This is a genomic window from uncultured Jatrophihabitans sp. (assembly GCF_964244045.1).
Taxonomy (GTDB): domain Bacteria; phylum Actinomycetota; class Actinomycetes; order Mycobacteriales; family Jatrophihabitantaceae; genus Jatrophihabitans.
Genome location: NZ_CAXTHK010000003.1, coordinates 1 through 54,858 on the forward strand (window position 1 = coordinate 1; position 54,858 = coordinate 54,858).

Annotated in this window: 59 protein-coding genes, 3 tRNA genes and 1 other RNA gene (1 of these 63 only partly in view); 18 read left to right on the forward strand and 45 right to left on the reverse strand. The window is 70.3% G+C overall.

Annotated features, from left to right (window positions below):
• From ACFFC4_RS03060 to ACFFC4_RS03070, 3 genes are all read right to left on the reverse strand, one after another.
• The coding region (locus tag ACFFC4_RS03060) for a hypothetical protein (protein ID WP_375497670.1) at nt 1-558 on the reverse strand (558 nt) is incomplete at its 3' end.
• A gap of 61 nt (nt 559-619) precedes the next feature.
• Nucleotides 620-1,111 carry a hypothetical protein gene (locus ACFFC4_RS03065; RefSeq protein WP_375497672.1) on the reverse strand — a complete coding sequence of 164 codons (492 nt, stop codon included), beginning with the start codon at nt 1,109-1,111 and terminating at the stop codon, nt 620-622.
• 15 nt (nt 1,112-1,126) lie between these two features.
• The gene (locus tag ACFFC4_RS03070; protein WP_375497674.1) at nt 1,127-2,665 is read right to left on the reverse strand and encodes a hypothetical protein; all 1,539 of its coding nucleotides are present in this window, start codon (nt 2,663-2,665) and stop codon (nt 1,127-1,129) included.
• Nucleotides 2,666-2,952: 287 nt separating this feature from the next.
• Between ACFFC4_RS03070 and ACFFC4_RS03075 the strand changes: the two genes are divergently transcribed.
• On the forward strand, nt 2,953-5,301 hold the full coding sequence (locus tag ACFFC4_RS03075; RefSeq protein WP_375497676.1) for a serine/threonine-protein kinase: 2,349 nt from the start codon (nt 2,953-2,955) through the stop codon (nt 5,299-5,301).
• A gap of 70 nt (nt 5,302-5,371) precedes the next feature.
• Here ACFFC4_RS03075 and ACFFC4_RS03080 read toward each other — a convergent pair whose 3' ends face one another.
• Genes ACFFC4_RS03080 through ACFFC4_RS03095 form a run of 4 tightly spaced genes read right to left on the reverse strand, consistent with a single transcriptional unit; the run spans nt 5,372 to nt 8,757 of the window.
• Nucleotides 5,372-6,088, reverse strand: a complete 717-nt coding sequence (locus ACFFC4_RS03080; protein WP_375497678.1) for a type II secretion system F family protein — start codon at nt 6,086-6,088, stop codon at nt 5,372-5,374.
• Nucleotides 6,085-6,915, reverse strand: coding sequence for a type II secretion system F family protein (locus ACFFC4_RS03085; RefSeq protein WP_375497680.1), 831 nt, complete (start codon nt 6,913-6,915; stop codon nt 6,085-6,087). The genes ACFFC4_RS03080 and ACFFC4_RS03085 overlap by 4 nt, the downstream gene beginning before the upstream one ends.
• Nucleotides 6,912-8,051, reverse strand: coding sequence for a TadA family conjugal transfer-associated ATPase (locus ACFFC4_RS03090; protein WP_375497682.1), 1,140 nt, complete (start codon nt 8,049-8,051; stop codon nt 6,912-6,914). The genes ACFFC4_RS03085 and ACFFC4_RS03090 overlap by 4 nt, the downstream gene beginning before the upstream one ends.
• A 13-nt stretch (nt 8,052-8,064) precedes the next feature.
• Complete coding sequence (locus ACFFC4_RS03095; protein WP_375497684.1) at nt 8,065-8,757, reverse strand: hypothetical protein; 693 nt, start codon at nt 8,755-8,757, stop codon at nt 8,065-8,067.
• Between the two features lie 133 nt (nt 8,758-8,890).
• On the opposite strand from ACFFC4_RS03095, the gene ACFFC4_RS03100 reads away from it, so the two are divergent.
• A complete protein-coding gene (locus tag ACFFC4_RS03100) occupies nt 8,891-9,694 on the forward strand; it encodes an HAD family hydrolase (RefSeq protein WP_375497686.1) in 804 nt (267 codons plus the stop codon).
• A 282-nt stretch (nt 9,695-9,976) separates the two neighbouring features.
• Here the strand turns inward: ACFFC4_RS03100 and ACFFC4_RS03105 are convergent, their stop codons facing one another.
• A complete protein-coding gene (locus tag ACFFC4_RS03105; protein WP_375497688.1) occupies nt 9,977-10,717 on the reverse strand; it encodes an oxidoreductase in 741 nt (246 codons plus the stop codon).
• Nucleotides 10,718-10,837: 120 nt separating this feature from the next.
• Here ACFFC4_RS03105 and ACFFC4_RS03110 point away from each other — a divergent pair, with 120 nt between their 5' ends.
• Together ACFFC4_RS03110 and ACFFC4_RS03115 are read left to right on the forward strand one after the other, a co-directional pair.
• Complete coding sequence (locus ACFFC4_RS03110) at nt 10,838-11,317, forward strand: phage holin family protein (protein ID WP_375497690.1); 480 nt, start codon at nt 10,838-10,840, stop codon at nt 11,315-11,317.
• A gap of 11 nt (nt 11,318-11,328) precedes the next feature.
• Complete coding sequence (locus ACFFC4_RS03115; RefSeq protein ID WP_375497692.1) at nt 11,329-12,276, forward strand: alpha/beta fold hydrolase; 948 nt, start codon at nt 11,329-11,331, stop codon at nt 12,274-12,276.
• Here the strand turns inward: ACFFC4_RS03115 and ACFFC4_RS03120 are convergent.
• The 6 genes from ACFFC4_RS03120 to nth are packed head-to-tail and all read right to left on the reverse strand — an operon-like array spanning nt 12,248 to nt 16,468.
• On the reverse strand, nt 12,248-12,820 hold the full coding sequence (locus ACFFC4_RS03120) for a hypothetical protein (protein ID WP_375497694.1): 573 nt from the start codon (nt 12,818-12,820) through the stop codon (nt 12,248-12,250). The genes ACFFC4_RS03115 and ACFFC4_RS03120 overlap by 29 nt on opposite strands.
• Complete coding sequence (locus tag ACFFC4_RS03125) at nt 12,813-13,379, reverse strand: hypothetical protein (protein ID WP_375497696.1); 567 nt, start codon at nt 13,377-13,379, stop codon at nt 12,813-12,815. Before ACFFC4_RS03125 ends, ACFFC4_RS03120 begins: the two co-directional genes overlap by 8 nt.
• 14 nt (nt 13,380-13,393) lie before the next feature.
• A complete protein-coding gene (locus ACFFC4_RS03130; RefSeq protein WP_375497698.1) occupies nt 13,394-14,599 on the reverse strand; it encodes a MarP family serine protease in 1,206 nt (401 codons plus the stop codon).
• The gene (locus ACFFC4_RS03135; RefSeq protein WP_375497700.1) at nt 14,596-15,081 is read right to left on the reverse strand and encodes a cupredoxin domain-containing protein; all 486 of its coding nucleotides are present in this window, start codon (nt 15,079-15,081) and stop codon (nt 14,596-14,598) included. Before ACFFC4_RS03135 ends, ACFFC4_RS03130 begins: the two co-directional genes overlap by 4 nt.
• Nucleotides 15,081-15,749 (reverse strand): NUDIX hydrolase, encoded by a 669-nt coding sequence (locus ACFFC4_RS03140; RefSeq protein ID WP_375497702.1) that lies wholly within the window; start codon nt 15,747-15,749, stop codon nt 15,081-15,083. Before ACFFC4_RS03140 ends, ACFFC4_RS03135 begins: the two co-directional genes overlap by 1 nt.
• On the reverse strand, nt 15,746-16,468 hold the full coding sequence (gene nth, locus ACFFC4_RS03145) for an endonuclease III (protein WP_375497704.1): 723 nt from the start codon (nt 16,466-16,468) through the stop codon (nt 15,746-15,748). Before nth ends, ACFFC4_RS03140 begins: the two co-directional genes overlap by 4 nt.
• Here nth and ACFFC4_RS03150 point away from each other — a divergent pair.
• The gene (locus tag ACFFC4_RS03150; protein ID WP_375497705.1) at nt 16,461-16,802 is read left to right on the forward strand and encodes a hypothetical protein; all 342 of its coding nucleotides are present in this window, start codon (nt 16,461-16,463) and stop codon (nt 16,800-16,802) included. The two genes, nth and ACFFC4_RS03150, sit on opposite strands and share 8 nt — an antisense overlap.
• An 89-nt stretch (nt 16,803-16,891) precedes the next feature.
• Entirely contained in the window at nt 16,892-17,566 is a 675-nt protein-coding gene (locus tag ACFFC4_RS03155; protein WP_375497707.1) for a Crp/Fnr family transcriptional regulator, read from the forward strand.
• 87 nt (nt 17,567-17,653) lie between these two features.
• On the opposite strand, the gene ACFFC4_RS03160 is transcribed toward ACFFC4_RS03155, so the two are convergent.
• From ACFFC4_RS03160 to ACFFC4_RS03175, 4 genes are all read right to left on the reverse strand, one after another.
• Complete coding sequence (locus tag ACFFC4_RS03160; RefSeq protein ID WP_375497709.1) at nt 17,654-18,499, reverse strand: hypothetical protein; 846 nt, start codon at nt 18,497-18,499, stop codon at nt 17,654-17,656.
• Nucleotides 18,500-18,718: 219 nt separating this feature from the next.
• Entirely contained in the window at nt 18,719-19,516 is a 798-nt protein-coding gene (locus tag ACFFC4_RS03165; protein WP_375497711.1) for an MBL fold metallo-hydrolase, read from the reverse strand.
• On the reverse strand, nt 19,513-20,307 hold the full coding sequence (locus ACFFC4_RS03170) for an NUDIX hydrolase (RefSeq protein ID WP_375497713.1): 795 nt from the start codon (nt 20,305-20,307) through the stop codon (nt 19,513-19,515). The genes ACFFC4_RS03165 and ACFFC4_RS03170 overlap by 4 nt, the downstream gene beginning before the upstream one ends.
• Nucleotides 20,304-20,765, reverse strand: a complete 462-nt coding sequence (locus ACFFC4_RS03175) for a RidA family protein (RefSeq protein WP_375497715.1) — start codon at nt 20,763-20,765, stop codon at nt 20,304-20,306. The genes ACFFC4_RS03170 and ACFFC4_RS03175 overlap by 4 nt, the downstream gene beginning before the upstream one ends.
• Nucleotides 20,766-20,875: 110 nt before the next feature.
• On the opposite strand from ACFFC4_RS03175, the gene ACFFC4_RS03180 reads away from it, so the two are divergent.
• Genes ACFFC4_RS03180 through ACFFC4_RS03190 form a run of 3 tightly spaced genes read left to right on the forward strand, consistent with a single transcriptional unit; the run spans nt 20,876 to nt 25,596 of the window.
• Nucleotides 20,876-21,865: an ArsA-related P-loop ATPase gene (locus ACFFC4_RS03180; protein ID WP_375497717.1), complete on the forward strand. Its 990-nt coding sequence runs from the start codon at nt 20,876-20,878 to the stop codon at nt 21,863-21,865.
• Nucleotides 21,862-23,001 (forward strand): ArsA family ATPase, encoded by a 1,140-nt coding sequence (locus tag ACFFC4_RS03185; protein ID WP_375497719.1) that lies wholly within the window; start codon nt 21,862-21,864, stop codon nt 22,999-23,001. Before ACFFC4_RS03180 ends, ACFFC4_RS03185 begins: the two co-directional genes overlap by 4 nt.
• Before the next feature lie 54 nt (nt 23,002-23,055).
• Nucleotides 23,056-25,596 (forward strand): transglycosylase domain-containing protein, encoded by a 2,541-nt coding sequence (locus ACFFC4_RS03190; RefSeq protein ID WP_375497721.1) that lies wholly within the window; start codon nt 23,056-23,058, stop codon nt 25,594-25,596.
• 38 nt (nt 25,597-25,634) lie between these two features.
• Here the strand turns inward: ACFFC4_RS03190 and ACFFC4_RS03195 are convergent, their stop codons facing one another.
• Nucleotides 25,635-26,105, reverse strand: a complete 471-nt coding sequence (locus tag ACFFC4_RS03195; RefSeq protein ID WP_375497723.1) for a GatB/YqeY domain-containing protein — start codon at nt 26,103-26,105, stop codon at nt 25,635-25,637.
• Nucleotides 26,106-26,148: 43 nt separating this feature from the next.
• Between ACFFC4_RS03195 and ACFFC4_RS03200 the strand changes: the two genes are divergently transcribed.
• Together ACFFC4_RS03200 and ACFFC4_RS03205 are read left to right on the forward strand one after the other, a co-directional pair.
• Complete coding sequence (locus tag ACFFC4_RS03200; RefSeq protein ID WP_375497725.1) at nt 26,149-27,111, forward strand: metallophosphoesterase; 963 nt, start codon at nt 26,149-26,151, stop codon at nt 27,109-27,111.
• 68 nt (nt 27,112-27,179) lie between these two features.
• Nucleotides 27,180-27,256: transfer RNA gene (locus tag ACFFC4_RS03205), tRNA-Pro, on the forward strand.
• A gap of 10 nt (nt 27,257-27,266) precedes the next feature.
• Here ACFFC4_RS03205 and ACFFC4_RS03210 read toward each other — a convergent pair.
• Nucleotides 27,267-29,513 (reverse strand): putative bifunctional diguanylate cyclase/phosphodiesterase, encoded by a 2,247-nt coding sequence (locus ACFFC4_RS03210; RefSeq protein ID WP_375497727.1) that lies wholly within the window; start codon nt 29,511-29,513, stop codon nt 27,267-27,269.
• Between the two features lie 195 nt (nt 29,514-29,708).
• Here ACFFC4_RS03210 and def point away from each other — a divergent pair, with 195 nt between their 5' ends.
• Nucleotides 29,709-30,233 (forward strand): peptide deformylase, encoded by a 525-nt coding sequence (gene def / locus ACFFC4_RS03215; RefSeq protein ID WP_375497729.1) that lies wholly within the window; start codon nt 29,709-29,711, stop codon nt 30,231-30,233.
• 29 nt (nt 30,234-30,262) lie between these two features.
• Here the strand turns inward: def and ACFFC4_RS03220 are convergent, their stop codons facing one another.
• The 9 genes from ACFFC4_RS03220 to ACFFC4_RS03260 form a co-directional block, all read right to left on the reverse strand.
• A complete protein-coding gene (locus tag ACFFC4_RS03220; RefSeq protein WP_375497731.1) occupies nt 30,263-31,285 on the reverse strand; it encodes an aspartate-semialdehyde dehydrogenase in 1,023 nt (340 codons plus the stop codon).
• A gap of 148 nt (nt 31,286-31,433) precedes the next feature.
• Complete coding sequence (locus tag ACFFC4_RS03225) at nt 31,434-32,708, reverse strand: aspartate kinase (RefSeq protein WP_375497733.1); 1,275 nt, start codon at nt 32,706-32,708, stop codon at nt 31,434-31,436.
• A gap of 83 nt (nt 32,709-32,791) precedes the next feature.
• Complete coding sequence (locus tag ACFFC4_RS03230; protein ID WP_375497735.1) at nt 32,792-33,922, reverse strand: flotillin family protein; 1,131 nt, start codon at nt 33,920-33,922, stop codon at nt 32,792-32,794.
• A 15-nt stretch (nt 33,923-33,937) separates the two neighbouring features.
• Complete coding sequence (locus ACFFC4_RS03235; protein WP_375497737.1) at nt 33,938-34,153, reverse strand: hypothetical protein; 216 nt, start codon at nt 34,151-34,153, stop codon at nt 33,938-33,940.
• A gap of 2 nt (nt 34,154-34,155) precedes the next feature.
• Complete coding sequence (gabT, locus tag ACFFC4_RS03240; protein WP_375497739.1) at nt 34,156-35,484, reverse strand: 4-aminobutyrate--2-oxoglutarate transaminase; 1,329 nt, start codon at nt 35,482-35,484, stop codon at nt 34,156-34,158.
• The gene (locus ACFFC4_RS03245) at nt 35,481-35,705 is read right to left on the reverse strand and encodes a biotin/lipoyl-binding carrier protein (protein WP_375497741.1); all 225 of its coding nucleotides are present in this window, start codon (nt 35,703-35,705) and stop codon (nt 35,481-35,483) included. Before ACFFC4_RS03245 ends, gabT begins: the two co-directional genes overlap by 4 nt.
• Nucleotides 35,702-36,100, reverse strand: a complete 399-nt coding sequence (locus ACFFC4_RS03250) for a TA system VapC family ribonuclease toxin (protein ID WP_375497743.1) — start codon at nt 36,098-36,100, stop codon at nt 35,702-35,704. The genes ACFFC4_RS03245 and ACFFC4_RS03250 overlap by 4 nt, the downstream gene beginning before the upstream one ends.
• Nucleotides 36,097-36,324 carry an antitoxin gene (locus ACFFC4_RS03255; protein ID WP_375497745.1) on the reverse strand — a complete coding sequence of 76 codons (228 nt, stop codon included), beginning with the start codon at nt 36,322-36,324 and terminating at the stop codon, nt 36,097-36,099. Before ACFFC4_RS03255 ends, ACFFC4_RS03250 begins: the two co-directional genes overlap by 4 nt.
• 28 nt (nt 36,325-36,352) lie before the next feature.
• Entirely contained in the window at nt 36,353-37,789 is a 1,437-nt protein-coding gene (locus tag ACFFC4_RS03260; protein ID WP_375497747.1) for a gamma-aminobutyraldehyde dehydrogenase, read from the reverse strand.
• A gap of 354 nt (nt 37,790-38,143) precedes the next feature.
• On the opposite strand from ACFFC4_RS03260, the gene leuA reads away from it, so the two are divergent.
• Nucleotides 38,144-39,901, forward strand: coding sequence for a 2-isopropylmalate synthase (gene leuA, locus ACFFC4_RS03265; protein WP_375497749.1), 1,758 nt, complete (start codon nt 38,144-38,146; stop codon nt 39,899-39,901).
• A 75-nt stretch (nt 39,902-39,976) separates the two neighbouring features.
• Here leuA and ACFFC4_RS03270 read toward each other — a convergent pair whose 3' ends face one another.
• From ACFFC4_RS03270 to ffs, 6 genes are all read right to left on the reverse strand, one after another.
• The gene (locus ACFFC4_RS03270) at nt 39,977-41,212 is read right to left on the reverse strand and encodes a S8 family serine peptidase (RefSeq protein ID WP_375497751.1); all 1,236 of its coding nucleotides are present in this window, start codon (nt 41,210-41,212) and stop codon (nt 39,977-39,979) included.
• Entirely contained in the window at nt 41,209-42,183 is a 975-nt protein-coding gene (locus ACFFC4_RS03275; protein WP_375497753.1) for a hypothetical protein, read from the reverse strand. The genes ACFFC4_RS03270 and ACFFC4_RS03275 overlap by 4 nt, the downstream gene beginning before the upstream one ends.
• Nucleotides 42,184-42,204: 21 nt before the next feature.
• Nucleotides 42,205-42,801 (reverse strand): recombination mediator RecR, encoded by a 597-nt coding sequence (recR, locus tag ACFFC4_RS03280; RefSeq protein WP_375497755.1) that lies wholly within the window; start codon nt 42,799-42,801, stop codon nt 42,205-42,207.
• 21 nt (nt 42,802-42,822) lie between these two features.
• Nucleotides 42,823-43,143 carry a YbaB/EbfC family nucleoid-associated protein gene (locus ACFFC4_RS03285; protein ID WP_375497757.1) on the reverse strand — a complete coding sequence of 107 codons (321 nt, stop codon included), beginning with the start codon at nt 43,141-43,143 and terminating at the stop codon, nt 42,823-42,825.
• Between the two features lie 104 nt (nt 43,144-43,247).
• Complete coding sequence (locus ACFFC4_RS03290; protein WP_375497759.1) at nt 43,248-45,023, reverse strand: DNA polymerase III subunit gamma and tau; 1,776 nt, start codon at nt 45,021-45,023, stop codon at nt 43,248-43,250.
• 76 nt (nt 45,024-45,099) lie between these two features.
• Nucleotides 45,100-45,196, reverse strand: an RNA gene (gene ffs / locus ACFFC4_RS03295) — signal recognition particle sRNA small type.
• A 34-nt stretch (nt 45,197-45,230) separates the two neighbouring features.
• Between ffs and ACFFC4_RS03300 the strand changes: the two genes are divergently transcribed.
• Nucleotides 45,231-45,315: transfer RNA gene (locus ACFFC4_RS03300), tRNA-Ser, on the forward strand.
• A 48-nt stretch (nt 45,316-45,363) separates the two neighbouring features.
• Here ACFFC4_RS03300 and ACFFC4_RS03305 read toward each other — a convergent pair.
• From ACFFC4_RS03305 to ACFFC4_RS03330, 6 genes are all read right to left on the reverse strand, one after another.
• Nucleotides 45,364-46,518 carry an MFS transporter gene (locus tag ACFFC4_RS03305; RefSeq protein WP_375497761.1) on the reverse strand — a complete coding sequence of 385 codons (1,155 nt, stop codon included), beginning with the start codon at nt 46,516-46,518 and terminating at the stop codon, nt 45,364-45,366.
• A gap of 134 nt (nt 46,519-46,652) precedes the next feature.
• Entirely contained in the window at nt 46,653-46,925 is a 273-nt protein-coding gene (locus ACFFC4_RS03310) for a hypothetical protein (protein WP_375497763.1), read from the reverse strand.
• Nucleotides 46,926-47,026: 101 nt separating this feature from the next.
• The gene (locus tag ACFFC4_RS03315; RefSeq protein WP_375497765.1) at nt 47,027-47,488 is read right to left on the reverse strand and encodes a response regulator; all 462 of its coding nucleotides are present in this window, start codon (nt 47,486-47,488) and stop codon (nt 47,027-47,029) included.
• Nucleotides 47,469-49,016, reverse strand: coding sequence for an ATP-binding protein (locus tag ACFFC4_RS03320; RefSeq protein WP_375497767.1), 1,548 nt, complete (start codon nt 49,014-49,016; stop codon nt 47,469-47,471). Before ACFFC4_RS03320 ends, ACFFC4_RS03315 begins: the two co-directional genes overlap by 20 nt.
• On the reverse strand, nt 49,013-50,200 hold the full coding sequence (locus ACFFC4_RS03325) for a PP2C family protein-serine/threonine phosphatase (protein WP_375498140.1): 1,188 nt from the start codon (nt 50,198-50,200) through the stop codon (nt 49,013-49,015). The genes ACFFC4_RS03320 and ACFFC4_RS03325 overlap by 4 nt, the downstream gene beginning before the upstream one ends.
• Nucleotides 50,201-50,309: 109 nt before the next feature.
• The gene (locus tag ACFFC4_RS03330) at nt 50,310-50,840 is read right to left on the reverse strand and encodes a MarR family winged helix-turn-helix transcriptional regulator (protein WP_375497769.1); all 531 of its coding nucleotides are present in this window, start codon (nt 50,838-50,840) and stop codon (nt 50,310-50,312) included.
• Nucleotides 50,841-50,946: 106 nt separating this feature from the next.
• Between ACFFC4_RS03330 and ACFFC4_RS03335 the strand changes: the two genes are divergently transcribed.
• The 3 genes from ACFFC4_RS03335 (at nt 50,947) to ACFFC4_RS03345 (ending at nt 52,972) form a co-directional block, all read left to right on the forward strand.
• Complete coding sequence (locus tag ACFFC4_RS03335; protein ID WP_375497771.1) at nt 50,947-51,507, forward strand: YceI family protein; 561 nt, start codon at nt 50,947-50,949, stop codon at nt 51,505-51,507.
• A gap of 45 nt (nt 51,508-51,552) precedes the next feature.
• On the forward strand, nt 51,553-52,212 hold the full coding sequence (locus ACFFC4_RS03340; protein WP_375497773.1) for a 3-oxoacid CoA-transferase subunit A: 660 nt from the start codon (nt 51,553-51,555) through the stop codon (nt 52,210-52,212).
• A gap of 100 nt (nt 52,213-52,312) precedes the next feature.
• The gene (locus ACFFC4_RS03345; protein WP_375497775.1) at nt 52,313-52,972 is read left to right on the forward strand and encodes a 3-oxoacid CoA-transferase subunit B; all 660 of its coding nucleotides are present in this window, start codon (nt 52,313-52,315) and stop codon (nt 52,970-52,972) included.
• 18 nt (nt 52,973-52,990) lie between these two features.
• On the opposite strand, the gene ACFFC4_RS03350 is transcribed toward ACFFC4_RS03345, so the two are convergent.
• The 4 genes from ACFFC4_RS03350 to ACFFC4_RS03365 form a co-directional block, all read right to left on the reverse strand.
• Nucleotides 52,991-53,078, reverse strand: a tRNA-Ser gene (locus ACFFC4_RS03350).
• A gap of 17 nt (nt 53,079-53,095) precedes the next feature.
• Entirely contained in the window at nt 53,096-53,548 is a 453-nt protein-coding gene (tadA, locus tag ACFFC4_RS03355; RefSeq protein ID WP_375497777.1) for a tRNA adenosine(34) deaminase TadA, read from the reverse strand.
• Nucleotides 53,545-54,060, reverse strand: coding sequence for a tRNA adenosine deaminase-associated protein (locus ACFFC4_RS03360; RefSeq protein ID WP_375497779.1), 516 nt, complete (start codon nt 54,058-54,060; stop codon nt 53,545-53,547). The genes tadA and ACFFC4_RS03360 overlap by 4 nt, the downstream gene beginning before the upstream one ends.
• Before the next feature lie 4 nt (nt 54,061-54,064).
• Nucleotides 54,065-54,571, reverse strand: a complete 507-nt coding sequence (locus ACFFC4_RS03365; RefSeq protein WP_375497781.1) for a tRNA adenosine deaminase-associated protein — start codon at nt 54,569-54,571, stop codon at nt 54,065-54,067.
• A gap of 142 nt (nt 54,572-54,713) precedes the next feature.
• On the opposite strand from ACFFC4_RS03365, the gene ACFFC4_RS03370 reads away from it, so the two are divergent.
• Nucleotides 54,714-54,858 carry the start of a prephenate dehydrogenase gene (locus tag ACFFC4_RS03370; protein WP_375497783.1) on the forward strand. The gene runs 818 nt beyond the window's last position, so only the first 145 of its 963 coding nucleotides appear in the window; the start codon lies at nt 54,714-54,716; the stop codon falls past the right edge of the window.

The following is a 54,858-nucleotide window of genomic DNA, read 5'->3' on the forward strand; positions in this document are numbered from 1 at the left end:
CGGTGGCGGTGGCGGTGGCGGTGGCGGTGGCGGTGGCGGGGGCGGGGGCGTCGAGGCGGCGGCGGGCGCTGCGACCGCGGTCGTCGGAACCTCGACGTCGGGGGCGACGGCGAGCAGCAGGCCGCCGGCCCGGGCGGTGCCCTGCCCGAGGTCGTTCCACCGCACGACCGGGGCGTCGGCGTCGACGTTGCCCAGCCCGGCGCGGATCGAGCGCACGCCGCCCGGCAACACGCTGCGCACCCCATCGTGGCCGGCGGGCAGGGCGAGGCGTTGCTCGCCGTACTCGGTGGCCACGACCGCCCAGGCGTGCCCGACGACGCTGATCGCCAGACCGTGGGCGGTCGGTGCGAACGCGACGTAGTCGACACCGCGCGCCACCTCGGCGATGCGGTCGGCCAGGGCCGAGCCGTCGCCGCCGCCGTGCGCTGTCTGCTCGAGCGCCGCCACCACCTGGTCGACGACGTCCTCCGAGCCTGGCGCGGCCGAGCACAGCACGATCAGATCGCCATACCGGCCGAGCACCCCGTCACCGGGCGTCGAATGCAGCCTGATGCTCACACCCTCACTCCGTTCGGGTCGCCCAAAGCGCCATGCCCTCGGTTCGCTCCGCAAGCTGCGCTCACACCAATCTCCCGCCGAAGAATCGCCAGTGGATGTTGAAGACGCGCATCGGCCCGTTGACCCAGACCCAGACGGCCAGCCACACCAGGACGAAGTCGACGATGAAGAAGACCTGCGGAATCAGGTGGTCGGGCAGCGGGTCGGAGTCCCACCCCTTGATCCACGGCAGGACGCCGTTGTCGGCAAGGAAGTAGACGACCAGGCCCTCGTTGATGATCGTGATGAAGCCGAAGAACGTGGGCCAGTCCTTCTCCCAGCGCCACTGCATCAGGAAGTGGTAGATGCACTCCCAGACGATGCCGAGGACACCTGTCCACAGCAGGATGGCGAACGCGTCCTGAAAGCGATCCTTGGTGCCGATGTCGACGGAGACGCCGTTGGTGTGCAGGGTGGCGGGGATGATCAAGGCAACGATCGCGGTGACGATCCCGCCGATCACCGCGGTGAAGAAGATGCGGGACTGGATTCGTCCCCAGAGTGTGGGCAGCATTGCTGTTTTCCGTCCTCAGATCTGCTTGTTCTTGGCCCACTTGAGCCACTGGCTGACCGACCGCGCCGGCCCGATCTTCTTGCAGAAGCCGCGTTTGGCGAGATCGTCGGCGATCTCCTGGGCGGCGACCTGCAGGCCCAGGAAGGTGTCGACACCCGGGAAGTAACCACCCAGCGTCGGCGAGCCGGACGCATAGATCACCCCTGGCGCGTTGGCCGTGCCGCGTAGCTCGAAGGTGCGCTCGACGTCGAGGCGGCCCTTGGGGTTGCGGCCCGCCCCGCTGTGGTCGAGCAGGTCCTTCAGGACGCGGTGCTCGGCGATGTCGGCCTCGAGACCGGTGCAGTCGATGACGAAGTCGGCGGCGACATCGAAGGGGCCCTGCTGGGTCTTGACCGTGGTGACGATCCGGCCGTCGGGGGCCACCGACATCGACTCGGCAGTGCCCTGCATGAGGCGGTACCAGCCCTCGTCGCGACCCTTTTTCATGTCGGCCTGCCAGTTACGCCGCCAGGGCGTGTTCGTGCCACCCATCTCGTCGTAGGCGACCGCCCGCTCGTCGCCCTCGAGCCGACGCATCTTGGACTTCAGCTGGCCGCCCCACACCGACTTCGGATAGTTGAAGCCCTGGTAGGCGAAGCCGTTGCCCCCCTTGCGCCGGTTCCACGCGTTCTTGCCGTGCGAGCCGCTGATGAAGGTGCGGAACAGGTGGACGATCTGGACGTTGGTGTTGTGCTTGGCCCGGTCGTCCATGAGGCGCTGCAGCACGCGGGAGGCGACGATGCCGCCGCCGCGGATGAGCACGGTGCCCGGCCGCGTCCGCAGCTGGTTGTAGACGTGCTCGTGGTCCTCGTAGGCGCTGACGACGTGGTGGAAGTCCTGCATCTTGGTGCGGAAGTCCTGCAGGTCGGGCAGGTACTTCAGCCCCGGGTAGCCGATGGCCACGTGCACGTATTGCGAGCGGAAGGCGATGCGCTTGGTGGTTGCGGCACCCTCGGGTGGAGTCAGGATCGTGAAGTAGCCGCCGCCCTGCCGACGCCGGATCATGCGCACCTGGCCCTTGACCAGCATGTCCCAGTAGCGAATGCGCTTGGCCTCGCGCTCGAGGTGGCCGAAGACCACGCCGGCCTTGGGTGTGTAGTAGTCGCGCCAGATCGGTTCGAGGAAGACCTGGATCGCGGTCTTGAGTTTCTTCTCGCGCCACGCCTCCTCGATGGCGTAGGACGGGAAGCCCCAGATGTTGTCCGGGCGCGACGCGGAGTCCGAGCGGATGCGCTCGGGACGTGGGATCTGCGAGACGCGGGTGAGGTACTCGTACGTCTGCCACGGGTGGTCGATGTTCGACAGCACCCGGATCTGATCTGTTGGCACGCCGGCGATCCGCAGGTAGTCCACCGTGACGAACGAGCCGATACCGCCACCGATGGTGACGAACGGGACGTCGACGATCGGGATACCGGCGGCCTGCACCATCTGATCGCTCCACCAGTCCGACGCGATCAGCTGGTCGTTCAGATCACCCTGCTGCGCCGGCGTGTTCGACTGCGCGACCGACATGCCACTCCCCCTCGTCACTGGCTATTGCGTGCCGCCCCGCCGACGCCGGGTGGCGTCGGGGCGGGCGAGTGCGAGGAACATATCCAGAAGATGTGGCGGAGATAAGGGCAAAGCGCAGCGGCGTCCTCGGTTCGTCATAATCCGCGCCGGACCGATCAGAACAGACCGGGCAAACCGGCGTTCAGGTGCCGGACTGTGGCAGGCATCGACCAGGTACCGACGTGCGATCATGCCGATGCCGGACGGCAATCGGTCCCGAACGTCCGGCGCGCAAGCGAGGAGGCGACGTGCCCGACGAGTTCGGCCGCTATCGGCTCATCGAGCTGCTGGGCCGCGGCGGCATGGGCGAGGTCTACCGCGCCCACGACACGGTGCGCGACCGGGTCGTCGCGCTGAAGGTGCTGCCCGACTACCTCGCCGGTGACGAGTCGTTCGAGACCCGCTTCCGTCGCGAGTCGCGGATGGCGGCGAAGCTCAACGAGCCGCACATCATCCCGATCCACGACTTCGGCGAGATCGACGGGCGGCTGTTCCTCGACATGCGGCTCGTCGAGGGGCACGACCTCGGTTCGATACTGGCCAGCCGCGGCGTGCTTCCGGTCGGCGTGGCCGTCGAACTGGTCGCCCAGATCGCGTCCGCCCTGGACGCCGCGCACCTGAGCGGCCTCGTGCACCGCGACGTCAAGCCGTCGAACATCCTGTTGACCGGTCTCACCGACGCCTTGGACGATGTGCCCTTCGCCTACCTCGTCGACTTCGGCATCGCGCGCTCGGCGGCGCAGGAGGGCACGGCGTTGACGGCCACCACCGCGACCGTCGGCACGGTGGCCTACATGTCGCCCGAGCGGATCAGCGGGTTGCCCAGCGACCTGCGCACCGATGTTTATGCGCTGGCGTGCGTGCTGTACGAGACGCTCACCGGTCGCAAGCCCTACGACGGCGAGATGTTCGCGCAGATGTACGCGCACCTGCACACTGCCCCGCCCGCTGCGTCCGCCCGTCGCTCCGAGGTCCCGCCCCAGCTCGACGCGGTGATCGCGAAGGGCATGGCCAAGGATCCCGATCAGCGGTATCTGAGCGCGGGCGCTCTCGCCACCGCTGCCCGCGCGGCAGTGCGCGACGCCGTGCGGACCGACACCGTCCGCGACCGGCCAGCCGCATTCGGCGCCGTAGGCGCGCCCGTCGCACCGCCGCGTGGCGATACCGGGTCAGGGGTCTGGACGCCGCCCCCACCACCGCGTACGCCGAACACACCGCCGCTCGGCAGCGCCCCGCCGTTCCCACCGGCCGGGCCGGGGCGAGTCCCGGACGCCGGCCGTTCGCGGCGCACGGCAGCCATCGCGGCAGCCATCGTCGTGGTGCTCGCGATCGGCGCGGCGATCGCGTTCGTGGCATCGCGCGGCAGCAACGACTCGGCGGCGAACGGGAGCAGCTCGGCGGCGGTGTCGAGCAGCGGGTCGTCGTCGCCGCCGACGACGTCCGGGGGTACTGCTGCGGCACCGGTGCTGGCGACCGGCTCCGCGGCCACGCCCACGGTGTCGTGGGCGCACTTCGCGGCCTTCTCGAAGCTGCTCGGCACCCGCGACGGCGACACCGACGCCGCCTTCAACCATGGCTCGTGCACGCTGTCGGGCCCCGGCACGGACAGCGCGCTCGGCGTCGACGACGAGGTCACCTGCACGTACTCCGGCTCGGCGCAGAACTCGGCACAGAAGATGACCGTCGCTCGCTTTGACAGCCCCAGCGTCCTGCAGGCCTACCTCGGCAAGCGCATCGGCCTGGGCTTCGGCGAGCAGGTCTGGACGGTCTCTGGCCAACCGCGCGGCGTGACGGTCGTGTCGCCGCACGGCGGCACGGGCCCGTCGTCGCTGGCCTCGACCATCTGCGGCCTGCCGGGCTACCTGGTGCAGGTCAGCGCACCCGATCGCACACAGGTCGACACCGATGCGCTGCACGAGCAGACCTGGGACAAGGCAACCTTCCCCGATGCCGTGCCGCCGGAGTGCGACAGCACCTTCCGCACGGCCCAGCCGTCGGCGGTGGCCTCGGCGTCGGTGGGGCCGGCGAAGGGCGTGTTGAGCATGGCGTCCGAGATCATCGAGCCGTTGACGCAGCAGGGCGACAGCTCGCGGACAGGTTTCCAGGTGATCACGTCGGCAGGGGTCGAGGCCATCTCGGTCGGGCAGCAGGGCTCGGTGACGTTCTGGTCGGAGGCCGGCAACACGCTCCAGCAGGTCGGGACCAGCACGTACCCGTACTCGTCGTCGCTCGGTCCGCCCGACGCCGGCGCGACGGGGGCCGTACTCACCGGCATGACCCACGCGACGTTCGTGGTGAGCGGCACGTTCTCCGGAGACGGGTCGGGCAATGCGGTGGCCTATACCGACGGCAGCAAGGGCTGGGGCGCGATCAAGGCGCAGTCCAACGGCGACCTGACGCCGTCCGGCAAGGGCGTCGGGATCGGCGGCGTGGGGCTCAGCAACAATTTGGCCCTGACCGGTGGCCGGTTGGCGACCTATGACTGCTCGAGCCAGGTACCTATCGCCGACTGCAGCGAGAACAACCGCATCATCAAGTACTGGACGTGGAAGAAGGACCACTTCAATCAGACGGGCAGCGCCGGGCGGACCAAGTAAGGCGGGCGAGGGCGTGCGTAGCCACTTCGCCTCGAGTTCGTTGCAAGGAGTCCGCGACGCCGTCGACCAATCATGCGAGCACCCCGAGAGCGTTCGTAGCCATCCCGACCACGATCGGGACCACTCCGAGGCAGACGAACGACGGCAGGAAGCAGGCTGCCAGCGGAGCCATGGCGGTGATCCCGGCGCGTTGCGCCCGGGCGGTGGCCGCCGCAATCGCCTCCGCCCGCAGCTCGGCCGCGTGCCGCTCGAACGCGTCGGCCAGCCGGATCCCGCTGTCGGCGCTGCGCACCGCACTCATGGCCAGCGGCCGGAGCGAATGGGCCGCCGGCACCAGGCTCCACGCATCCTCGGCGCTCGCCCCGAGTCGGAGCAGGCCGGCAACCCGCAGCAGCAGGTCGGCGGACGCGGCGGCGGCTGCCGGCGCCGCGAGGGACAGTGCGTCGGCCAGCGGGCGCCCGCTGCGCAGCACCGCGGCCGCGAGGTCCAGCGGCAGTGCGACGGAGCGGTCGAGCCGCGGGGCCCCCGGCCGGCGCGCCGCAGCCCGGACCGCCAGCCCGACGATCGGGCCTACCACGACCCCCACCACAATGCCCGTCACCGACCCGACAGCGACGAGGCAGGCGACGGCCGACAGCACCGCGGCCACCGCAGCCGCGTGCGGACCGTCGAGCGACCGACGCGGTGTGCTGCCTTCGTCCCGAATCCGCGGTCGACCGCGAATCCGCCGTCGACCAGGCGGCATCGCGAGCAGCGCACCGGCCAGCCACAACCACCCGATGGTCATCCTTGTTCGGCCCGTCGCAGCACGGTGCGGATCCACAGGACCCCGGAGACGTCAAGTACGACACCCACGAGGCACAGCAGGCGGCCGGCGGAAGACCCACTGAGGATCCCGACCGGCGACGCGCCCATCGCAGTGCCGAGGCCCAGGCCGAGCACCGGCAACAGGGCGACGAGCGCCGCCGACGCCCGCGGGCCGGCGAGCGCCACGGTGACCGCGCGGCGTTGGGTGTCGGCGGCAGTCAGGTCGTCGGCGACCCGGTCCAACACCGCACCGAGCGCCGACCCGGTGTCCTGCCCGAGCCGCCACGCCACCCCCACCGCGCGCAGCCCAGGACGCGGATCGGCCTCGAGCACGCTCGACGGATCACCGCGGCCCGCCTCGTCGGCGGCCTGCTCGAAGACGGCACGTACCCGTGGCGCGGCCGTTGCGGCAGCTGCCAACGCACGGGCGGGCAGGCTGCCGGCCGCAAGCTCAGCTGTCAGGATGCGGACCGCAGCGAGCACCGCATCATGCTGACCGCGGGCTCGACGGCGCAGCACCACATCGGCCGCCAGCCGGGCGGCGAGCGCGGCGAGCGCCGCACCCGCGGCGGCCAGCACCACACCCAGCGTCGACCCGACGGCAACCGCGGTCGCGCCGACCACGGTGATGGACATGACCCGCCCGCTCATCACTCGCCGGCGCGCGCCGTGCGTCGAGGACCGGCCGGCACGCCCGACGGCCAACCGGCCGCGACTGCCCAGCGCCGTCATCCGGGCCGGCGCGGCGCGAGGCGTCAAGGTCGCCAGCAGCGCTACGGCCACCAGCGCCCACGCGTTCGCCGTCACCGCGACACCAGTCGCTCGGCGCGCAACCACGCCGCCCCGCGCCCGTCGACGTGCGACCACACCGAGGAGACGGACAGCTCGTCACCGCCGCGATCGAGCAGGCCGATCTCGGCCACCACACGGCGGCCGTCGCGTCCGCGGTGCAGGTGCACAACGACGTCGATCGCACTGGCCACCAGGCTCGTGACCGCGGCAGCAGGCAACCCCGCCAGCGCGCCCAGCGCCGAGAACCGCGCCGGGACGTCCGCGGCCGAGTTCGCGTGCAACGTGGCCGCGCTGCCCTCGTGCCCGGTGTTCAGCGCCACCAGCAGTTCAACCATCTCCGCGCCACGGAACTCGCCCACGACCAACCGATCAGGGCGCATCCGCAGCGCCTGGCGGACCAGCTCGCGCAGCCCCACCGCACCCGCCCCTTCGACGTTGGCCGCGCGCGTCACCAGCCGCACGACATGCGGATGCCGGATGACGAGCTCGGCGGCGTCCTCGATGACCAGCAACCGGTCGCGGGCCGACACCTCGCCGAGCAACGCCCCGAGCAGGGTGGTCTTGCCCGTGCCGGTGCCGCCGGTGACCACGAACGCCAGCCGCGCCGACACCAGGGCGCGCAGCAAGGTGGCGATCTCAATCGGCAGCGCACCGCCGGCGACCAGGTCGTCGACGCCCAGCGGCCGACGCGCGAGTACTCGCAACGACAGCGTCGTCGCCGGTACGAGTGGGGGCAGCACGGCGTGCAGCCGGGTGCCGTCGGCGAGCACCGCGTCGACGTAGGGGCTCGCGTCGTCCAGCCGGCGGCCCGCTCCCGCGGCCAGCCGCTGAGCCAGCGCCCGCACCGCGGCCTCGTCGACGAACCCGACGGAGCTGCGCTCCATGCCGGCGCCGCGGTCGAGCCATACCGAGTCGGGTGCGTTGACCAGTACGTCGGTGACCCCGGCCAGCTCCAGTAGCGGCTCCAGCGGCCCGGCGCCGCGCAGCTCCGCGGCGACGTCGCGGCGCAGTCGGGCGAACACCGCATCGTCGACGATGCCCGTGGACTCGGCCCGTAGCGCGTCATCCAGGGCCGTGTCCAGCCCAGCGCCCGTGTCGACCAACCGGTGTCGCACCCGATCGGTCAGCGGTACGACCTCCGCCCTGGTCATTGCGGCGCCGTGCTCATGCTGCGGCCGGCGTGCTCAGCAGCCCAGCGAACACCCCGTCGGCCACCCGGGCCGTGGCACGGGGCAGCCGAGTGATGTCGAAGCGACGACCGATGGTGCCCAGCCCCGGGAGCACCCCCAGCGACGGCGCGCCGACCGAGTGCGCGGCGCGCCTCGGTTCGATCTCGGCACGACGCACGACCACGCCGAGTGGCAGGTCCGGCAGCGCAGCGACGAGCGTGTGCGCGGCCACCAGCCCCGGCACGTCCGCCCGCGCCAGCACGACGACGAGGTCGCAGCGCACCAGGGCTGCGGCCCGTGCGACACACGCCGCCCTCGGCAGGTCCAGCACGACCGGCCCGCTGCCGGCCGCCGCGTGCAGCACCTGGCCGACGGCGTCCGCATCGAGCTCGGCCACGTCCGCGGCGAGCACCGCGCACTGTCCGATGTGCGGCAGCCCGGCGCGTAGGGCATCCGGCTCGAGCCGCCCGCCCGCGACCTGCAGACCCGACCAGCGGGCGCCCGGCTCGGTCTCGATCCCGAGCAACACGTCGACGCCGCCGCCCGCGACGTCGAGGTCGATGAGCAGCGCCCCCGCCCGGATAGCGAGCACGGCCGCGAAGGTTGACGTCCCGACGCCGCCGCTGCCCCCGATCACGCCGACGATCGGTCCCCCGCCGCTGCCGAACCCCTGCCCCCTGAACGTCATGACCGGAGCCTTCCGGAGCTCACCCCGTCCGAGCCGGCGAACCGCGACGCTGTGGACAGCCGGTCGGTGGCGGCCTGACACACCCAACCCGCAGGACTCAGCCAACGTCAGCGGTGAACCGTAGAGTCAGCCCGTGGCCGAAACCGCGCGCACAGCGGCGTTCTTCGATCTGGACAAGACGATCATCGCGAAGTCCAGCGTGCTGGCGTTCGGCCGGCCGTTCTACCAGGGTGGTCTCATCAATCGCCGCGCCGTCCTGCGCAGCGCCTACGCGCAGTTCATGTTCGCGCTCGCCGGCGCCGATCACGACCAGATCGAGCGCATGCGCGCCTACCTGACCAGCATGTGCACGGGTTGGGACGTCGCCCAGGTGCGCGAGATCGTCTCCGAGACGCTGCACGAGATCATCGACCCGATCGTCTACGACGAGGCGGTCGACCTCATCGGCCGGCACAAGGCAGCCGGGCGCGACGTCGTCATCGTCAGCACCTCCGGCGAGGAGGTCGTCGCCCCGATCGGCGCGATGCTCGGCGCCGACGATGTCGTGGCCACCCAGATGGTCGTACGCGACGGGCACTACACCGGCGAGATCAGCCGCTACACCTTCGGGCCCGAGAAGGCGGTGGCCATCCGCGAGCTCGCCGCCGCCCGTGGTTACGACCTGTCGGCCAGCTACGCCTACTCCGACTCCGCCACCGACCTGCCGATGCTGGAGAGCGTCGGCCACCCGTACGCCGTCAATGCCGATCGCGCGCTGCGCCGGGTTGCCGTCGAACGGGAGTGGCCGCTGCTCACCTTCTCCAATGTCGTTCCGTTGCGTGAGCGGATCTCCGGGCTGCGACCCGAGCACCCCGCCACCGCGGCCACTGTTGTCGGCGCAGGCGTCGCCGCGGCCGGTGTCACGTGGTTCGCCGTGCGCCGACGGCTGCGCACCTGAGCCTGTGGACCGGTGCAGATCTGCGGCGAACACGCCGACCGAGGGTTGCGTGACCGGCGTCACAGTGGGATGTTTTCGGCAGCACGGACGTACGAGCACCCACGCGGCGATCCCACCGTCAAAGGTGAGTCGACGTGGCACCGAGGCAGCGCCGCCGACGGACCGCGTTCGACACTTCCATAAAGGGCACGCTTGGTAACTCGCCGTCCGTGTCGGCGGCGTCGCCGAACCCAGGACCACGTGTCCTGTGACGAGGCGACGCCGCCGTCTGACGTCCCGGGGTCAGCCCCGAGCAATGGCCTCGCAGATCGCCACGCTCTCGGTTGCCCCGGCGACCACCGCGTCGGCGCAGTGCACCAGCCAGCGACCGATGCCGGCCGGCGTCTCGGACCGGTAGGCCTCGAGCGACTCGTCGTACTCGGCGCGCAGCTCGCGGTGCCCCACCTCGATCGCGACCAGCGACTTCGGATCCAGCCCGCGCTCGACGAGCGTCAACCGGACGGCCGCCCGCGCCACGATCCCGGACGCCGGCGCGAACGCGTCCAGGCCAAGTAGTTCGCCGTGCACGATTCCGGCCATGACGACGGCCGGTGCCCGCGTGGTCGCGAGCACGAGCGTCAGCGTGTCCATCCGTTCGGCGGCACCGGCGCGCGGGCGGCCGAGCGAATCGGTGTCCTCGACCAGGTCCGCGGCGGCCAGCGCGTGCAGCCGGGCCATCGCCTGCCGCGGCGCGCGCGTCCAGGTGTCGGCCAGGGCCGCGATCGCCGACTGGGCCCGCAGCGCGCCCTGCACGATCGGCCGCTGCGCCGCGTCCCCGGAGCGGACGTCAGCCAGGTCGACCTCGTCGCCGGCGAGCCAGGCTGACGCCCAGGCACCCCGCAACGACGACTCGGCCGAGACGTCGGCCGAGCGGCGGCGCAGCGTTCGGTTGGTCAGCAGCGCGTCGACCGCGGCGCGTGCGCGCTGCACCCCGTTCGCAACGCCGGGCAGCTCGAGCAGCGGGTCGAGCGGGTCGGCAGGCACGAGAGGCAACGGTAGTGCGCTCGAGCTCGTCGCACGTCGCAGCACCCGTGGCCGCGGGCAGGCTGCCATGATTGGGGTCAATCGGGTGCGCTCGCGCCCGTCGACGAAGGAGCCGAGACCGTGACGGTCACCCCACCGCCGAACGCCGGCCCCCGGCCGGGCCCGGCCACCGCACCACCGGCAACTTTCGGAACCTCCGCCAGCCCCGCCACCTCGGCGGCCGACGTGCAGCCGAGCATGGGCGAATTGGTGTCCAAGGCCTCGCAACACCTGTCGACGCTCGTGCGCAGCGAGATCGAGCTGGCCAAGCTGGAGCTGCGCTCGACGGTCAAGAACGCCGGCGTGGGTGCAGGGGCGTTCATCGGCGCGCTCGTGGTGCTCGTCTTCTCCCTGACGTTCGGTTTCCTCGCCCTCGCCGAGGGCATCGCCGCGCTCGGGCTCGACCGGTGGCTGGCGTTCCTGATCGTGTTCGTCTTCCAGCTGCTCGTGGTCGGTGTGCTCGTGTTCGTGGGCATCCGCAAGATCAAGCGGGTGAAGGCCCCGGAGCGCACCATCAGCACGAGCAAGGAGACGGTCGCCTACCTGCGCAACCACGCCTAGGCTGCCGCGACGTGGGATTCGGCCCTCTCCCGGGCGCGCCGGACAGTTCGTCCGTCCTCGTCGAGGGCCCGTGGACGCACCGCGTCGTGCGGGCCAACGGCATCGCCCTGCACGTCGCCGACGTCGGCTCGGGGCCGCTCGTCCTGCTCGTCCACGGCTTCCCGCAGTTCTGGTGGGCGTGGCACCAGCAGCTGATCGATCTCGCCGAGGCGGGCTACCGAGCGGTCGCCGTGGACCTGCGCGGGTACGGCGCCAGTGACAAACCGCCGCGCGGGTACGACTCGCCGACACTGGCCGCAGACATGGCCGCGCTGGTCACCTCGCTCGGCGAGGAGCAGGCCATGGTCGTCGGTCATGACGTCGGCGGCACCCTGGCCTGGACCATGGCCGCCCTGCACCCCCAGGTCGTACGCAGCGCGGTGGTGCTCGGCGCCGCGCATCCGCTCGACATGCGGGCGGCGTTGCGTCCCGGGGCGTCCGCCGCCCAACGGCGTGCGTCGGCCTACGCGCTGCGGACCTTCCAGATCCCGCGCCGTCCCGAGAACATGCTCTCGCGCGACTCCCGCTGGGTCCGCGAGCTCTACGACCGCTGGACGGGCCCGCGCTGGCGCGGTACGCCCAGCTACCGCGCCGACGTCGAGCGATACGCCGAGGCCATGCGCATCCACCCGGTGTCCTACTGCGCGGCCGAGCACTACCGCTGGCTGGTCCGCTCGGTCCCGCGTTCGGACGGCCGGGCCTGGGCGGCGTCGATGCGCACCTCAATCACCGCGCCGGTGCTGCACCTGCACGGTGACTTCGACACCTGCATCCTGCCCTTGACCGCGCACGGCGCCGAGCGGCACGTCACCGGGCCCTACGAGTGGCGGCTGCTCGACGGTGTCGGTCACTTCCCGCACAACGAGGTCCCCGGCATCGTCGGCGACGAGCTCATCCGCTGGGCCAAGTCGACGCTCTGATCCGACGGTGGGTAGCAGCCAGGACGAGTAACCCGGCGACGAGCCCGACCACCGCGCCGGTGAGTACGAGCGGCCACCACGATTGCCCACCAGCGTCCACGATGTCGAGCGTGCTGCCGTACGCGCGCGACGCGGTGATCCCCCGAAGCGGGACGTAGCGGCCGTGATAAACGACGTTCTCCGAGTCCGCAGGGCCGTCCCACCGCCAGACGTGGGTGCCGAGCGCAAGCAGCAGACCAACGGCGACGCCGGCCACCGGCCAGACCGCCGGGCGCGTCCCACGGAGGAACCGACCGCCGCAGGCCACGAGCAGGCCGGCAAGTAACCCGACGCCCAGCGCTACCGGAAGCAACGGCAGCAGGGCCGGGTGCACGCCACCCGCGTCGAGCAGGTGATACGGGTAGGGCCGCGCCCCGGAGCGCCACAACCAACCCAGCCCCAGGCTGATGCGCGGGCCGGCCAGCAACGTCACCACCACGACGAGTAGGCCGCCGGCCAGCAGACCCAGCGCGGCGCAGGTGGCCAGCGTCCGCCGGTCAGGCACGGCGAGCCCCGAACCGCGCCGCTACCAGCAGACCGCAGGCGGCGACGGAGCCGACGAGCAACCCGACGATCGCTCCGGCCAGCGCGAGCGGCCACCACGACGACGGTGGCGACCCGCCGCCGTAAAGCACCCCGTCCACCGCCGTCGTGTTCAGCGGCGAGTACGCGTACCAGCCGAAGTCGCCGCGCGGAACGGGTCGCAGCCCGTAGGCGTGCAGTTCGACCGCCACCAGAACGCCGACGACGAAGCCGGTCACGGCCAGCGTGACCACGAACATCGGGCGCCCGTGACCGCCGGCCCGGCGCGCCGCAGCGAACCGCAGCACGACGCCGACCAGCAGCCCGGCCACCAGGCCGGTGCCGACGGCGACGGGCAGCGCCGGCGCGACGCCGAGCGACTCGGCGGTAGGCAGGTAGTCGACGTAGCGCCGCGGGAGGCCGACCGACGACCGCGCGCCCAGGCCGGCGACGACCGTCGAACCGACGACGAAGCGAAGCGCCAGGAACAGCACCGCACCGACAACCGCACCCACCGCGGCGCAACCTGCTGTGATCCGCACCGCCGGAATCTAACTCAGCCCGGCGTGCAGGAACCGGTGTCGACGGCTGCCCGGGCCGTCCGTCCCACCGACGCGGCGGCCGCTATTTCGGCGTCGGTGAGGACGAAGCCGGTGTCGGGCGAGTCGAGGGCGGTGGCGAAGACCATGCCGAGCACGGTGCCGTCGTCGGCGAGCAGCGGGCCGCCGGAGTTGCCGCTGCGCACGACCGAGCGGATCGAGTAGATCGAGCGGGTGATGTTTCCGTTGCCGTAGATGTTCGACCCGCGCACGGTGGTCTGCGAGCGGATGCGGGCGGAGCGCACGGTGAACGGCCCGTTCTCCGGGTAGCCGAGGACGGTGGCCGGGTCGCCGGTCCGCCCGGGCGCCGCGGTGAAGCGCAGCGCGGGAGCGTCCAGATCTGGGGCATAGAGCACGGCGACGTCGCGGCCGGGATCGAGATAGACGACCTCAGCCGGCACCGTCCGTTGCGAATCACCCGTGCCACTGCCGACAACGATGCGAACCGTGCGGGTGCCGGCCACGACGTGGGCGTTCGTGAGTACGCGGTGCGGGGCGTAGACGAAACCCGAGCCCTCGATACCACGGTCGCACTCCGGCGCCTCGCCGAAGATCTTGACCGTCGAACGCTGCGCGGTACGCACCCGGGCCGCGACCGCAGGCGTCAGGTTGGCGGGCGGCGAGGGCACGGCCACCACGGACGTCGAGGGCAGGTCGCCGAGGACCGGCGGGAAGCCGCTCTGGTCCAGGAATCCGCGCAGCGACGAGTACAGCCCACGCACCTCTTCGGGCACCGCCCCGTTGACGGCACGCACGATGCGGGAGTGCCCGGCCTCGGCGGCGAGCGTCGGGTACGGCGAGGTGGCCAGCGGCACCGCGACCATCCAGGCCACCAGCAGCACCGACAGCACGCCGAGCACCGACCCGACACCGGCGTCGACGGGCCTGCCCCGCCTGGGCACCAGCTGCTTCACGTGCCCGGCGAGGTAGACGCCGGCCAGCTGCCCGACGGTGGCCAGCACCAGGACGCAGACGATCGCCACCGGTACCTGCGCCCGGCCGTCGGCCACCCGCGACCCGAGCGGTTGCGCGACCTGCGCGCCGATCGCTGCGCCGCCGAAGAAGCCGAGCAGCGAGAAGACGCCCACGACGGCACCGCTGCGGAAACCGCCGATGCCGTAAGCGATCGCGACCACGATGATGATCACGTCGAGGACGTTCACGCGCCCGCCGCAGATCCCGACCCAACTGCGGCGCCCGACCCACTAGCACTGCCCGGTTCGACGACAAGCGTCCCCGTCTGGCCCTGCTGGACGTGGATGGTGCAGACGAAGTCGTAGCGACCCGGTTTGCCCGCCGTGAACGTCACCGAGGCGACATCGCCGGCAGGGGTCAGCGGGACGGCTGCGCCGGGCAGGCCGGTGACCTGCAGGTTGTGCGGCGGCCCGCTCCCGGTGCTCGTGCGGTTCTGCAGGATGATCCGGACCTTGCCCGGGTGCACGATCAGCGTGGCCGGGTGGAACCGCAGGTCGGCGCCGGTGACGACGACGATCTGCTGGGCGCCGTCGACCATCGTCGCGGTGCCCGACCCGCTGTTCGGCTGCCGCTGCGCGGCCGATTTGGTGTTGCTGCACCCGCTTGCCGCGCCGACCACCAGTGCCAGCGCAACGACGCCGGCCGCGAGGCGGGTTCGGATCGCGCGCATCAGTCGACCGTACCGACGGGCGTGTCGTACTTGGGCAGCGGCGGCAGGGTGCGGCGTGCGGTCTCGTCCCAGGGCCGGGCCCATCCCGCGAGCTCGAGCAGCCGGTCGAGCAACCCGGCGGTGAACCCCCAAACGAACAGGCCCCGCACCTCGAAACCCGGCCGGATGTAACCCATCGGACCGGCAACCTGGAAGCGGTTGGCGGGATCAGCCAGCTCGGCGAGCGGCACGAGCTCGACCCGCGCCACCTCCCCGGCGTCGACGGCCCGCACCGCCCCGACGTCGCGCACGTCCGGACACCAGGCCAGCACCGGGGTGACGACGAACCCGGTGACCGGGATGAAGATGTCGGGCAGCGCGGCAAGCACGACGACGCCGGCAGCGTCGAGACCGACCTCCTCGGTCGCCTCGCGCAGGGCAGCTGCGGTGGGCGAGGCGTCGGTCACGTCGACAGAGCCGCCGGGGAAGGCGACCTGACCCGCGTGCTTGCGCAGGTCCGACGCCCGCTCGATGAGCAGCACCGCCGGCCCGTCCGGTCCCTCGGCGAAGGCGATGAGCACGGCCGACGGCCGCCCGGACCCGTCCTCGGGCGGCAGGTACTGCGAGAGGTCATGACCGGTGATCGAACCGGCCGCAGCAGCGAGTGGCGCCAGCCAATCGGGGATCATGACGCCAGCACTTGTGCCTCGCTCTTGACGAGCTTCGCCGCGACCGAGGCGTCCGTGGGTCCGTCGCCGAAGGACGGGCAGAGCCGCGCAATGGGGCAGACGCCGCAGGCGGGCTTGCGGGCGTGACACATCCGCCGGCCGTGGAAGATCGCGCGGTGGCTGAAGTCCGTCCACTCCTTCTTGGGGATCAGCTCGGCGACGACGAACTCGACCTTCACCGGGTCGGTCTCGGCCGTCAGACCCCAGCGGCGCACCAGCCGCCCGAAATGCGTGTCGACGGTGAGACCGGGTACGCCGAAGGCGTCGCCGAGGACCACGTTGGCCGTCTTGCGGCCGAACCCGGGCAGGGTGACGAGCTCGGTGAGCGTGTTCGGCACCTCACCGCCGAAGTCCTCGACCAGCTTCTGCCCGAGCTTGATCAGCGACGTGGTCTTGTTGCGGAAGAACCCGGTGGATTTGATCAACGCCTCGAGCTCGTCGCGGTCGGCACCGGCGTAGGCGGCCGCGTCCGGGTAGCGACGAAACAGCGCCGGCGTCACCTCGTTGACCCGCTTGTCCGTGCATTGCGCCGACAGGATCGTGGCGACCGACAGCTCGAGCGGCGTCGTGAAGTCCAACTCGCAATGGGCGTCGGGGTAGACGTCGGCGAGCTCGCGATTGATCCGCCGAGCGCGGCGGGTGAGCGCGAGCGGGGACTCGACGGGCGGGGCGGTGACCACAGAACGAGCCTACGATCCGGATCCGACAGCTCCGGCCTACCCGTCGTTCCGGGCGCCGTGCGGCATGATGGGTGCCATCATGATCGGCTTCGCGCTCGTCCTCTTCCCCTTCGTCGTGCTGGGCTTCGTCCTGCTCATGGAGCGCGTCGAGGAGCCGCTGAACCTGCTGCCCAACGAGCGCGAGATCGAGCAGTTCCTCGACACGGCCAACAAGTCCGAATTGGACACCTTCGTCCGCGAGGGCAGTGAGTCGGCGCTGCGCCGCTTCCGGGTGCGGTTGGGCATCGGTCGGCGCCGCGGTCGTCGTCGGGCTGATCCGGCCGCGCTGGACTGATCAGCAGCAGGGAAGGCGGGTGCCCTAGACTCGCCTCGACTGTGACCGGGCTCGCACCGGCGATGATCAGCCGCGACCGAGGAGTATGGGTGGACGAGATTCTGCGCAGGGCGGGGCTCTTCCAGGGCGTCGACCCGGAAGACGTCGAAGCACTGTCCGGTGAGTTCGAGATCTTCGACGCGCCCCGCGGCGCCGTCCTGTTCAACGAGGGCGAGCCCGGCGACAGCCTGTACATCGTGCTGGGTGGCAAGGTGAAGCTCGGCCGGCGTTCGCCCGACGGGCGCGAGAACCTGGTCGCCATCTACGGGCCGTCCGACCAGTTCGGTGAGCTCTCGCTGTTCGATCCCGGCCCCCGCACGGCCACCGCGACCGTCGTCACGGACGCCCGGCTGGCGCGGCTGCCCAAGGCAGCACTGCAGAAGTGGGCCACCGAGCGCCCGCAGATCGCACTGCAGCTGCTGCGCGTCGTCGCCCGCCGCTTGCGCCGCACCAACACCATGCTCGCCGACCTGATCTTCGTCGACGTCCCCGGCCGGGTGGCCAAGCAGCTGCTCCAGCTGGCCCAGCGCTTCGGCTCGATCGACGGTGGGCAGCTACGGGTCACCCACGACCTCACGCAGGAGGAGCTCGCCCAGCTCGTCGGCGCCTCGCGCGAGACCGTCAACAAGGCACTCGCCGACTTCGCCTCGCGCGGGTGGCTGCGTCTCGAGGGCAAGTCCGTCGTCATCCTCGACCGCGAGCGCCTGGCCCGCCGCGCCCGCTGAGGCCCGCCCTCCCCTCACCCACGTTGAGTGTCGGCTTGCGCGTCGAGTGTCGGTTTGTAAGTCGACACTCGCGCTGCAACCCGACACTCAACGCCTGGATGACGCGAGCGTCATGATCATCAGGCGTTCTCGGCGTAGTTCGCGCACCAGAGCAGCGGCCTGATCCATCCGCTGGAAGACCTGCACCGGGCCCAGCGTGACGGTCAGCCAACGGCCACGCTCCGCGACATCGACTTCGCGGGTGATGTCCCGGCGCATGCGATCCAAGTCGGCGTGGAATCGGCCGTTGTATTCGACTGCCAGCCGCGCGTCCTCGTAACTCAAGTCCGGCTCGGCCAACCACTGACCCCACTCGTCACGCACCGGCAGGTTGACGCCGGACGGTCTCAGTCCGCGTTGCACGAAACCGACCCGCATCCAGGACTCAGGCCGCGAGCGCGAGCGCGCGTCGAGCAGTGGCAGTGCCGAGCGGGCCCGACGAACACCTCGCTGGCGAACCGCGCGTTGCACGACATCGGAGAGCTCGTCCTCGCGGGCGCCCGACCGCAGCACGCTGTCCCCGGCGGCTACCAGGTCCTCCAAGCAGAGACACTCGGCGAGATGCAGCCAGGTGAGCGGCAGCGCAGTGACCGGGACTTCACCGACTTGGGTGATCTCGTCGCAGCGAAGACGACGCCGCCGGACCCGCACTTCGTGGCGACCGCTGCGGGCGTGGTTACGCGGCAGCTCGCTCGTCCCTTGGACGATGACTTCGACGCGGTCCGGCTCGTCCGGAGTCGGCAGCCAGAGCCCGTGCAGCTGGGCGGCCGTTCGTCCGGCTACGACTGCGTCAGTTGGCAGGACGCTGAGCAGTGCAGCGCACCGGGCGGTGAGGTCGGGCAACGCTTCCGGCGGCCGCCATACGCCACGAGTCACGCGGATCAGCTCTGTCACCAGCGCAGGTTCCGCGCCCGGGCGGCAGGTTCGCACCCCTTTCCGCGACGCTGTGGACGAGGCGCGGCCCTGTGGACGCCGGCGCTCCCACGTTGAGTGTCGGGTTACGTGTCGAGTGTCGGCTTTTAAGTCGACACTCGCGCTGCAACCCGACACTCAACGGGACGGGACGGGACGGGACGGGACGGGACGGGACGGGACGGGCGGGGGGGCGGCGGACTACTCGCGCAGGTAGTCCAGCTGCGCGGCGACGGACAGTTCGGCGGCCCACCACACGGCCTGGTCGACGTCGGCGTAGACGTCCTCGACAATCGCACGCGGGGTGGCCGCCGGGCCCAACCGGTCGAGCGCGGAACGGACCTGCTCGAGGCGCTGCTGACGGTGTGCGAGGTACGCAGCGGCGACGTCGGCCACCGAATCCAGCTCCGGGCCGTGTCCGGGCAGCACCCGCGCCGGGCCCAACGCCCGCAACCGTTCCAGCGAAGCGAGGTACGGCCCCAGCGCGCCGTCCGGATGCGCGACCACCGTCGTGCCCCGACCCAGGATCGTGTCGCCGGTGAAAACGGCCGCGCCGTCCGCATCGTCGCTGCCCGCGAGCACGAAGGACACCGAGTCGGCCGTATGCCCAGGTGTGGCCAGGACCTGCAGCCGCACACCGGCCGCGTCCAACGACTCACCGTCCGAGAGCGGCGCGCCGCCGTGGCAATGGGCCGGGTCGGCCGCGCGCACCGCAACACCGGTCTGCGCATGCAGCCCGGCCGCGAGCCCGCTGTGGTCGTGGTGGCCATGCGTCAGGAGCACGAGCGACGGTCGGCTGGCGAGCAATCCTGAGAGGTGCTCGGCGCCCGGGTGCTCCTCGCTGTCCTCGCCGGGGTCGATGAGGATGCGCTCGTCCGCATCCGGCGCGCCGACCAGCCAGCTATTCGTGCCGTCGAGCGACATCGGCCCAGGGTTGCGCTGCAGCAACACAGCGGCGCGAGCCGTCACCGACCGCAGCTGCTCGTAGGACAGGCTCACGGCAACATCGAGCGCGGGATCGGGTAGCGGGTGCCGTCGTCGAGCTCGATGCTGACGGACCCGTCGTCGTCGATCTTGAGCGACGGACGCACCGGCGCGATGATCCGCTCGTCGGCGGCGGCGAGCACGTCGGCCACCGAGCCGCAGGCCTGGACGCCGAGCAACGTGACCAGGGTCGGCGGCAGGATGCTGCGCTCGCCGCGCTCGCCCTGTTCCAGCGCCAGCGCGATGGGCAGCCAGGCCGCCTCGCTCGACTCGGTGGTGACGTCCTGCGCCTCGGCGCCCTCGGGTAACGCGCCGACGAAGAACCTGGTGTCGTAGCGCCGGTTCTCACCCTCCGGGGTCACCCACCGGGCCCATGGCCGCAGTGCCGCACCGTCGACGGTCAGCCCGTGTTCGGACAACAACGCGCCGAACGCCAGCACCCCGTTCTCGACGTCGGCGCGGTGCTCGGGCAGATGGGCGCGCGGTGCCGTCAACAGGACGCCGGTCTCCTCGAATGTCTCGCGGGCGGCTGCGCCGACCAGCGCCCGGGCCAGCACGGCGTCACAGTCGAAGCGCGCCGCCACCCGCTCGACGTCGGCTACGGCGACCGGCAGACGCGAATCAGAGTCGTCGACCCGGCCACCGGGGAAGACGGTCATGCCGGCCGCGAACGCCATCTGGGCAACCCTGGTCAGCAACCACGCCTCCAACCCGTCGGTTCCGTCGCGCAGCAGGACGACGGTCGCCGCGTCGCGCACCGGCACCGGCTCAGTGACGTATTCGCTCCGCAAGCGTCGCTCAGTCACCGGACCTCCACGACCAGCTCGATCTCGACGGGGACGTCGAGCGGCAGCGCCGCCACCCCGACCGCCGAGCGCGCATGCGCACCGGCGGGCCCGAACACCTCGCCGAGCAGCTCGCTGGCGCCGTTGACGACGCCCGGTTGCCCGGTGAAACCCGGCGCGCTCGCGACGTAGCCGACCACCTTCACCACCCGCACCACCGAGTCGATGCCGACCAGCGCGTGCACCGCGGCCAGCGCGTTCAGTGCCGCCGCGCGGGCGTCGAGCGCAGCGTCCTCGGATGTCACCTCAGCGCCCACCTTCCCGGTGCGGGGAAGCGAGCCGTCGACCATCGGCAGTTGGCCGGACGTGAACACCAGCGACCCCGTGCGCACGGCCGGGACGTAAGCCGCGAGTGGCGGGACGACTGGGGGCAGCGTGATCCCGAGTTCGGCGAGCCGCTCGGACGGGGAAGGGGCCATGCGCTGAAGGTAACTGAAGGTATCGGTCGGTATCGGTCTACATCGCAGGCCAACTCACACCGCCTGAGTCCCATCGGGCAGCACCCGAGCGGGCGTCTTACGCTGACCAGATGGTCGCTGTCACCGACGGGCTCTCGCCCGCGATCTCCGCGAAGGCGCGCCTGCACGTCGTCACCGGCAAGGGCGGTACGGGCAAGACCACGGCCGCCGCCGCGCTGGCGTTGGCGCTCGCCGACACCGGACGCAAGGTGCTGCTCGTCGAGGTCGAATCTCGGCAGTCGATCGCGCAGCTGTTCGACACCCCGCCGATGCCCTACGAGGAACGCCATGTCGCGAGTGCCGCGAACGGCGGCGAGCTGCGCGGGCTGGCCATCGACCCCGAGCAGGCGATGCTGGACTACCTCGAGATGTTCTACAACCTCAAGCGCGCCGGCCGCGGGCTGAAGAAGATGGGCGCCGTCGACTTCGTCACCACCCTCGCCCCAGGGCTGCGCGACGTGCTGCTCACCGGCAAGGTCAAGGAATCGGTCGTTCGACAGTCCGGCGGCAAGCCCGTGTACGACGCAGTCGTCCTCGACGCTCCCCCCACCGGCCGCATCAGCCGCTTCCTCGACGCCACGCAGGAGGTCGCGAAGCTGACGAAGTTCGGGCCGATCAACAGGCAGAGCGAGGGCGTGATCAACCTGCTGCACGGGCCGAAGACGGCCATCCACCTCGTCACCCTGCTCGAGGAGATGCCGGTGCAGGAGACGATCGACGCCGCCGGCGAGCTCGCCGACCTCGGCTTCCACCTCGGCGCGGTGATCGTCAATCGGGCCCGCCCCGCCCTGATCACCGAGAGCCAGATCCGCGCCGACGGCACCGTCGATCCCGAGCTCCTTGCCGCGGGCCTGCGCGCGGCCGGCGTTGCGGTGGCACACGCGCCGGCGCTCGCCGCCGAGATGGCCGACTACGCGAAGCGTCAGATCGTGCAGGCCGAGAACGCCGCGCGGCTGGACAAGCTCGACCTCCCCCGCGTCGAGCTGCCCGATCTCAACCCACCCGTGCAGCTCGGCGAGCTGAAAGAACTCGCGGCCTGCTTCACCGGCGGCACCTCATGAGCCAGCTCGACGTCGCGGCGCTCGTGCGCGATCCGTTGACCCGGGTCGTCGTCACCTGCGGCAGCGGCGGGGTGGGCAAGACCACGACCGCCGCGGCCATGGCCCTCATCGGCGCGCAGGCCGGGCGACGCACCGTGGTGCTGACCATTGACCCCGCACGCCGCCTGGCACAGTCGATGGGCCTGACCGAACTCGACAACACCCCGCGCGAGGTGCACGGGGTGGGCGACGGTCAGCTGTTCGCGATGATGCTCGACATGAAGCGCACGTTCGACGACGTCGTGCTCGAGAACTCCACGCCCGACCGCGCCGAGCAGATCTTCAGCAACCCGTTCTACCAATCACTGTCCTCCTCCTTCGCCGGAACGCAGGAGTACATGGCGATGGAGAAGCTGGGCCAGTTGGTCGCGCAGAACGAGTGGGACCTCATCGTCGTCGACACCCCGCCCTCGCGATCTGCGCTGGATTTCCTCGACGCGCCCAACCGCCTGAGCCGCTTCCTGGACGGCCGGATGATCAAACTGCTGACCGCCCCGGCGAAGGCGGGTGGCAAGGCGTACCTGAAGGTCGTCACCGTGTCGGTCGGCATGATGGCCCGGGTTTTCACGAAGGTCATCGGCAACGACCTGCTCAACGACCTGTCGACGTTCGTCAGCGCGCTGGAGTCGATGTTCGGCGGTTTTCGCGAACGGGCCCAGCAGACCTATGAACTGCTCAAGCAACCAGGAACGGCGTTCGTGGTCGTGGCCGCACCGGAACCCGACGCGCTGCGCGAGGCCTCGTACTTCGTCGCGCGGTTGTCCGAGGAGTCGATGCCGCTGGCCGGCGTCATTGTCAACCGCACGCGGGTCACCAGCCCCGTCACCGGCGCCAAGGCGCTGACCGCCGCGCGGGCCGACGCCGCAGCCGACGCACTGGCTGAGAAGGCCGGCGATGCCGCGCCCGCCGTCGACCTCGCGCTGGCCGCATTGCGGGTGCACAGCGAGGTCGCCGGCGCCGCCGAGCACGACGCGCGGATGACGAAGCGGTTCTCGTCCGCCCATCCCGCCGTGCCGCTGGTCGCAGTGCCCGCGCTGGCCGCCGACGTCCACGACCTCGCGGGCCTGGCCACCATCGGCGAGTTGCTGGGCGCCTGAGCAGTCGCGACGGTCGTCAGCGATACCCAGCGATTCCCCGTACCCTGGCATCCCGTGGCAGCTTTCCCCGGACGACCGGACCCTTGGCAGACGCTGGCGAAGCTCTTCGTCGCCCTGGTGGCGGCCGGAGTGCTCGTCGCCGGCCTTGCGCTGCCCTATGTCGGGGGCCTGGGTCTCGTGGCCGGACGGGAGGCCGACAAGTTCCAGAACACCCAGTGCGACCTGCCCGACAGCAAGCCGCCACAGAAGACCACGCTGGTCGCCAAGGACGGCAAGACTGTCGTGGCAACGCTGTTCAAGCAGGACCGCGTCCCGGTGCCGCTGAGCCAGGTGCCCACGATCCTGCAGCAGGCGCTAGTGGCCACCGAGGACCGGCGCTTCTACAGCCACCACGGCGTCGACCTGCGCGGCCTCATCCGCTCGGCCATCAACACCTCGAACGGCGACACGCAGGGCGGCTCGACGCTGACCATGCAGTACGTCAAGCAGCTGCGTTACTACCAGGCCGGCGACAACCTGGCCAAGCAGCGGGCGGCCATCGCCCAGAACATCAACCGCAAGATCGAGGACGCTAAGTGCGCCCTCTACATCGAGGAGACGCTGGGCAAGTCCAAGAGCCAGATCCTGGACGACTACCTGAACATCGCCTTCTTCGGCGAGCACTCCTACGGCATCCAGACCGCGGCCGAGACGTATTTCGACAAGCCGTCGTCGCAACTGACGCTCGGCGAGTCGGCGCTGCTGGTCGGCATGCTGCGCGCGCCGTCGGACTACGACCCGTTCCTGCACCGGGCGGCGGCCACCGAGCGCCGCAACGAGGTGCTGCAGAACCTGGTGTCGGTCCACAAGCTCAGTCAGGCCCACGCCAACAGTGAGAAGGCCAAGCCTATCTCGTTGAGCACGAAGTCACCGCCCCAGGTGCGCCAGGGGTGTGCGAACACTGCGTCGAAGATCGCCAACGTCAACTTCTTCTGCGAGTACGCGGTCAACTGGTTGCAGAACGTCGACGGGATCTCCGACACCGAGCTGCAGACCGGCGGCCTGAAGATCGTCACGACGCTCGACCCGAAGCTGCAGAACACCATGCAGGCCAAGCTGGCCAAGGCCATTCCGGCGACATCGGCGATGACGGCCGTGCTGCCGGCGATCGACCCCAAGACCGGCAACGTCCTGGCCATGGCCACGAGCAAAACGTTCGGCGACGGCAAGGGGCAGACCGAGCAGCCGGTGTTCACCGCCCAGGTGGCGAACGGCGCCTCGACCTTCAAGCTCTTTCCGCTGCTCAGCGCACTGTCGGTCGGTGTGCCGAGCACCTGGCCGCTACTGACCACGGCCAACGGCAACTACCAGCCCAAGTACTGCGCAACCAAGAAGCCGGGGACGTCGAACGGCGACGCGGACGAGTCCTACAGCGACCAGGAGACGCTCGACTCGGCCACCGCCAAGTCGTCGAACACCTTCTTCCTCGGCCTTGCCGACCAGCTGTTCAACTGCCAGCTCGACCCGATGGTGTCGCTGGCCCAGAAACTCGGCATCGGTGAGCTGTCGGAACCCGACGGTACGAGCAAGCTGACCGTCGCTCAAGCCATCGAGTCGCAGCAGCGCGCGCAGCAGTTCGTCCTGGGCAGCGTGCCGGTCAGCCCGCTCGAGCTCGCCGGCGCCTATGCAGCCGTGGCCAACGGCGGCAAGTACAACGCGCCCGCGCCGATCCTGTCGGTCACCGACAGCGGCGGCAGCGCGCTGGCGCTCAAGCGCAAGCCGGGCGTGCAGGTCGTCGCGCCGGAGACTGCAGCGCAGGCTGTCAAGATCCTCAGCGGCGACACCGAGGGTGACGGCACGTCGGCCGGCGAGTTCGACAGCTGGTACAGCGACGACAAAAGCACTGTCGCCGGCAAGACCGGGACGGTGGCCGCCGTGGGCCGCAACGGCAAGGAGACGAGCAAGAACGCCGCTGTGTGGTTCGTCGGGATGACACCTGACCTGGTGGCGACAAGTGCGTTGATCAACTTCGACTACCCGAACCGAGCGTCCACCGGTCTGCCCGGGCAGAAGACCGGGACGGCGTACGGCAACTACGCGTCCAAGGTCTGGCTCAAGGCGCTGGGATCGACGCTGGGCGCGCAATCCTGGACGTGGGAAACGCCGGACGACGTCTCTGGCCAGGACGTGCCCGACCTGACCGGGATGTCGCTGAGCGAGGCCCGCACGGCGGTGGAAGGCAAGTTCACGATCGCCCCGCTCAGCACCAGCGATTCGTTACGGTGCCCGGCGTCAGCCTCGGTCGCCCCGTACGATTCGATCGCCTTCTACGGCCCACACAAAGCGCCCGAGGGCTCGACGATCCTGGTGTGCCAGAGCCTGGGCACGCTGCAGTCCATCTACGTCCCGCAGCCCAAGCGCACCAAGCCGAAGCCGCGCACGACCCGGCCCGGGGGCACCACGACCGGGTCGGGCAATGGAACAGGCACCGGCACCGGCGGGACCGGGACCGGCGGGACCGGCACAGGCGGCACCGGCGGGACCGGCACGGGCGGGACCGGCACCGGCGGGACCGGCACGGGCGGGACCGGCACCGGCGGGACACCGAGCCGCTAACGCCGCGCGTCAGCCCGCGAGCCGGCACACCCCCGGCGTCAGCCGGAAAGCTGCGTGCGCACCTCGCTGCTGACCCGCTTGCCGTCGGCCCGCCCGGCCACCTTCGGCTGCACCGCCTTCATGACCGCGCCCATGTCGCGCGGGCCGGTGGCTCCCGTCTCGGCGACAGCAGCGCGCACGAGCTCGACCAGCTCCGCGTCGTCGAGCTGGCTGGGCAGATAGCGGTCGATGACCTCGCCCTCGGCGCGCTCGCGGGCCGCGAGTTCCGGACGTTGCGCCTGGTCGTAGGCCTCGGCCGCTTCGCGCCGCTTCTTGCCCTCACGGGTGAGCACCCGCAGCACCTCGTCGTCCGACAGCTCGCGTGCGGCCTTGCCCGCGACCTCCTCGGTGGTGACCGCAGTCAGCGCCATTCGCAGGGTGGCGGTGGTCAACTCGTCCCGGGCCTTCATCGCAGTGGTGAGGTCGGCGTGCAGGAGGTTCTTCAAGGACGCGGTTCTGAGCTCACTCATGCTGTCCACCGTATCGACGGGCGCACCTCCGTACTCTGGGCTCATGGCCCGCCCCATCTCCGCGCCCACGCGGACGCTTGCCGGGATCGGGGCTGCCGGGGCGGGCGCGATCTTCTACGGCACGGTCATCGAGCGCAACGCCTTCGTACTACGGCACTTCGACGTCCCGGTCCTGACGCCCGGATCGGCGGCGATGCGCGTCCTGCATGTATCCGACCTGCACATCACCGCGCGGCAGCGCCGTAAGCAGGACTGGATCCGCGGCCTGGCCGAGCTCCAACCCGACCTGGTGATCAACACCGGCGACACGCTGTCGGCGCTCGATGCGATCCCGGCCGTCATGCACGCCCTCGAGCCGCTGTTTGCGTTCCCCGGGGCCTTCGTGCCGGGCAACAACGACTACTGGGCGCCACGGCCGAAGAACCCGGCGCGCTACTTCCAGCGACCCGGGGGCGAGCTGCCTGACGATCTCGTCCCGCTGCCGTGGCCCACCCTTGCGCGTGCGATGGCCGGCGCCGGCTGGGAGGACCTCACGCACGTGCGCACCACGGTCACGGTCAACGCGGACAACGCCTCCAGGGCCTCCAGGGCCGCCGGGGCCGCCAGGGCCGCCGGGGCCGTCAGGGTCGCGCTCGCCGGCACCGACGACCCGCACCTGGGCCGGGCCCGCTACGTCAAGATCGCCGGCGCCGCCGATCCCGACGCGGACGTCCGGATCGGCGTCATCCATTCCCCCGAGCCGCGATTGCTGGCGGCGTTCGCAGCCGACGGTTACGACCTGCTGCTGGCCGGCCACACCCACGGCGGCCAGGTGCGCATCCCGTTCGGACCGCCGCTCGTGACCAACTGCGGCATCGACCGCGCCCGCGCCCGCTGGCTGCACCAGTGGGACGGGGACGGGATGTACTTCCACATCTGCGCCGGCCTGGGCACGAACCCGTACTCGCCGATCCGGTTCTGCTGCCGGCCCGAGGCCACCCTGCTCACGCTGACACCCCGGCCATAGTCAGTCGCTGCGCCCGGTATGCTGGGCCGGTTGCCGTGTCGCAGGCCCTTGGGTGCTGCGGAACGCGACGGGGTGTGGCGCAGCTTGGTAGCGCGCTTCGTTCGGGACGAAGAGGCCGCAGGTTCAAATCCTGTCACCCCGACCAGGTGATGTCCCTAGGACATCAGCGACTCTCGTGCCCGCGGGCGCTTGGTCATCAATTCGGTGATCGCTGCCCCGTCGACGGGGTGGGAGATGTAGTAGCCCTGAGCCAGGTCGCACCCGAGCTCCCGCATCGTCTGCAGGAGCTCGGCCGTCTCGATGCCCTCGGCGACCACCTCCAGACCCAGCCGATGGCCCAGGTGGATGATCGTGTCCACGAGCGCCCGATCCTGCACCGAGGCGTCCACGGCACCCACGAGTTGTCGATCGATCTTGAGTTCGTCGACGGGCAGCTGGCTGAGCAGCGCGAGCGAGGACTGGCCGGTGCCGAAGTCATCCATGCTGATGCGGACGCCGAGGTCGCGGAACGCCTTCAGCGACGCGATGCTCTGCTCGGAATCACTCATCACCGCCGTCTCGGTGACCTCGATGATGAACCGCTCGGGTGCGCCGCTCAGGCTGATCTGGTCTCGCACCCGAGTGAGCAACCCTCGGTTGAGCAGGTTGCGGGCCGACATGTTGACGGCGACCTTCAGCTCGAGGCCCTGGTGCGCCCACTGCTGCTGCTGGGCGATGGCGTGTTCGCAGACCCAGGCCGTGAGCGGGTGGATGAGTTCGGAGGCCTCGGCCAGCATCAGGAAATCGGCTGGATGGAGCAGGCCGCGACGCGGGTGCTGCCAGCGCACAAGAACTTCGACGCCCACCACGACGTTGCGCTGCAGGTCGAGCTTGGGTTGGTGGTGCAACCGCAGCTCGCCATTGGCGATCCCGCTGCGCAATTCCGTGGACAGGCTCAACCGGTCGACCGTCGTGTCGTCCATCGACTGCTCATAGACGACCGCCCCGATCCGGGAGCGTTTCGCGGCATACATGGCGACGTCGGCATGCTGGAGCAGAGCTGCACTGGACGCTGCGTGGTCGGGGAACACGGCGATGCCGAGACTGGCCTCCGCGTTGACACTCACCCCGTCGAGAACAATCGGTTCGGCAAGGGCGCTCTCTACGCGCAACGCCGTGGCAAGGGCCCGCTCGTTTCCCGAGACCTCGGGCATCACGATGGCGAATTCGTCTCCACCCAGGCGGGCAAGCGTGTCCGACGAACGCATGCTCTTCTGCAGGCGGTAGCCGACCTCTCGTAGCAACTCGTCGCCGTAGCAGTGCCCCAGCGTGTCGTTTACCCGCTTGAAGTCGTTCAGATCGAGGAGCAGCAGCGCGACCTTCGACCCGTCGGCCCGCGCCGCGTCCAGCGTCTCGTCCAGGCGGGCCATCAGCATCCGGCGGTTCCCAAGTCCGGTCAGACCGTCGTGATGCGCCTGATGGGAAAGCAGCGCCAGCTGCTCACGTTGCGCGGTCCGCAGTCGTGCCGCATCGATGATCAACGCGCCTTCCAGGGCGAACTGCTTGGCGAGCTCGCGCTCTCGCATGTTCCACGCGCGGTGCCGCGACGCCTCGCCGCAGATGACCATGCCCAGCGACCCCTCGGCCGACATGAGGGGGATCGCGACGTAGGAGCGGAATTGCATGGTTTCGACGAAGCCGCCGGGCCGGGCCTGCTTCGACCCCGCGTCGTCCACGAGGTCCGGGCCACCCAGGCGCTGGAGGGTCTGCCAGACCGGGGACAGCGCCGCGACCTTGCCGTTGAGGGACGCCGCCAGCGCATCGCTGAGCTCATCGGTGACGCCAACCCCTACCGCAAAGCAGATGAGTCCTGCGTCATCGATCACGTACACGCCGGCCCGCTCGGTCTGGAAGGCGTCGGCGGCCACGCGGGCGAGCACCGTCCCGGCTTCCCGGACGTCCCGGGCATTGCCGCCCTCGACGAACAGTCGACGAACCGCGCGCGAAGACTGTTCGGCAAACGCCGCCTCGGCGCGCTCGGCCGCGGCGTCCAGCGTGGTTGTCAGGAAGCGGACCAGGTCGTCGAGCGCCGGCGTGCTGCGGGCGGAGTGCGCGAGATCCGATTCGGTCGCAACCACCAACACGCCGAGCAGCCCGCGTTCGCTCCGAAGCGGGTAGCCGACCACGCTGCGGCCGACCACCAGCTCATCGAACGCGAGCTCGCCACCCAGCTCGTGGAGCTTGTCGTCCGACACAGCCAGATCGCCTGCCAGGCGTGCCCAGCCGTTCGTCGACGCGTCCCGAACGAGCACGCTGGCAGAGTCGGCGGCCGATTCGCCCAGGGCGAGGCGCAGACCAGCGGCGATCGACGAGCGGACCGCAGGGTCATAGGCGAGCGGAGTCGGCAGTTCCGATCCGGACATGAACCAATTCCTCTCGCCGCCACTCAGCCGGGCAGTGATGTCCTCATCATCGGCAGTCCGGCGCCGATGATGAGCCCCGCCGCGCATGACAGTCTTCCCGCTCACAGGTCGGGCTTTCGTGTCTCAGCCGCCGGGTTCTACAGGGGAAATCCGTCCTCGCGTCAGGAGCGCAGCCCGACGTCCTAGGCTCGGTGCATGTCCACAGAGGCCGCGAAGATCCGAGTTGTCGGCGACCCGGTGCTGGCGACCCCAGCCCGCGCAGTCGAGGTCTTCGACGGCGCGCTGGCTCGCCTCATCGACGAGCTGTTCGCGTCCCTGGCCGTGGCCGAGGGCGTGGGTCTGGCGGCGCCGCAGATCGGCTCGGACCTCGCGGTCTTCGTCTATGACTGCCCCGACGGGACGGGCGAGCGGATCCGCGGGCACGTCGTCAACCCCAGCATCGAGACGAGCGGTGAGCCCAACGTCGGCGAAGAGGGATGCCTCTCGGTGCCCGGCCCGTTCCACGAGCTCACCCGCGCCTCGCACGCCGTCGTGCGGGGCGTCGACCTGCACGGCGAGCCGGTCGAGGTCAGCGGTGACGGCTACTTCGCCCGCTGCCTGCAGCACGAGACGGATCACTTGCGCGGTGTGCTCTACATCGACCATCTGCCGCGCAACCGCCGGCGGCGGGTGTTGCGCGAGATGGAGCCCTTCGAGTGGAACGCGCCCATCCCCGGCTGATCGGGCCCCGGGTGATCGGCCCCCTCTGATCAGATCAGGAGTTCGGCAATCTGCACCGCGTTGAGCGCGGCGCCCTTGCGCAGGTTGTCATTGCTGACGAACAGCGCGAGCCCGCGGTGGTCGTCAACGCCCGGGTCCTGGCGGATGCGTCCGACGTAGGAAGGGTCCCGGCCGGCGGCCTGCAGCGGCGTGGGCACAGCCGACAGCTCGACGCCGGGTGCCGCGGCCAGTAGCTCAGTAGCCCGAGCTACGGTCAGCGGCCGCTCGAATTCGGCGTTGATCGACAGCGAGTGGCCGGCGAACACCGGCACCCGCACGCATGTGCCCGACACGCGCAGGCCGGGAATGGCGAGGATCTTGCGCGACTCGTTGCGCAGCTTCTTCTCCTCGTCGGTCTCGAACTCGCCGTCGTCGACGATCGAACCGGCCAGCGCCAGCACGTTGAAGGCGATGGGCTGCGAGAATTTCACCGGATCGGGGAAGGTGACCGCCGACCCGTCGTGGGTGAGGTCGGCCAGTTCGCCCGAGGCCTTACGCACCTGACCCTCGAGCTCGTCGACACCGGCCAGTCCGGCGCCCGACACCGCCTGATAGGTCGACACCACAAGACGGACCAGGCCGGCCTCGTCGTGCAGCGGCTTGAGCACCGGCATGGCGGCCATCGTGGTGCAGTTCGGGTTGGCGATGATGCCCTTCGGGGCGTTGTGCACCTCGGCCCCGTTGACCTCGGCCACCACCAACGGGACGTCGGGGTCCATCCGCCAGGCGCTCGAATTGTCGATCACGGTGACGCCGGCCGCAGCAAACTTCGGCGCGAGTTCCTTCGACGTCGACCCGCCTGCGGAGAACAGTGCGATGTCGAGCCCGGATGGGTCGGCGACCGCGGCGTCCTCGATGCGGACGTCGACGCCCTCCCACGTCAGCGTGTTCCCTGCCGAGCGCGCCGACGCGAAGTAGCGGATCTCGTCCACCGGGAAATTCCGCTCGGCAAGCAGCCTGCGCATCACGGTGCCCACCTGGCCGGTGGCGCCGATGATTCCTACTCTGGCCATCAGCGATCCTCCTCCGGACCGCTCGCTGCGCTCGGGGCCGTCATCGGAGCGCTACCCGCCTGGCGGCGGGGCCGCGTCGCGGCGGCCAGGCTCTTCGCGCGAGCGCTCATCGCGTTGGTGGTCACCATTCCTCGGTGCAGTTCCAGCTTCATCGGCCCGTTCCTCCGTAGACAACTGCGGGGCCGTCGTCGGGGGAGGCGCCGAGTTCGAAGGCGTCGTGCACGACGCGGACGGCCTCGTCGAGGTCGGTGTCGCGGACGACGACGGAGATGCGGATCTCGGACGTCGAGATCATCTCCATGTTGATGCCGGCCTCGGACAGCGCGGTGAAGAAGCGCGCCGAGACGCCGGGGTGCGAGCGCATGCCCGCGCCGACGAGCGAGAGCTTGCCGACGTGGTCGTCGTAGAGCAGGTCGGAGAAACCGACCTCGGCCTGGATGCGCTTGAGCGCGGTGAGCGCCGTGGTGCCGTCGGTGGCCGGCAGCGTGAAGGACACGTCGGTGCGGCCCGTGCCACCCGTCGACACGTTCTGCACGATCATGTCGATGTTGATCTCGGCATTGGCGAGCTCGCGGAAGATCGCAGCGGCCTGGCCCGGCTTGTCGGGCACGTTGACGACGGTGATCTTGACCTCGCTGCGGTCGTGCGCGACGCCGCTGATGATCGCCTGTTCCACCGGGAGGTCCTCCATGGATCCGCTGACTGTGGTGCCGGGCTTCGTCGAGAACGACGACCGGACGTGAATGGGCATGCCGTAGCGCCTGGCGTACTCGACGCTGCGCAGGTGCAGGATCTTGGCGCCGCTCGCGGCGAGCTCGAGCATCTCCTCGAACGTCACCTGCTCGAGGCGCTTCGCGTTCGGAACGATGCGGGGGTCGGCGCTGTAGACGCCGTCGACGTCGGTGTAGATCTCGCAGACGTCGGCCTTCAGCGCAGCCGCGATGGCCACCGCCGTGGTGTCCGACCCGCCGCGGCCGAGCGTCGTGATGTTCATGGTCTCTTTCGAGAAGCCCTGGAACCCCGCGACGATGGCGATGTTGCCCTGAGCGATCGAACCCTCGATGCGCCCGGGCGTGACGTCGACGATGCGGGCCTTGCCGTGCACCGACGTGGTGAGCACGCCCGCCTGCGAGCCGGTGAACGACTCGGCCTTGTAGCCGAGCGAATTGATGGCCATGGCCAGCAGGGCCATGGAGATCCGCTCGCCGGCGGTGAGCAGCATGTCGAACTCGCGGCCCTCGGGCACCGGAACGATCTGCTCGGCGAGGTCGATGAGCTCGTCGGTGGTGTCGCCCATGGCTGACACGACGACGGCGACATCGTGGCCGTCGCGCTTGGTGGCGACGATGCGTTCGGCAACGCGCTTGATCCGCTCTGCGTCGGCGACGGAGGAGCCGCCGTACTTCTGCACGACGAGACTCACTGCACGACCCCATCCGAACGACTGCTGGCGGAGCCCTCAGCCTATCGGGTGCCTGCGAGGCGGTTCGTCATCGCGACGCCGGCTCAGCCGCTGCTGAGCTGCGGGCGGTCCGGCTCGTCATCCGGTGAATCCTCGGCCGGCTGACCCAGGTTGCCGCGGATCGACTCGAAGATGGTCAATCCCTGGCCCACCAGGCTGGCGGCCATCTCGCCCAGTCCCGTGGCTCCGTTGAGGATGTTCACGTTCGCGCCGTTCAGCCCGGCTGCAGCCTCGCGGACGATCAACGGCAACTGGTCGATGAGCATCCGGTCGAGCGCCACCCGGTTGTGCGACGCGGCGGCCTCGGCCTGGATGCGGATGCGCTCGGCATCGGCCAGGGCGAGCACGCGCGTCTTCTCGGCCTCGGCCTCGGCGGGCTTCACGACCTCGGCCACCAGCTGCTGCTGGCGCAGCTCGGCGTTGCGTTGCGCGAGCTCCGTCTGGGCCTGCAAGACCCCGCGCTGGGCCTGGGCGGCCGCAAGCGGCCCGGCCTGCCCGGCGTCGGCCTGCGCCTTGTCGACCTCGGCCTTGTACTGCGCTTGGACGATCGCGGTCTCGCGGGCGTACTCGGCCTGCCGGCGCTGCGATTCCTGTTCGGCCTCCGCGGCCTGCTGGCGGGCCTGCGATTGCGAGATCTGCGCCGAGCGCTGGATCGCCGCGGTGTGCGGCGCCGACATGGCGACGATGTAGCCGAGGTCGCCGTCGTCGATCGACTGGATCTGCAGCGCGTCGACCGAGAGCCCGATGCGCCCCATCTCCTCCTTCGAGCCCTCGAGCACCTCGCTGGCGAGCTTCTGGCGCTCGGTGACGATCTCCTCGACCGTCATCGAGCCGATGATCGAGCGCAGGTGACCGGCGAAGATCCGTCCGGTGAGCACCGACATCTGGTTCTGGTCGGACAGGAACCGCTGCCCGGCGTTGACGATGCTGACCTCGTCGTTGCCGACCTTGAAGGCGATGACCGCGCGGACGTTAAGGGTGATGCCCTGCTTGGTGACGCAGCGCTCCTCGACCTCGGCCTCGTTCATGGACAGCGTGAGGAAGCGTGCCTTGCGGAAGAACGGCAGCACGAACGCGCCGTGCCCCGTGACCACCTTGAACGGCGTCTCACCCTTGTTCTTGCCGCCCGAGATGAGCATCGCCTCGTCGGGCGCCGGGACCTTGTAGCCGAGCATCGGATTCCCCTGGATTCAGGACGTGAAGTCGGAGATGGCTTCGACATCGACGGTACGGCCACCCCGCACGTCGACGACGAGCACCTTCTCGCCCTTGGACAGGGGATCGCGCGACCACGCGAGGTAGGACTCGGTCCCGCCGCGTATCGACAGCAGGACCTCACCGGGCCCGGCTGCACCACGAGTAGGCGTGATGATCACGCCACTCGTGCCGATCACGGACTCCGCCACGGTTAGGCGTGTGCGGCGAAGGCGGCCTCGAGGATGTCGAGCCCCTCGTGCAGCAGATCCTCACCGATCACGAGCGGGGGCAGGAAGCGCAGCACATTGCCGAACGTGCCGGCGGTCAGGGTGATCAGGCCCTGCTGGTGGCAGGCGCTCGCGATGGCGGCGGTAAGGGTCGGGTTCGGAGTGGTCCCGCCGGGTTCGACGAGCTCGAGGGCCAGCATCGCCCCGCGGCCGCGGACGTCGCCAACCGCCTCGTACTTCTCGGCCAGCGCCTGCAGCCGCGGCCGCATGACCGACTCGATGCGCGTGGCCGCGCCGCACAGGTCGTCGGCCTGCATGGTCTCGATTGCCGCAAGCGCGGCGGCGCAGGCAACCGGGTTGCCGCCGTAGGTGCCGCCCAGGCCGCCGCCGTGCACGGCGTCCATCATCTCGGCCCGGCCGGTGACCGCAGCGAGCGGCAGGCCGCCGGCGATGCCCTTTGCGGTGGTGATCAGATCGGGCACGACGCCCTCGAACTCGCAGGCGAACCAGTCGCCGGTGCGGCAGAACCCGGACTGGATCTCATCGGCGATGAAGACGATGCCGTGCTCGGTGCACCATTCGGCGACCCGGGCCAGGAAGCCGGGCGCGGGGACGATGAACCCGCCCTCGCCCTGCACCGGCTCGATGATCACCGCGGCGGTGTTCTGCTCGCCCACCTGCGCGTGCACCAGCTGCACGAACGTCGCAAATGCTTCGTCCGCACAATTCTCCGGACCGGTCGGCCAGCGGTAGGGATAGGCCATCGGGACGCGGTAGATCTCGCCCGCGAACGGCCCGAACCCGCTCTTGTAAGGCATCGACTTCGCGGTCAGCGCCATCGTCAGATTGGTGCGACCGTGATATGCGTGATCGAAGGCGACGACGGCCTGGCGTCCGGTGTGGTGCCGGGCGATTTTGATCGCGTTCTCGACCGCCTCGGCCCCCGAATTGAACAGCGCGCTGCGCTTGTCGTGGTCGCCGGGCGTCAGCTCGTTGAGCTTCTCGGCCACCGCGACGTACCCCTCATACGGCGTGACCATGAAGCAGGTGTGGGTGAACTCGGCGACCTGGCGCTGCACGGCCTCGATGACCCGCGGCGCGGCGTTGCCGACCGTGGTGACGGCGATGCCCGAGCCGAAGTCGATGAGCTGGTTGCCGTCGACGTCGACGACGATGCCACCGCCGGCCCGCTCGACGTAGACGGGCAGGGTGGTCCCGACGCCGGAGGCGACCGCGGCGGTCTTGCGCGCATGCAACTCCGCTGACCGAGGGCCGGGGATGTCGGTGGTCAGGATGCGGCGCTGATCGATCATGGCGTCTCCTCGATGACGGCGATGGTGTCGCCCTCCTGGATGGTGTCTCCGGGCGACACCGCGATCTCGCCGACGACGCCGTCGACCTCGGCCAGCACCGGGATCTCCATCTTCATGGATTCCAACAGCACGACCATGGTGTCGGGCCGGACGGTGTCGCCGACCTGCACCGTCACCGAGTGGACGGTGGCCACCATCTCGGCACCCAGGACGTGACTCATGAGGTGGGCACCAGTTCGGCGACGTCGGCGTGCAGCGCGGCCATGGCCCGGTCGAGGGTGGCGATCCGGCCGCGGTTGTGACGGGCGAGCTGCGCGAGATAGGCGTCGGTGACCTGGCGGTGCCCGACCACCCCGGCGACTGGGACGCCGTCGAAGCCGATCTCGTCGGGCCAGAACTCGTGGCCGTCGCTCGCGGTGATCTGGGTGAGCAGGCCCAGCGCGTCGGGCGCGGTGTAGTCACTGCGCAGTGCCGCCCGCACGACGGCGCCCTGGGTGATCGGGCAGGTGGCCCAGCGCTCGTCGAGCTGCTCGAGCCAGGTGTCCGCCGCGGCGTAATGCGTATGGCCCTGGAAGGCAGCAGCGATCAGGACGCTGCTGTCGAGCAGGACCGTCACCACTCGTCCTCGAGGCTGCGCACGTCCTCCGTCGTGATGACCCGGCCGTTCGAGGCCAGCGCCGGGAACCCGCTGCGGCCCTTGACGATGCGCGACGTGGCGACCGGGCGCATGCCGCGCTGCGCGTAGTCGACGACGACGGCGCTCAGCGTCCGGTTGCTGTCCCGTGCGATGGCGCGCAACTGGTCCAGCAGGGGCTCGGGCAGATCGATAGTCGTTCTCATCAATGCATCATAACGTCGCGATGCACCATCAGCCCTCGATGTTGTGCATGACGTGCTTGACGCGCGTGTAGTCCTCGAGCCCGTAGATCGAGAGGTCCTTGCCGTAGCCGGAGTGCTTGAACCCGCCGTGCGGCATCTCGGCCACGATCGGGATGTGGCAGTTGACCCACACGCAACCGAAGTCCAGTGCGCGGGTCATCCGCATGGCCCGGCCGTGGTCCTTCGTCCAGACCGAGGACGCCAGCCCGTACTCGACGCCGTTGGCGTAGCGGATCGCCTCCGCCTCGTCGGCGAAGGCTTGAATGGAGATGACGGGGCCGAACACCTCGTGCTGGCTCAGCTCGTCGTCCTGGGTCAGCCCGCTGACCACGGTGGGCTGCCAGAAGTAACCGCGGTCGCCCTGCCGCGCGCCGCCGGCGAGCACCTCGGCGTGATCGGGCAGGCGTTCGAGCATGCCGCCGACGTGGGCGAGCTGGGTGGCGTTGTTGAGCGGCCCGTACAAGGCGTCCTCGTCCGACGGCGGGCCGACCTTCGTGCCCTTCGCCTGCTCGGCCAGCAGTGCAGCGAACTCGTCGGCGACCTCGGCCGCAACGAGCACACGGGTGGCGGCCGTGCAGTCCTGCCCGGCGTTGAAATAGCCACCGATCGCGATGTTCTCGGCGGCGTCCTCGAGGTCGGCGTCGGCGAAGACCACGACCGGCGCCTTGCCGCCAAGCTCCAGGTGGACGCGCTTGAGGTCGTGGGACGCGGTCTCGGCCACCTGCATGCCGGCGCGCACCGAGCCGGTGATCGACACCAGCGACGGCGTCTTATGCGAGATCAGTTCCCGGCCGGTGTCGCGGTCGCCGCAGAGCACGTTGAAGACACCGGGCGGGAAGAACTCGCCGGCGATCTCGGCCATCAGCGCAGTGCTGACCGGGGTGGTGTCACTGGGCTTGAGGACGACGCAGTTGCCGGCGGCCAGGGCCGGGGCGTACTTCCAGACGGCCATCATCATCGGGTAGTTCCAGGGCGTCACCTGCCCGACGACGCCGATCGGCTCGCGCCGTACGTAGGACGTGAAACCAGCCATGTACTCACCGGCTCCGCGCCCCTCGAGCACCCGGGCGGCGCCGGCAAAGAACCGGATCTGATCCAGCGCGGGCGGGATCTCCTCGGTGCGGGTCATCTCGATCGGCTTGCCGGTGTTGCGGCACTCGGCGGCGATCACGTCCTCCGCGCGGTCCTCGAAGGCCTGTGCGAACTTGAGCAGCGCCTGCTGGCGCTCACTGGGTGTGGTGTCGCGCCAGGTCTCGAACGCCGTGGCCGCCGCCCCGTAGGCGCGGTCGACGTCCTCGGCCCCCGACAGCGGCGACGTGCCGAACACCTCGCCGGTGCTCGGGTCGACGAGATCGATAGTGCGCCCGTCGGCCGCCTCGACCGATTCACCGTTGATGAAGTTACGGACCACCGTCTTGTCGCTCATGGGCACAACGCTACCGGCGGCCGGGAGGGCCCACAACAACGGAATCCGTCGTCGCACCGAGCGTTTCATACGGAATACCCGCGTGCCCATGCTTCAGCAGGTGATCAACTGCGGATTGGCGTCGATATCCCGCAGCGATCCGCAGTTGATCACCGACGTGACGGGTGAAAGCGACGCCGTTGGCTCGTAGGAGGGCGCTCGGTTAGGCTCGACCCATCATGACCCGCGCGCTGCTTCTTCTTCGCAGCCGCGACGAGGATCTGGCTAGCTGAGCATTCGCTCTGGTCGCGCCCCTCGTCGCGGGTTGTTCGTCTGCGCCGACCGCTCCCATGTGATGTGCAACGGAGCCCCGTCATGAGCCGTCCCGCCAGCGTTCCCCACCCGCAGCAGCCTTCGGGCATGCCGTGCCACCGCTACCGCCCGTTCCCGAGCGTCGACCTGCCCGACCGCACCTGGCCGACGAAGACCATCACGCAGGCGCCCCGGTGGCTGTCCACCGACCTGCGCGACGGCAACCAGGCGCTCATCGACCCGATGAACGCCGCCCGCAAGAACGCCATGTTCGACCTGCTCGTCCGCATGGGTTACAAGGAGATCGAGGTCGGCTTTCCGGCCGCGAGCCAGACCGACTTCGACTTCGTCCGCAGCCTGATCGAGAGCGGCCGCGTGCCCGACGACGTCCGAATCTCGGTCCTCACCCAGGCCCGTGAGGAGCTCATCGAGCGGACCGTGCAGTCGCTGGTCGGCGCGCCGCAGGCCACGGTGCACATGTACAACGCTGCGGCGCCCGTCTTCCGCAAGGTCGTCTTCGGCTGGGACGGTGACGGTCGCGCGCAGTGCCGCGCGGTGGCCGTCGACGGCGTGCAGGCGATCATGAAGTACGCCGACATCCACCTGCCGCACACCGACTTCGGCCTGGAGTACTCGCCCGAGATCTTCATGGACACCGAGCTCGACTTCTCCCTCGACATCTGCGAGGGCGTCATGGACGTCTGGCAGCCCGGGCCCGAACGCGAGATCGTTCTGAACCTGCCATGCACCGTCGAGCGGTCGACGCCGAACGTCTACGCCGACCAGATCGAGTGGATGTCGCGCCGCTTCTCCCGGCGCGAGTACGTCTGCCTGTCCGTCCACACCCACAACGACCGCGGGACGGCGACGGCCGACGCCGAGCTGGCCGTGCTGGCCGGCGCGCAGCGCATCGAGGGATGCCTGTTCGGCAACGGCGAGCGCAGCGGCAACGTCGACCTCGTCACCCTCGGCCTGAACCTCTACAGCCAGGGCATCGACCCGATGATCGACTTCAGCGACATCGACGAGATCCGGCGTACCGCGGAGTACTGCAACCGCATCGGCGTGCACGAGCGGCACCCCTACGCCGGCGACCTCGTCTACACGTCGTTCTCCGGCTCGCACCAGGACGCGATCAAGAAGGGCTTCGACGACCTGGCCCGCCAAGCCGCCGAGGCGGGCCGGCCCGTGAGCGAGATGCCGTGGTACATCCCGTACCTGCCGATCGACCCGAAGGACGTCGGGCGCTCGTACGAGGCCGTGATCCGGGTGAACTCGCAGTCCGGCAAGGGCGGCGTCGCCTACATCATGAAGAACGACCACAAGCTCGACCTCCCGCGCCGCCTGCAGATCGAGTTCAGCCACGTCATCCAGGGCCACACCGACGCCGAGGGCGGCGAGGTCGAGCCGGCCGCGATGTGGCGGATCTTCTCCGACGAGTACCTGCAGCCCGGCGACGTCGAGCTCGTACGGCTCTCCTCCACCAGCGACGAGGGCACCGAGCGGATCACCGCGACCGTGCGGGTCAAGGACGTTGAACACGAGATCAGCGGCGTCGGCAACGGCCCGGTGTCGGCGTTCTGCGACGCCTTGTCCTCAGTGGACCTCGGCTACGGCGGGCTGTCCGTGCGGGTGCTCGACTACAACGAGCACGCGTTGACGGCCGGGCGCGACGCCGAGGCCGCCGCGTACCTGGAGATCGAGTTCGGCGACGCCGACGACACCGTGCTGTGGGGCGTCGGCATCAGCGAGTCGACGACGCAGGCCTCACTTCGGGCCGTCATCAGCGCCGTCAACCGCGAGTCGCGCCGGCTCAGCTGACCCCGGTGATCAACAGTGCCGAAACGCTCGATGCCGACGTTTCGACGCTGTTGATCACGGCAGGGGAGAGAGTGATCACGGCAGGGGAGAGAGGCGTCGGCGTCGGCGATCGAGTCCGAGCGCCAGGACAGCCAGGAACGCGACCAGACCGAGCGCGGCGACCGAGGCGGCTTGGCGCACGCGTGCAGTGATGCGCGGGTGTCCGGCGACGGCATAGCCGCGGGTGAGTAGCGGCTCGCTCGCCGCGGGCGCCGGCCGGGCGGGGACCACCTGGCTGAGCCGGTTGGTGCGATCGCTGAACAGGTTTGCCGCCGACCACACCGGGTTCTGGGTGCTGAGCGGGACGTCGGCCCGGACGAGTGCGCCGGCGTCGAGGGTCCCGTAGCCGTAGGCGCTGCTCGGCGTGCTCCGGCGCGCGTCGAGGGTCGCGATCAGGCGGGCGACGAGCTGGTCGTTCGTCAGGTCCGGGTGCGCCGACCAGGCCAGCGCGAGCGCGCCCGACACGAGCGCTGCCGCCTGGCTGGTGCCGTCGCCGGAGAACGCGTCGCCCGCGATCCGGCCGAGCGATGGGACGTCCACACCCGGCGCGGTAAGCGTCAGGAACGGCTCGCGGGCCGAGAACGACGCGACGACACCTTGCGGGTCGACGGCGCCCACGGACACCACACCCAGACAGGCCGCCGGCTCCTCGACCGAGTTCTCCCGCGGGCCGGTGTTGCCGACCGAGGCGACGACGACGGCCCCCCTGCGCAAGGCGTGGAACACCGCCTGCTGCTCGACGTCGGGACAGGGCGTGTCGTCGGTCTTCGGGTCGCGCAGTGCGCCGAGCGACATGCTGATGATCTTGGCGCCATGGTCGGCGGCGTAGCGGATCGCGTCAGGCAGCCGGTCGGGCAATTGGGCATCGGTGGTCCCGCGCAACGGCACGGCGATGGGCAGGATCTTCGCGCCCGGCGCGAGGCCGGTGATGTCCAGCAGTCCGGGCCGGGCGACCATGATCGAAGCCATCGCCGTCCCGTGCCCGAAGGTACTGACCTCGCGGTCGACCTGGCCGTCGCCACCGGCGCCGAGGTCGGTACCAGCGAGAATGCGACCCTGCAACTCCGCAAGACCGGCGCTCACGCCGGTGTCGATCTCGGCTATGGTCACGCCCTGGCCGCGCGCGCCCGCGGCCCACAGCCCCGGCACGTCCCAGCTGTCGAACCAGTACTCGGGTGCATCGGCCGGCCCGGGGGCAGCAGCGGCCGGAGGAGCAGTGAGAGCCAGGATCACCAGCAGCAACGCGCCGAGGATCGAGCATCGCCGGTTCACGACGCCAGCCAGCTGACCGACAACGGCGGACGGGCGACCGCGACGGCGCGCACGGTCAGCGTCAACCGACCCCGCCCGGTGCTCAACCGGTTGTAGAAGTCCAGCCGCCCGTAGCTCGTGGCCAAGACCGGGACGCTCGCGGTGAGCTGGAGCGTCCCGACCTGGGTGAAGGGCTGCGAGACATCGACGTTCGACGGTTCGCCGGCGATGGTGCCGCGGACGCTGGCCGGCAGATATCGCTCGGTCGGCAGCGGGCAGGTCGTGGTGGGGTGGAGCAGGCAGCGACGGACGGCGGCCAGCACCGCGACGCGCATGGCCGCCCGCCCCGCACTCGTCACCCGGACCGCGAACACCCGGGCCGTCGTGCTGTTCGGCACGATGCCGATGTCCGCGTCCAGAGCGAGGTAGGGCGTGTCCAAGCGGACGGGCGGTGCTCCGGGGAAGACCAGCACCGCACCGGCCGGCAGCTCGTGGCCGAGCACCGAGGCCCGCTGGGTCGACGACCCCAGCTGCAGCCTGGTCCGCACGGCGGTGGCGTCCAGGCGCCACCCGCCGTCGGACTCGTGCACCGGGACGCGCACCGACACGACGCTGTCCCGGTCGGGGTAGCGAAGCGCGTAGGAGACCGCCACGGTGGCCCGGTCGGCGCTGTGCCCTCCTGAACTGCTGCGCCGCGCCGCGCCGATGTGCAGGTCGACCATGCGCGCTACCCGTTGCTGTTCGCGCAGCACGTCGGCGGTCAGGAGCGTCCTGGGCCCGGTCGGTACGTCCCCGAAGCCGAGCGCGGCTGCGGCGTCGGCGTGCTGCAGGGCCTCGAAGTACCCCCGAACGGCGCCGGCCGGACCGCGGGTGCGGGCATAACTCGCAGCGGCCACCACGGTCCCGCTGACGATGACCGCCAGTGCAACGAGCAGCCCCGGCCAGAACAGCCAGGGTCGACGCGGCGGACCGGCAGGTCTCGCCTCGGACACCTCGGACAGCATGCGGGCCGATCAGTCGACGCGCCGGCGCCCCGAGAAGGCGCGGCCGAGGGTCACCTCGTCGGCGTACTCCAGGTCGCCACCGACGGGCAGGCCGCTGGCGAGCCGGGTGACGGTGAGGCCCATCGGCGCCAGCAGCCGCGCCAGGTAGGTGGCCGTCGCCTCGCCCTCGAGGTTGGGGTCGGTGGCCAGGATGATCTCGGTGACGACGCCGTCGCGCAGCCGGGTCAGCAGTTCGCGGATGCGCAGGTCGTCGGGGCCGATGCCGTCGATGGGGCTGATCGCGCCGCCCAGCACGTGGTAGCGGCCGCGGAACTCGCGCGTGCGCTCGACCGCGACGACGTCCTTCGGCTCCTCGACCGCGCAGATGATCGTGGCGTCGCGGCGGTCGTCACTGCAGATGCGGCAGACGTCGGCCTGCGCCACGTTGCCGCATACCGAGCAGAACTTGACCTCGTTCTTGACACGCAGCAGCGTGCTCGCCAGCCGCTCGACATCGACGGCCTCGGTCGCCAGCAGGTGAAACGCGATGCGCTGGGCGCTCTTCGGGCCGACGCCGGGTAGCCGTCCGAGCTCGTCGATGAGGTCCTGGACGGCGCCCTCGTACATGAAGTGGTGTGCTCGCCGCGGTCAGAGACCGGGGATGCCGACGCCGCCGGCCATACCGCCGAGCCCACCGGTGACCGGGCCCATCTTCTCGGCCGCGAGGTCCCCGACCGCGCGGTGCGCATCGCGCACGGCGGCCACGATCAGGTCCTGCAACGTCTCGACGTCGTCGGGGTCGACGGCCTGCGGGTCGATGACGAGTGCGGTCAGCTCGCCGTCACCGGTGAGGGTTGCCGTGACCAGACCGCCGCCCGCTGTTCCGGTGACCTCGGTCTCGGCCAGCTCGGCCTGCGCCGCGGCGAGATCGGCCTGCATCTTCTGGGCCTGCTTCATCAGCTGCTGCATGTTCGGCTGGCCCGCACCGCCGAATCCTCCGCCACGCTGGCTCACGTCGTCCTACCTCTGACTCTCGTTCGACCGGGCACCTGCAGCGCCAGCGTAACCGGCGCTCATCGGCGATCGATCGGGCGCGCACCGAGCTGCTCGCTGAGCAGCTTCATCGCCTCGGCCTCCGGGTCGTGGGACGCGGGCACTGCGGCGGTGGGTCCGGACGGCGGCCCGGCGTCGAACTCGGGCTCGTCGCGCGGGTCGGGCTCGGGTGCTCGGGTGCGCGTCGAGGTAGCTGCCAGTTGAGGCGGCGGCAGGTCGTCGGCCGCGGCCCGCGGGCCGGTCCCGGCGCCGACCTCGATGCGCCAGGTGCCGCCGACCACCGCCGACAGCGCCTGCTTCAGCACCGAGGTGTTGCTGTCCTCGCCAATCATCCGGGCCAACGCGGCCGGCGCGCTGAGCTGCACGAGCTCGCCGTCGACGTCGGTGATCTGAGCGCTGTCGAGCAGGGCACGGGTACGGCGGCTGGTCTGCTTGACGACCTCCAGCGTTTCCGGCCAGAGCCGGCGCAGCGCCGCCGCGTCGAGGCCCCCGGGAGCGGCCACCGCGACAACGGCCGACGGCTCGGGCTGAGCCTGATCCGGCTCGGGCGCGACGGGCTCGGGGGCGACGGGTGCGGCTGCCGGTCGGGGTGCCGCTCGCGTCTCGGACACCGGGGCAGGATCGGCTTGTCCCCCGACGGTCATGCGCCGCTCGAGACGCTCGAGGCGCTGCAGCAGCGACGCTGCGTCGGTGGATGCGTCGGGCAGCATCATCCGCGCGCACAGCAGCTCGAGGACGAGGCGCGGCGAGGTGGTGCCGCGCATCTCGATGAGGGCGGTGTGCACGATCTCGGCGAAGCGGGCCAGCGTGGCGCCGCCGAGCCGGATGGCCTGCTCGCCCATGTGGGTGAGTTGGTCCTGGGGCACGTTGATCAGGCCGCGCTCGCCGGCGTCGGGCACCGCGTCGAGCAGGATGAGGTCGCGGAAGCGGTCGAGCAGGTCCATAGAGAACCGGCGCGGGTCATGGCCGGCCTCGACCACGCGATCGACGGTGCCGTAGACACCCACCGCGTCGGCGGCGGCCAGCGAGTCGATCATGTCGTCGAGCAGTGCCGAGTCGGTGACGCCGAGCAGGCCCACGGCGCGGGAGTAGGTGACCCCGTCGGGCCCCGCCCCGGCCAGCAGCTGGTCGAGGATCGACAACGAGTCACGGGCCGATCCACCACCGGCCCGCACCACCAGTGGCAGCACCGCCGGCTCGACGGCGATGCCCTCGGCCGCGGTGATGCCCTCGAGGTGCTGGCGCAGGGTCTGCGGCGGGATGAGGCGGAACGGGTAGTGGTGCGTACGCGAGCGGATGGTGGTGAGCACCTTGTCGGGCTCGGTGGTCGCGAAGATGAACACCAGGAAGTCCGGCGGCTCCTCGACGAGCTTGAGCAGCGCGTTGAACGCCGCCGTCGTGACCATGTGCGCCTCGTCGATGATGTAGACCTTGTAACGGTCGCGGACGGGCGCGAAGAACGCCCGTTCACGCAGGTCACGCGCGTCGTCGACACCGTTGTGGCTGGCCGCGTCGATCTCGATGACGTCGATGGAGCCCACGCCGTTGGGCGCCAGCTCGCGGCACGAGTCGCACACGCCGCACGGCTCCGGCGTCGGGCCCTGCGCGCAGTTGAGCGAACGGGCCAGGATGCGAGCGCTGGACGTCTTGCCGCAGCCGCGCGGCCCGCTGAACAGGTAGGCGTGGTTGATGCGCCCCGCGGCCAGTGCCGCCCGCAGCGGCACCGTGACGTGGTCCTGCCCGATGACCTCGGCAAACGTCGCGGAGCGGTATTTGCGGTACAGGGCCAAAGACACGCCACGACCGTAACCATCGGCACCGACAGCCGCCACGTCGCCCGGGCGACCCGCGCACGGACCCGCCGCATCAGAGGAAAAGGACCCCCCGCGCACCCGTCAGAGCCTGCTTATCCTTGCTGCCTTCCGGCCCTGGGGAGGTTCGCGGGGTGAACGCCGCACGGGGGGTCGGGTATCGAGTCTACGGATGCCCGTATCCTCGTCGACGGAGGATTCGCCTAGTGGCCTATGGCGCTCGCCTGGAACGCGGGTTGGGGGCAACCCCTCATGGGTTCAAATCCCATATCCTCCGCGGCAATGCTCGGGCCCGCGCGACTCGTTCGCGTGGGCCCGACGCACATCAACGGGTGGCCAACACCGGTTCGGCCGCGACCTCGGAACGCACCGGCGTCAGCGGAATTGCCAGCAGCGGGAAGACCGCGACGAGCGCGAAGCCCCAGGCGTAGCCGGCTCCGCTCACCACGAATGCCAACACCGGCGGGGTCGCCACCGCAGCGACGTTCTGCACCGTGTTCTGCAACCCCAGCGCGCGTCCCGACCACTCGCGACCGGCGACCTCAGCCACCGCGACGTACGCCAGCCCGTTGTCGGCCACCGTGATCACCGCACCCAGCCCGAACCCGCCGATGACGAACCACAACCCGGTGGCCGCCCCGAAGGCGATCAGCACCATCAGCGCCGCGCTGGCCACCGCCAGTTGCCGCATCGGGCGCAGCCGGCTGCGCACCCGGTCGGACCAGACGCCGGCCGCCACCCGGCCGACGGCCCCGGCCACCTGGAACCCGAAGACGAGCCGACCGGCGGCCTCCGGGTCCCAGTGCCGCTCGGCGACAAGGTAGACGAGCGTGAACCCGCCGACTGCGAACTGCGGCACGACCAGCAGCGCGCTGGACGCGTGCACCCGGACCAGGACGCGCGAGCCGCGGTAGGGCGACCGGGTCGGCGCCGCGCCGGCCACCGCGGGCGGACGCGCCGGGTCGAGCACGAACACGAACACCAGCAGCGCCGCAATCGCGCAGAGCATCGCGGGGAACAGCAGCGCGAGATACGGCCCGTGCGCGTGGGCGAACGAAGGCAGCACGAGCGCGGCGAGCGCCACGCCGAGCGGCTGAGCGGTCTGTCGGGTGCCCATGGCGAGCCCTCGTTCATGCACCGGGAACCACCCCAGCACCATCCGACCGCCCGCCGCGTTGACCGATCCGGCCGCGGCTCCGGCGAGCACGAGCAGCAATCCGAACGCGATCGGGCCCTGGGTCAGCGACGCCCCGACCAGCAGCACTGCGGCGGCAGCGACGCCCGTCATGATCACCAGCCGCTCGCCGCGCCGATCAGCGGCCGCGCCCCAGAGGATGAGGGTGCACAGCAGCCCGGCAACAGGCGCCGATACCAGGACGCCGGCCTGCACCAGGCTGAGCCCCTCGTCCTGCAGCGCCGCAACGAGCAACGGCATCCCGTAGAGGAACGAACACGTCGCCGCCTGAGCGTATGTGCCCACGGCGAGAATCGTCCATCGCCGTCGCACGCTCACAGCGCAACTCTAGCGAGAATCCCACCAGTAGAGACGGTCGTCCCGCCTAGTGAGACTAGCTAAGCAGGGGCGCACGGAGCCCGCGTTGGGCATCGGCTGGGTCAGGCGGCGGCGCGGCTTTTCCGCGAACGCTTGGCGGCCGCAGTCACGGTCGAGGCCAGCTCACTACGCGAGCTGGTGACGACGTCATCGCCGAGGCCCAGGATCGAGAACAGCATGCGAGCGTCATCGACGTCGGTGGCGGCGGCGGCCACCACGCGGACGGCCTTGCGCTGCTGTTCAGCGTGCAGGGTCTCTTCAGCCTCGATGCGGGCCAGGTCGGCCTGCGAGATCGGCGTTCCGTCCACGGACATGGTGCCCACATGCGCTGTCATGCACCGACCATTCCCCCAGCTAACGCGGTTCTAACCAGCCAATCGACCCGAGTTTTCGCCCGTCACGCCGCCCTTAGCCCGAGCCCAGGAACGGGATGGCCTCAGCTGGGCGGCGGCAGCTTCGCGACCTGGGAGAAAAAGCTGTCGATCTGCTTCACCACTGCCGTGAAGTGGTCGAAATCGACCGGTTTGGTGACGTAGACATTCGCGTAAGACTCGTAGGACCGCGCGATGTCCTCCTCCGAGGCCGACGTCGTCAGCACCACCACCGGGATCGAGCGCAGCAGCGGATCCGCCTTGACCTCGGCCAGCACCTCCTGGCCGGACTTGCGGGGCAGGTTGAGGTCGAGCAGGACGAGATCTGGGCGCTCGACGTCGGCGTAGCCGCCTTCGCGGCGCAGGTACGCCATCGCCTCCACGCCGTCGGACACGATGGCGAGTCGGGTGTTGACCTTGCCCGCGCGCAGGGCCTCCTGGGCGATCATCACGTCAGCGGGATCGTCCTCGACGAGCAGGACCTCGAGCGGCTCGCGTTCGCCGCTGTCACGTCGCTGATCGGGCACGGCGCTGGCCTTCCGGTAACGAGAACACGAAGGTGGCTCCCTCGCCCGCGTGCGTGGTGTCGAGCTGGATGTGCCCACCGTGGAAGTCCACGATGCGCCGACACAGGGCCAGGCCGATCCCGGTGCCACCGTACTGGTCGCGCAGATGCAGTCGCTGAAATACCGCGAAGATCCGCTCGGCGTACTGCGGGTCGATCCCGATGCCGTTGTCGGCCACCGTGATCGTCCAGTCACGTCCGTCTTGTTCGGCACCAATCCGCACGACGGGCGAAACACCGTCGCGGTGGTACTTCAGCGCGTTGCCGACGAGGTTCTGCATCAGCGAGGACAACAACGAACGGTCGCCGTCGACGGTCGGCAGCGGCGTCAACCGCTCGACGGTGCCACCGGTGTCGTCCAGCTGGTCGCTCAGCGTCGCAACGGCCTGGTCGAGGACAGCGCCCAGGTCCACCGGCACGAACGACTCGGTGGTCCGCCCAACTCGCGACAGCGCCAGCAGATCATTGATCAAGGTCTGCATGCGCTTCGCGCCGTCGACGGCGAAGTCGATGTACTGGCGGGCGCGATCGTCGAGTTGCGCGCTGTACTGGCGCTCGAGCAGCTGGCAGAAGTTGGACACCTTGCGCAGCGGCTCGGACAGATCGTGCGAGGCGACGTAGGCGAATTGCTGCAGATCGCCGTTCGAGCGTTCCAGCTCGGCACTCTGGCGCCGCAGGTCCTCGGAGATGTCCTCGGCTCGCGCGAGCTCCTGGACGATCTGCGCGCGCATGGCCTCGACGTCGCGAGCGAGGTGCACCATTTCGGCCGGGCCCGAGGGCACGATCGAGCGCGACAGGTCGCCGGAGGCGACCGTCCGGGTCTGAGCGCCCAGCTGTTCGACCGGCCCGAGAACCCAGTGGTGCAACCCTCGCCACACGACCAGACCAGCGACGACCAGCATCGCGAGGGCGACAGCCAGGGCAGCGGCGGCCGCGGCCCCGGCCGTATTGCGTGCGTTGCGGGCTTCGGAGATCGCGGAGTCGAGCGCGGTGCCCACGGCGTCGCCCGCAGCGGTGACCCGCGCGAGGCGATCGCGGGTCTCCTTCGTCGACACGATCGCCACGCCCTGCTTCCTCTTCTCAATCAACGGCGCAGCGTTTCGCTGTTCCCACGTCACCACCGCGGCCTGGAAGTCGCGCAGGGCTCGCACGACCTCAGCGCGGTCGGACGCCAGGCGTCGCACCGTGCGGATGTCGGCCGCGCGGATGGCCGGCCCGGCGGTATACGGCTGCAGCGAGACCGCCTGTCCGGTGATCAGGAAGGAGCGCAGGGCGCCCTGCTCCACCAGGAAGTCGTTGTACAGCTGCTTGCTGGCAGAGAGCGCCGGCTGCCAACGGTCCACCAGATCGTTGCCCTTTCGGACGAATCGGATCGAGGCCAGCACGGCCAGCGCGGCGGACAGCAGCACGACGACCGCCACCACCGTGAAAGCCCGGCCGAGCCGGCTGCGCAGGGTCCATTCCGCCGCCACCGGGGCGGTGGGTGTCACGGTGCCGGGGTCGTCAACACCAGGGCTGCGGTGTCGTCGACCGAGTCGAGCGGGGCGCCGCTGACCAACTCGGAGATCCACGCCGTGGGCGACTCGCCCCGACCGCCGAGCCGGGTGACCGCGTCGACCAGCTCGTTGATTCCCAGCGAGTCCGTCGCGGGGTCCAGGGCGTATGCCTCCAGCAGCCCGTCGGTGTAGAGCAGCACCGACGACCCGGCCGGGAAGGCCAGCGAGTTCGACGGCCAGCTGCCGGCGACACCGGGGATGCGCACCCCGAGCGGCGGCCCGATGACGACGTTCGAGTAGCTGGTGCTCCCGGCCGAGGTGACGATGGGTGCCGGGTGCCCGGCAACGCGCATCGACAACTCCCCGTCGCCGATCGTGATCTCGCAGGCCGTGACGTAGCGCGGGTGCTCGGCCTGCTCCGACTCCAACAGGCGGGCGAGATTGGGCAGGATCTGCTCATCGGCCACGCCGGCCAGCAGCAGCGTGCGCCACGCCACCCGCAGGTGCACGCCGAGAGCGGCCTCGTCCGGCCCATGCCCCATCACATCGCCGATGACGGCGCGTACGCGGCCATCGGGGGTCTCGACGACGTCGAAAAAGTCGCCGCCCAGCACGGCGTCATTGCGTCCCGGCCGGTAGTACGTTGCGACGTCGACGGCGGTCGTGCGCAGGAGCGGGCGCGGCAGCAGACCACGCTCGAGCCGCGCCTGCTCGGCGGCGTTCAGCTGGATCTCGAGCAGCAGCCGCTGGGCGCGCTGCGCCCGCTTGCGTTCCATGGCGTAGCGCATCGAGCGCTCGAGCAGCTCGGCGTTGATCGCGTCCTTGACCAGGTAATCCTGTGCGCCGACGCCCAGCGCAGCCGCGCCGTCGCGCTCGGTGAGGCCGGTACGACCGGTCAGCACAATGACCGCGACGTCGGGCGCGCTCTCGACCATTTCCTCGACCGCTGAATATCCGTCCGCGTCGGGCAGCCCCAGGTCGAGCAGCACGCAGCGGGGCGTGCGGGCGGCTGCAACCGCCTTCGCCTCGGCCATCGTGCGGGCCCAGACGATGGCGTCGTCCGGCACGCCGACTTCGTACAGGCTCGCCTGAATAAGGAGTGCGTCGCCTGGGTCGTCCTCGACGAGCAGGATGGCCGGCTGCCCGTCCGTTCCCACGGCGCCCTCGGCGTCGAGCATGCTCACCGCGTGCCCTCCGCTCGTTCACCTCGCAGCAGACGCGGGCACACCACGACTGCGAGCCCGGGCCGGATCCCGCGCGACCGAACTGTAATGGGTAGCAGCGCTTTTAGCCCGACGTCTCGCCGGGTTCCGCGCCGGTGCCCTGTTCTGCGAGCCGATGCTGCACCGCTCGCGAGATGTCGCCGAGGGCCACGACCTGTTCTGGGGACAGCACGTCGAACAGGTATCGACGGACAGCTTCGACGTGCCTAGGGGCGGCGGCACGCACCGCCGAAGCACCCGCATCGGTCAGCACGACGAAGGCGCCTCGGCGGTCCTCGCAGCAGTTGGACCGCTCGATGAGACCGCGTTGCTGCATCCGGGTCAGCTGGTGGGACAGCCGGCTCTTCTCCCACTGCAGCCCCCGCGCCAGTTCGAGGATGCGCATCCGTCCGTCAGGGTGTTCGCTGAGCGGGACCAGCACTGCGAAGTCGGCCATCGACAACCCGCCCTCGTCCTGCATGTCGCGGCCGAGTTGCGCATCGAGCTGGGTCTTCATGGTCAGAAAGGCCCGCCAGGCCGCTTGCTCGTCGTCGGTGAGCCAGCGCGTCGGCACGCCGACGGCCATGTCGTCGCCCGCGCGTGTCGTCCCGGTCATGACTTCATCATACGCACGTTGTTGACACGTCATCTTCCGGTGCCTACAGTCTAGTTGATGCCTCAACCAAGAGGCGTCCTCGTCCTTCCCGCTCAGGAGCACTCAGATGACAGCCACCACCACCGACTTCACGACCCTTACCGGCACCTACACCCTCGACCCCGTGCACTCGCGTCTCGGCTTCGTCGCCCGGCACGCGATGGTCACCAAGGTCCGCGGTGCCTTCAACGACTTCGAGGGCACCATCACCGTCGACGGGGAGGATCTGGCCGCCTCCCGTGTCCAGGTAACCGCCCAGGTCGCCAGTATCGATACCCGCAACGAGCAGCGCGACGGTCACCTGCGTACCAACGACTTCCTGGACGCCGAGAACCACCCGGAGATCACCTTCGTCTCAAGTTCCGTCAGCCATGAGGGCGGCAACGACTTCGCGGTCGCCGGCGACCTCACCATCAAGGGCGTCACCAAGTCCGTCACCTTGCCGCTGGAGTTCCAGGGCTCGGCCAAGGACCCGTACGGCAACCTGCGCATCGGCTTCGAGGGCAGTACGACCATCGAGCGCTCCGACTACGGCGTCAGCTTCAACGCCGCGCTCGAGACCGGTGGCGTCCTGGTCAGCGAGAAGATCACGCTGGAATTCGAGATCTCGGCGATCAAGTCCTCCTGAGGCTCGCTAGGCTGGCCGCGTGCAACGTGCCCCGCGGCCGGCCCGATGAGCCCGACCGTCGTCGAGTCCGCTGACGAGGCGGTTGCCGGCGTCGCCGACGGGATGACTGTGCTCATCGGCGGCTTCGGCGCCGCAGGGCAACCGGTCGAGCTGATCGATGCGCTGCTGCGATCTGGCGTGCATGACCTCGTCGTGGTCAACAACAACGCCGGCAACGGCGACGTCGGGCTGGCCGCGCTGCTCGCTGCCGGACAGGTCCGCAAGATAGTCTGCTCGTACCCGCGGCAGTCCGACTCCTGGGTCTTCGACGGGCTCTACCGAGCCGGCAAGATCGAGCTCGAACTCGTTCCCCAGGGCAACCTGGCCGAGCGCATGCGGGCCGCGGGCGCCGGGATAGGTGCCTTCTTCGGTCCCACCGGCGTCGGCACCCCGCTCGCCGAGGGCAAGGAGACCCGCACGATCGACGGGCGGGGCTACGTGCTCGAATACCCCATCCGCGGCGACGTCGCGTTGATCAAGGCGCACCGCGCGGACGAGGCCGGCAACCTCGTCTACCGCAAGACGGCCCGCAACTTCGGCCCGGTGATGGCCACCGCAGCGGCGTCGACCGTCGTACAGGTGGGCGAGCTCGTCCCGGCTGGCGCCCTCGATCCCGAGGCTGTTGTCACGCCAGGGATCTTCGTCGACACCGTGGTGGTCATCTGATGAGCGACGCTTGCGGAGCGCACAATGTGATCATCGCGGCGAAGCCGCATATCGGCGCGAGGCCGGGCCCGAGCGCAGCGAGCGGTCGGGGCGAGGGTCGATGAAAGTCGTCGAGCACGCAGATCGTGGGCCGCTGGACAAGCGCGAGCTGGCCGAACTCGTGGCCGCCGACATCCCGGCGGGGTCCTACGTGAACCTCGGTATCGGCCAGCCCACCACCGTCGCCGACTTCCTGCCTATCGGCGGGGGTGTCACCCTGCACACCGAGAACGGCATGTTGGGTATGGGCCGGGCCGCAACCGGCGACGAGATCGATCCCGACCTGATCAACGCCGGCAAGATCCCGGTCGTCGAGACGCCCGGCACCGCTTACTTCCACCACGCCGATTCTTTCGCCATGATGCGCGGCGGCCACCTCGACGTGTGCGTTCTCGGGGCCTTCCAGGTGTCCGAGCGGGGCGATCTCGCGAACTGGCACACCGGCGAACCCGACGCGATCCCCGCCGTCGGCGGCGCCATGGACCTCGCCATCGGCGCCAAGGACGTCTACGTGATGATGTCGCTGTTCACCCGCGGCGGAGAGTCCAAGCTGGTGCCCGCCTGCACCTACCCGCTCACCGGCGTCGGCTGCGTCAGCCGCGTCTTCACCGACTACGCGGTGTTCAACATCGCCCCCGATGGCGTGCAGCTCGTCGCGACGTACGGCATCAGCGCCGACAGCCTGCGTTCGCGGGTGCCGGTGGAATTCAGCGTCGACTGACGCTCGGCGGATCCTGCCTGGCGGTGGCGGTGGGATTCGAACCCACGGTGGTTTTACCCACACACGCTTTCGAGGCGTGCTCCTTTGGCCGCTCGGACACGCCACCGCAGAAGAGGTTACAGGTCAGCGGCGGGCGGCGAAGAACGCCTCCAGCAGGGCTGCGCACTCGTCTGCACGGACGCCGCCGAGCACTTCCGGACGGTGATTGAGCCGGCGGTCGCGCACGACATCCCATAGTGACCCGACCGCACCCCCCTTCGGGTCCCAGGCGCCGAACACCAGCCGGGCCACTCGCGCGAGGACGAGTGCGCCCGCACACATGGTGCACGGCTCGAGGGTGACCACCAGCGTGCAACCGGTCAGCTGCCAGTCGCCGAGCGCTGCACCGGCCCGGCGCAACGCCACCACCTCGGCGTGGGCGGTCGGGTCGGCGGATGCCTCACGCGCGTTCGCCGCCGCGGCAAGCACGGTGCCGTCGGGTCCGACGACCAGCGCGCCCACCGGGATCTCGCCCGCCTCGCCGGTAGCGGCCGCGAGCTCCAGCGCGGCCCCCATCAACGTGAGGTCGTCCGTCATCCCCGCAGGTCTTCGAAGACCGCGCCGCAGCCGGCCTTCTCGCAGACGGCCAGGACGAGGTCGACGGGCAGCGTGCCCTGGTGCTCGCACATCTCGATCAGGTCCGCAGCCGAGGTTCCGAGGTCCTCGACGAGGTCGGCATCGCCGAAGGGAGCGCTGTCGTGGACCGCGGCGGCCGTCTCGGCGAGGTCTGGATCGGCGGCGACGACGGGGTTGTCAGCCAGCGCGTCACCGCCGATCTCGGCAAGCTCCTCGGCGACGATCGCGGCCATCGGGTAGCGGTCCGCAGCGTGCCCGTCGGACAGGAAGGCCCGGGGATCGTCCTCGGTGTCGTCCAGGCGTAGTAGCGCCGCGTACTCGTCGTCCTGCTCGATCACCAGCAGGCGCACCTCGCCGGGCAGGTCACGCAGGACATCACCGAGGTCGGCGATCGACTCGCACTCCGACAGGTCGGCCTCCTCGCCGGTCCACCGGTCGCCGCGGCGGGTCAGTGCTGCTGCGAAGTACGACACCGGATCACCGGACCCAGGCCGCATCCGTGGCCCGCACGTACGCCTCCGTCAGCTCGAGGCGCTCGATGATGGCGTCCAGCATCTCCTCCGGCAACGCCTCGAGGTCGTCGAGGATCTCTTCCATCTCGTCCTCGCCGAGGTTGAGATCCTCGAACAGCTCGAGGTCGCCGACCGGCCACACCTCGTCGAGCTCATCGTCGTTGGGCGGGTCCTCGCCCAACCGGGTGATGGCCTGCTCGGCCAGCGGGAACTCGACGGCGGCGGTGAGGTCGGACAGCAGCAGCGCGATGCGCCGGCCCTCCTGGCGGGCGATGACGAAGAACTCCTCCTCGACGCACGCGATGACGAACGGGCCGCCCTCGGGCGGCTGCGAGCGCAGCGCGGCGAGCAGGACGCCGAGGTCCTCGAGCACCGTCGGCGGCAACGGCTCGAGACGCCACTGCGCAGCGTCGGTCGCGGCATCGCTGGCAACAGATTTGAATACCGCCACGGCGAATCCACGAGCAGCCACAGCTGACCTCCCTCGCCGTCCGGGTGCACCCGCGCGTGCCCAGCGCGCAGATCACGATCCTGACACGTCCGGACGGCAGCAGGAAGGCGTTACGTCAGGCCACTACGGTCGTCGATGTGCACTCCCAGCTTCGCGATCCCCGATGAGCACGGGCTTTGCGCGCGTCGCCGTGCTGGGGCTCGGCCTGATCGGCGGCTCGATCCTGCAGACCGTCCGGCACGCGGGCATCGCGGGCGTCGGCTACGACGTCGACGTTGCCGCCCTCGAGGCGGCGAGCAGCGACGGGT

Coding starts and splice junctions, on each gene's coding strand:
- ACFFC4_RS03330 (WP_375497769.1), bottom strand. CDS start 50,840: ATGACCGGGACGACACGCGCGGGCGACGACATGGCCGTCGGCGTGCCG.
- gabT (WP_375497739.1), bottom strand. CDS start 35,484: ATGATCGATCAGCGCCGCATCCTGACCACCGACATCCCCGGCCCTCGG.
- ACFFC4_RS03220 (WP_375497731.1), bottom strand. CDS start 31,285: ATGGCCAGAGTAGGAATCATCGGCGCCACCGGCCAGGTGGGCACCGTG.
- ACFFC4_RS03185 (WP_375497719.1), top strand. CDS start 21,862: ATGAGCCAGCTCGACGTCGCGGCGCTCGTGCGCGATCCGTTGACCCGG.
- ACFFC4_RS03200 (WP_375497725.1), top strand. CDS start 26,149: ATGGCCCGCCCCATCTCCGCGCCCACGCGGACGCTTGCCGGGATCGGG.
- ACFFC4_RS03285 (WP_375497757.1), bottom strand. CDS start 43,143: ATGCAGCAGCTGATGAAGCAGGCCCAGAAGATGCAGGCCGATCTCGCC.
- ACFFC4_RS03260 (WP_375497747.1), bottom strand. CDS start 37,789: ATGAGCGACAAGACGGTGGTCCGTAACTTCATCAACGGTGAATCGGTC.
- ACFFC4_RS03180 (WP_375497717.1), top strand. CDS start 20,876: ATGGTCGCTGTCACCGACGGGCTCTCGCCCGCGATCTCCGCGAAGGCG.
- leuA (WP_375497749.1), top strand. CDS start 38,144: ATGAGCCGTCCCGCCAGCGTTCCCCACCCGCAGCAGCCTTCGGGCATG.
- ACFFC4_RS03090 (WP_375497682.1), bottom strand. CDS start 8,051: ATGACCAGGGCGGAGGTCGTACCGCTGACCGATCGGGTGCGACACCGG.
- ACFFC4_RS03070 (WP_375497674.1), bottom strand. CDS start 2,665: ATGTCGGTCGCGCAGTCGAACACGCCGGCGCAGCAGGGTGATCTGAAC.
- ACFFC4_RS03345 (WP_375497775.1), top strand. CDS start 52,313: ATGAAAGTCGTCGAGCACGCAGATCGTGGGCCGCTGGACAAGCGCGAG.
- def (WP_375497729.1), top strand. CDS start 29,709: ATGTCCACAGAGGCCGCGAAGATCCGAGTTGTCGGCGACCCGGTGCTG.
- ACFFC4_RS03335 (WP_375497771.1), top strand. CDS start 50,947: ATGACAGCCACCACCACCGACTTCACGACCCTTACCGGCACCTACACC.
- ACFFC4_RS03325 (WP_375498140.1), bottom strand. CDS start 50,200: ATGCTCGACGCCGAGGGCGCCGTGGGAACGGACGGGCAGCCGGCCATC.
- ACFFC4_RS03245 (WP_375497741.1), bottom strand. CDS start 35,705: ATGAGTCACGTCCTGGGTGCCGAGATGGTGGCCACCGTCCACTCGGTG.
- ACFFC4_RS03080 (WP_375497678.1), bottom strand. CDS start 6,088: ATGACCATCGGGTGGTTGTGGCTGGCCGGTGCGCTGCTCGCGATGCCG.
- ACFFC4_RS03095 (WP_375497684.1), bottom strand. CDS start 8,757: ATGACGTTCAGGGGGCAGGGGTTCGGCAGCGGCGGGGGACCGATCGTC.
- ACFFC4_RS03210 (WP_375497727.1), bottom strand. CDS start 29,513: ATGTCCGGATCGGAACTGCCGACTCCGCTCGCCTATGACCCTGCGGTC.
- ACFFC4_RS03340 (WP_375497773.1), top strand. CDS start 51,553: ATGAGCCCGACCGTCGTCGAGTCCGCTGACGAGGCGGTTGCCGGCGTC.
- ACFFC4_RS03230 (WP_375497735.1), bottom strand. CDS start 33,922: ATGCTCGGCTACAAGGTCCCGGCGCCCGACGAGGCGATGCTCATCTCG.
- recR (WP_375497755.1), bottom strand. CDS start 42,801: ATGTACGAGGGCGCCGTCCAGGACCTCATCGACGAGCTCGGACGGCTA.
- tadA (WP_375497777.1), bottom strand. CDS start 53,548: ATGACGGACGACCTCACGTTGATGGGGGCCGCGCTGGAGCTCGCGGCC.
- ACFFC4_RS03065 (WP_375497672.1), bottom strand. CDS start 1,111: ATGCTGCCCACACTCTGGGGACGAATCCAGTCCCGCATCTTCTTCACC.
- ACFFC4_RS03255 (WP_375497745.1), bottom strand. CDS start 36,324: ATGAGAACGACTATCGATCTGCCCGAGCCCCTGCTGGACCAGTTGCGC.
- ACFFC4_RS03140 (WP_375497702.1), bottom strand. CDS start 15,749: ATGATCCCCGATTGGCTGGCGCCACTCGCTGCTGCGGCCGGTTCGATC.
- ACFFC4_RS03175 (WP_375497715.1), bottom strand. CDS start 20,765: ATGGCCCCTTCCCCGTCCGAGCGGCTCGCCGAACTCGGGATCACGCTG.
- ACFFC4_RS03135 (WP_375497700.1), bottom strand. CDS start 15,081: ATGCGCGCGATCCGAACCCGCCTCGCGGCCGGCGTCGTTGCGCTGGCA.
- ACFFC4_RS03310 (WP_375497763.1), bottom strand. CDS start 46,925: ATGACAGCGCATGTGGGCACCATGTCCGTGGACGGAACGCCGATCTCG.
- ACFFC4_RS03195 (WP_375497723.1), bottom strand. CDS start 26,105: ATGAGTGAGCTCAGAACCGCGTCCTTGAAGAACCTCCTGCACGCCGAC.